This is a genomic window from Marinobacter xestospongiae (assembly GCF_023156385.1).
GTDB classification, from domain to species: Bacteria; Pseudomonadota; Gammaproteobacteria; order Pseudomonadales; family Oleiphilaceae; genus Marinobacter; species Marinobacter xestospongiae.
Window position 1 is genome coordinate 1 of sequence record NZ_JAKZAK010000001.1, and the last position, 57291, is coordinate 57291.

General features: G+C 62.0%; 50 protein-coding genes (1 of these 50 only partly in view). 29 read left to right on the forward strand and 21 right to left on the reverse strand.

Annotation, left to right across the window (positions count from 1 at the left end; all coding sequences use genetic code 11):
- Window positions 1-185 precede the first annotated feature (185 nt).
- Window positions 186-1550: a KamA family radical SAM protein gene (locus tag MLD24_RS00005; protein ID WP_248163099.1), complete on the reverse strand. Its 1365-nt coding sequence runs from the start codon at window positions 1548-1550 to the stop codon at window positions 186-188.
- A gap of 620 nt (window positions 1551-2170) precedes the next feature.
- Here MLD24_RS00005 and aceE point away from each other — a divergent pair.
- Together aceE and aceF are read left to right on the forward strand one after the other, a co-directional pair.
- Window positions 2171-4834 (forward strand): pyruvate dehydrogenase (acetyl-transferring), homodimeric type, encoded by a 2664-nt coding sequence (gene aceE / locus MLD24_RS00010; RefSeq protein WP_248163100.1) that lies wholly within the window; start codon window positions 2171-2173, stop codon window positions 4832-4834.
- 11 nt (window positions 4835-4845) lie between these two features.
- Window positions 4846-6465: a dihydrolipoyllysine-residue acetyltransferase gene (gene aceF, locus MLD24_RS00015; protein WP_248163101.1), complete on the forward strand. Its 1620-nt coding sequence runs from the start codon at window positions 4846-4848 to the stop codon at window positions 6463-6465.
- A gap of 64 nt (window positions 6466-6529) precedes the next feature.
- Here the strand turns inward: aceF and MLD24_RS00020 are convergent, their stop codons facing one another.
- Window positions 6530-6856, reverse strand: a complete 327-nt coding sequence (locus MLD24_RS00020; RefSeq protein ID WP_227174009.1) for an ArsR/SmtB family transcription factor — start codon at window positions 6854-6856, stop codon at window positions 6530-6532.
- Window positions 6857-6981: 125 nt separating this feature from the next.
- On the opposite strand from MLD24_RS00020, the gene MLD24_RS00025 reads away from it, so the two are divergent.
- Entirely contained in the window at window positions 6982-8223 is a 1242-nt protein-coding gene (locus MLD24_RS00025) for an NADH:flavin oxidoreductase/NADH oxidase family protein (protein ID WP_248163102.1), read from the forward strand.
- Window positions 8224-8667: 444 nt separating this feature from the next.
- Here MLD24_RS00025 and MLD24_RS00030 read toward each other — a convergent pair whose 3' ends face one another.
- Window positions 8668-9798 carry a DcaP family trimeric outer membrane transporter gene (locus MLD24_RS00030; RefSeq protein ID WP_248163103.1) on the reverse strand — a complete coding sequence of 377 codons (1131 nt, stop codon included), beginning with the start codon at window positions 9796-9798 and terminating at the stop codon, window positions 8668-8670.
- A gap of 226 nt (window positions 9799-10024) precedes the next feature.
- Between MLD24_RS00030 and MLD24_RS00035 the strand changes: the two genes are divergently transcribed.
- The 6 genes from MLD24_RS00035 (at window position 10025) to astB (ending at window position 17859) form a co-directional block, all read left to right on the forward strand.
- The gene (locus tag MLD24_RS00035; RefSeq protein ID WP_248163104.1) at window positions 10025-11473 is read left to right on the forward strand and encodes an exonuclease domain-containing protein; all 1449 of its coding nucleotides are present in this window, start codon (window positions 10025-10027) and stop codon (window positions 11471-11473) included.
- 99 nt (window positions 11474-11572) lie between these two features.
- Window positions 11573-12787, forward strand: coding sequence for an aspartate aminotransferase family protein (locus MLD24_RS00040; protein WP_248163105.1), 1215 nt, complete (start codon window positions 11573-11575; stop codon window positions 12785-12787).
- A 67-nt stretch (window positions 12788-12854) separates the two neighbouring features.
- Window positions 12855-13871 (forward strand): arginine N-succinyltransferase, encoded by a 1017-nt coding sequence (locus tag MLD24_RS00045; protein WP_248163106.1) that lies wholly within the window; start codon window positions 12855-12857, stop codon window positions 13869-13871.
- Between the two features lie 43 nt (window positions 13872-13914).
- Complete coding sequence (gene astA, locus MLD24_RS00050; RefSeq protein WP_248163107.1) at window positions 13915-14991, forward strand: arginine N-succinyltransferase; 1077 nt, start codon at window positions 13915-13917, stop codon at window positions 14989-14991.
- Between the two features lie 36 nt (window positions 14992-15027).
- On the forward strand, window positions 15028-16503 hold the full coding sequence (gene astD, locus MLD24_RS00055; protein ID WP_248163108.1) for a succinylglutamate-semialdehyde dehydrogenase: 1476 nt from the start codon (window positions 15028-15030) through the stop codon (window positions 16501-16503).
- 15 nt (window positions 16504-16518) lie between these two features.
- Window positions 16519-17859: an N-succinylarginine dihydrolase gene (astB, locus tag MLD24_RS00060; RefSeq protein ID WP_248163109.1), complete on the forward strand. Its 1341-nt coding sequence runs from the start codon at window positions 16519-16521 to the stop codon at window positions 17857-17859.
- A gap of 10 nt (window positions 17860-17869) precedes the next feature.
- On the opposite strand, the gene MLD24_RS00065 is transcribed toward astB, so the two are convergent.
- Window positions 17870-18529 (reverse strand): TetR/AcrR family transcriptional regulator, encoded by a 660-nt coding sequence (locus MLD24_RS00065; protein ID WP_248163110.1) that lies wholly within the window; start codon window positions 18527-18529, stop codon window positions 17870-17872.
- Between the two features lie 188 nt (window positions 18530-18717).
- Here MLD24_RS00065 and MLD24_RS00070 point away from each other — a divergent pair, with 188 nt between their 5' ends.
- Together MLD24_RS00070 and MLD24_RS00075 are read left to right on the forward strand one after the other, a co-directional pair.
- Window positions 18718-19800: an efflux RND transporter periplasmic adaptor subunit gene (locus tag MLD24_RS00070; protein WP_227174019.1), complete on the forward strand. Its 1083-nt coding sequence runs from the start codon at window positions 18718-18720 to the stop codon at window positions 19798-19800.
- Window positions 19797-22823 carry an efflux RND transporter permease subunit gene (locus MLD24_RS00075; RefSeq protein WP_248163111.1) on the forward strand — a complete coding sequence of 1009 codons (3027 nt, stop codon included), beginning with the start codon at window positions 19797-19799 and terminating at the stop codon, window positions 22821-22823. The genes MLD24_RS00070 and MLD24_RS00075 overlap by 4 nt, the downstream gene beginning before the upstream one ends.
- 31 nt (window positions 22824-22854) lie before the next feature.
- On the opposite strand, the gene astE is transcribed toward MLD24_RS00075, so the two are convergent.
- The 5 genes from astE to MLD24_RS00100 all read right to left on the reverse strand — a co-directional run bounded on the left by astE (window position 22855) and on the right by MLD24_RS00100 (window position 27144).
- Window positions 22855-23886 carry a succinylglutamate desuccinylase gene (gene astE / locus MLD24_RS00080; protein WP_248163112.1) on the reverse strand — a complete coding sequence of 344 codons (1032 nt, stop codon included), beginning with the start codon at window positions 23884-23886 and terminating at the stop codon, window positions 22855-22857.
- A 45-nt stretch (window positions 23887-23931) separates the two neighbouring features.
- On the reverse strand, window positions 23932-24654 hold the full coding sequence (locus MLD24_RS00085; RefSeq protein WP_227174022.1) for an ABC transporter permease: 723 nt from the start codon (window positions 24652-24654) through the stop codon (window positions 23932-23934).
- A 3-nt stretch (window positions 24655-24657) separates the two neighbouring features.
- Window positions 24658-25362, reverse strand: a complete 705-nt coding sequence (locus tag MLD24_RS00090; RefSeq protein ID WP_227174023.1) for an ABC transporter permease — start codon at window positions 25360-25362, stop codon at window positions 24658-24660.
- 69 nt (window positions 25363-25431) lie between these two features.
- The gene (locus MLD24_RS00095) at window positions 25432-26187 is read right to left on the reverse strand and encodes a transporter substrate-binding domain-containing protein (RefSeq protein ID WP_227174024.1); all 756 of its coding nucleotides are present in this window, start codon (window positions 26185-26187) and stop codon (window positions 25432-25434) included.
- 186 nt (window positions 26188-26373) lie between these two features.
- Entirely contained in the window at window positions 26374-27144 is a 771-nt protein-coding gene (locus MLD24_RS00100) for an ABC transporter ATP-binding protein (protein ID WP_227174025.1), read from the reverse strand.
- 386 nt (window positions 27145-27530) lie between these two features.
- Here MLD24_RS00100 and MLD24_RS00105 point away from each other — a divergent pair, with 386 nt between their 5' ends.
- On the forward strand, window positions 27531-27731 hold the full coding sequence (locus tag MLD24_RS00105) for a hypothetical protein (protein ID WP_248163113.1): 201 nt from the start codon (window positions 27531-27533) through the stop codon (window positions 27729-27731).
- Between the two features lie 133 nt (window positions 27732-27864).
- Here MLD24_RS00105 and MLD24_RS00110 read toward each other — a convergent pair whose 3' ends face one another.
- The 3 genes from MLD24_RS00110 to MLD24_RS00120 form a co-directional block, all read right to left on the reverse strand.
- On the reverse strand, window positions 27865-28788 hold the full coding sequence (locus tag MLD24_RS00110; protein ID WP_248163114.1) for a metal-dependent hydrolase: 924 nt from the start codon (window positions 28786-28788) through the stop codon (window positions 27865-27867).
- A 20-nt stretch (window positions 28789-28808) separates the two neighbouring features.
- Window positions 28809-30560, reverse strand: coding sequence for an SDR family oxidoreductase (locus MLD24_RS00115; protein ID WP_248163115.1), 1752 nt, complete (start codon window positions 30558-30560; stop codon window positions 28809-28811).
- A gap of 127 nt (window positions 30561-30687) precedes the next feature.
- A complete protein-coding gene (locus MLD24_RS00120; protein WP_227174029.1) occupies window positions 30688-31440 on the reverse strand; it encodes an FCD domain-containing protein in 753 nt (250 codons plus the stop codon).
- A gap of 290 nt (window positions 31441-31730) precedes the next feature.
- On the opposite strand from MLD24_RS00120, the gene MLD24_RS00125 reads away from it, so the two are divergent.
- The 4 genes from MLD24_RS00125 to glcF all read left to right on the forward strand — a co-directional run bounded on the left by MLD24_RS00125 (window position 31731) and on the right by glcF (window position 36060).
- On the forward strand, window positions 31731-32168 hold the full coding sequence (locus MLD24_RS00125; RefSeq protein WP_248163116.1) for a GlcG/HbpS family heme-binding protein: 438 nt from the start codon (window positions 31731-31733) through the stop codon (window positions 32166-32168).
- Window positions 32169-32255: 87 nt separating this feature from the next.
- Window positions 32256-33725 carry an FAD-linked oxidase C-terminal domain-containing protein gene (locus MLD24_RS00130; RefSeq protein ID WP_227174031.1) on the forward strand — a complete coding sequence of 490 codons (1470 nt, stop codon included), beginning with the start codon at window positions 32256-32258 and terminating at the stop codon, window positions 33723-33725.
- A complete protein-coding gene (gene glcE / locus MLD24_RS00135; protein WP_227174032.1) occupies window positions 33718-34782 on the forward strand; it encodes a glycolate oxidase subunit GlcE in 1065 nt (354 codons plus the stop codon). Before MLD24_RS00130 ends, glcE begins: the two co-directional genes overlap by 8 nt.
- Before the next feature lie 69 nt (window positions 34783-34851).
- A complete protein-coding gene (glcF, locus tag MLD24_RS00140; protein ID WP_227174033.1) occupies window positions 34852-36060 on the forward strand; it encodes a glycolate oxidase subunit GlcF in 1209 nt (402 codons plus the stop codon).
- Between the two features lie 21 nt (window positions 36061-36081).
- Here the strand turns inward: glcF and MLD24_RS00145 are convergent, their stop codons facing one another.
- The 3 genes from MLD24_RS00145 to MLD24_RS00155 all read right to left on the reverse strand — a co-directional run bounded on the left by MLD24_RS00145 (window position 36082) and on the right by MLD24_RS00155 (window position 38141).
- On the reverse strand, window positions 36082-36441 hold the full coding sequence (locus tag MLD24_RS00145) for a tRNA-binding protein (protein WP_248163117.1): 360 nt from the start codon (window positions 36439-36441) through the stop codon (window positions 36082-36084).
- Window positions 36438-37337: an aromatic amino acid exporter YddG gene (gene yddG, locus MLD24_RS00150; RefSeq protein WP_248163118.1), complete on the reverse strand. Its 900-nt coding sequence runs from the start codon at window positions 37335-37337 to the stop codon at window positions 36438-36440. The genes MLD24_RS00145 and yddG overlap by 4 nt, the downstream gene beginning before the upstream one ends.
- Window positions 37338-37412: 75 nt before the next feature.
- Entirely contained in the window at window positions 37413-38141 is a 729-nt protein-coding gene (locus MLD24_RS00155) for an AraC family transcriptional regulator (RefSeq protein ID WP_227174038.1), read from the reverse strand.
- Between the two features lie 57 nt (window positions 38142-38198).
- Here MLD24_RS00155 and MLD24_RS00160 point away from each other — a divergent pair, with 57 nt between their 5' ends.
- The gene (locus MLD24_RS00160) at window positions 38199-39254 is read left to right on the forward strand and encodes a DUF3137 domain-containing protein (protein ID WP_248163119.1); all 1056 of its coding nucleotides are present in this window, start codon (window positions 38199-38201) and stop codon (window positions 39252-39254) included.
- Here the strand turns inward: MLD24_RS00160 and MLD24_RS00165 are convergent.
- From MLD24_RS00165 to MLD24_RS00175, 3 genes are all read right to left on the reverse strand, one after another.
- Window positions 39249-39485: a hypothetical protein gene (locus MLD24_RS00165; protein ID WP_248163120.1), complete on the reverse strand. Its 237-nt coding sequence runs from the start codon at window positions 39483-39485 to the stop codon at window positions 39249-39251. The genes MLD24_RS00160 and MLD24_RS00165 overlap by 6 nt on opposite strands.
- Window positions 39486-39674: 189 nt before the next feature.
- The gene (locus MLD24_RS00170) at window positions 39675-40034 is read right to left on the reverse strand and encodes a hypothetical protein (protein ID WP_248163121.1); all 360 of its coding nucleotides are present in this window, start codon (window positions 40032-40034) and stop codon (window positions 39675-39677) included.
- A 141-nt stretch (window positions 40035-40175) separates the two neighbouring features.
- Window positions 40176-42251: a TonB-dependent receptor gene (locus MLD24_RS00175; protein ID WP_248163122.1), complete on the reverse strand. Its 2076-nt coding sequence runs from the start codon at window positions 42249-42251 to the stop codon at window positions 40176-40178.
- 172 nt (window positions 42252-42423) lie between these two features.
- On the opposite strand from MLD24_RS00175, the gene MLD24_RS00180 reads away from it, so the two are divergent.
- The 4 genes from MLD24_RS00180 to MLD24_RS00195 all read left to right on the forward strand — a co-directional run bounded on the left by MLD24_RS00180 (window position 42424) and on the right by MLD24_RS00195 (window position 46226).
- Window positions 42424-43191, forward strand: a complete 768-nt coding sequence (locus tag MLD24_RS00180; RefSeq protein ID WP_248163123.1) for an ABC transporter permease — start codon at window positions 42424-42426, stop codon at window positions 43189-43191.
- An 88-nt stretch (window positions 43192-43279) separates the two neighbouring features.
- The gene (locus MLD24_RS00185; protein ID WP_248163124.1) at window positions 43280-44020 is read left to right on the forward strand and encodes an ABC transporter ATP-binding protein; all 741 of its coding nucleotides are present in this window, start codon (window positions 43280-43282) and stop codon (window positions 44018-44020) included.
- The gene (locus MLD24_RS00190; RefSeq protein ID WP_248163125.1) at window positions 44017-45030 is read left to right on the forward strand and encodes an ABC transporter substrate-binding protein; all 1014 of its coding nucleotides are present in this window, start codon (window positions 44017-44019) and stop codon (window positions 45028-45030) included. Before MLD24_RS00185 ends, MLD24_RS00190 begins: the two co-directional genes overlap by 4 nt.
- Complete coding sequence (locus MLD24_RS00195; protein ID WP_248163126.1) at window positions 45027-46226, forward strand: NnrS family protein; 1200 nt, start codon at window positions 45027-45029, stop codon at window positions 46224-46226. The genes MLD24_RS00190 and MLD24_RS00195 overlap by 4 nt, the downstream gene beginning before the upstream one ends.
- 64 nt (window positions 46227-46290) lie before the next feature.
- Here the strand turns inward: MLD24_RS00195 and MLD24_RS00200 are convergent, their stop codons facing one another.
- The gene (locus MLD24_RS00200; RefSeq protein WP_248163127.1) at window positions 46291-46989 is read right to left on the reverse strand and encodes a glutathione S-transferase family protein; all 699 of its coding nucleotides are present in this window, start codon (window positions 46987-46989) and stop codon (window positions 46291-46293) included.
- Window positions 46990-47326: 337 nt separating this feature from the next.
- Between MLD24_RS00200 and MLD24_RS00205 the strand changes: the two genes are divergently transcribed.
- Window positions 47327-48700, forward strand: coding sequence for a GGDEF domain-containing protein (locus MLD24_RS00205; RefSeq protein WP_248163128.1), 1374 nt, complete (start codon window positions 47327-47329; stop codon window positions 48698-48700).
- Between the two features lie 84 nt (window positions 48701-48784).
- On the forward strand, window positions 48785-49828 hold the full coding sequence (locus MLD24_RS00210; RefSeq protein ID WP_248163129.1) for a hypothetical protein: 1044 nt from the start codon (window positions 48785-48787) through the stop codon (window positions 49826-49828).
- A 13-nt stretch (window positions 49829-49841) separates the two neighbouring features.
- Here MLD24_RS00210 and MLD24_RS00215 read toward each other — a convergent pair whose 3' ends face one another.
- A complete protein-coding gene (locus MLD24_RS00215; RefSeq protein WP_248163130.1) occupies window positions 49842-50564 on the reverse strand; it encodes a substrate-binding periplasmic protein in 723 nt (240 codons plus the stop codon).
- 378 nt (window positions 50565-50942) lie between these two features.
- Between MLD24_RS00215 and MLD24_RS00220 the strand changes: the two genes are divergently transcribed.
- From MLD24_RS00220 to MLD24_RS00230, 3 genes are all read left to right on the forward strand, one after another.
- Window positions 50943-52469: a hypothetical protein gene (locus MLD24_RS00220; RefSeq protein WP_248163131.1), complete on the forward strand. Its 1527-nt coding sequence runs from the start codon at window positions 50943-50945 to the stop codon at window positions 52467-52469.
- A 268-nt stretch (window positions 52470-52737) separates the two neighbouring features.
- Window positions 52738-53421, forward strand: a complete 684-nt coding sequence (locus MLD24_RS00225) for an SOS response-associated peptidase (protein WP_248163132.1) — start codon at window positions 52738-52740, stop codon at window positions 53419-53421.
- Between the two features lie 106 nt (window positions 53422-53527).
- The gene (locus tag MLD24_RS00230) at window positions 53528-54283 is read left to right on the forward strand and encodes an NYN domain-containing protein (protein ID WP_248163133.1); all 756 of its coding nucleotides are present in this window, start codon (window positions 53528-53530) and stop codon (window positions 54281-54283) included.
- Between the two features lie 47 nt (window positions 54284-54330).
- On the opposite strand, the gene MLD24_RS00235 is transcribed toward MLD24_RS00230, so the two are convergent.
- Entirely contained in the window at window positions 54331-55899 is a 1569-nt protein-coding gene (locus tag MLD24_RS00235) for a methyl-accepting chemotaxis protein (RefSeq protein ID WP_248163134.1), read from the reverse strand.
- A 621-nt stretch (window positions 55900-56520) separates the two neighbouring features.
- Here MLD24_RS00235 and MLD24_RS00240 point away from each other — a divergent pair.
- From MLD24_RS00240 to MLD24_RS00250, 3 genes are all read left to right on the forward strand, one after another.
- Entirely contained in the window at window positions 56521-56781 is a 261-nt protein-coding gene (locus tag MLD24_RS00240) for a hypothetical protein (RefSeq protein WP_248163135.1), read from the forward strand.
- Between the two features lie 115 nt (window positions 56782-56896).
- Window positions 56897-57070, forward strand: coding sequence for a hypothetical protein (locus tag MLD24_RS00245; RefSeq protein ID WP_248163136.1), 174 nt, complete (start codon window positions 56897-56899; stop codon window positions 57068-57070).
- 93 nt (window positions 57071-57163) lie between these two features.
- A protein-coding gene (locus tag MLD24_RS00250) for a DUF2442 domain-containing protein (RefSeq protein ID WP_248163137.1) crosses the window boundary here: on the forward strand, window positions 57164-57291 show its beginning. Its footprint extends 157 nt past the window's final position; the window shows 128 of its 285 coding nt (coding positions 1-128); the start codon lies at window positions 57164-57166; the stop codon falls past the right edge of the window.

The following is a 57291-nucleotide window of genomic DNA, read 5'->3' on the forward strand; positions in this document are numbered from 1 at the left end:
TCTTACAGGCATCAATCCTGGCATGGACTCAAAAACGGGTTGATAGGAAGTATCGACGAGGAAGGCTGACTCAAGCGACCGTCGGCTGAAAACAGAACGACCAAATGCAACAAACCCCGGAAAACCGGGGTTTGTCAGCAGTCTGAACCGACCCCTCGGGGTCGGCTCGTGATGGTCGGGGCGGGTTAGCCGTTGCCCTTGCGCATCTCGTCGTACTCGTCCTCGAAGAAGAACTTCTCCTCCCCGAACGCCGGCTCAAGCTCATGCAGCCAGGTGGCCGTTTCGCTGTACTTGGCGAAGAACGGGCGCTGGAACCAGTCCGGGTTACGGCCCTGGAGGAAGCGCAGTACAAACACCTTCTCGCCATTGATCTCGGTAATGCCCTGCACTTCGACCTTGCCGGGGCCGGCGCTCATGGACGGTCCGCGGGCGGTACGCGCCAGGCCCGACACCTTCTTCATGGCCTCGCGGTAAATGTTGTAGGCCTCGGCCAGGGGCAGCTCGAAGTAGGCCTTGGCGCCGGTGTCCCGCTCCACGAACATGTAGTAGGGAATGATCCCGAGCTTGACCTGCTTCTTCCACATCTTGGCCCAGTCGTCGGCATTGTCGTTGACGTGCTTGATCAGCGGGCCCTGGGCGCGAATCTCGGCACCGGTGGCGCGGATGCGGCGGATGGCCTCTTCCGCGATGTCGGTGGTGATTTCCTGCCAGTGGTTGTAGTGGGCCATGATGGCCACGTGCTTGCCGGCGTCAACCAGGCGCGCGAACAGGTCGATCAGCTCGTCCGCATCCTTGTCGGTGACGAAGCGGTATGGCCAGAAGGTCAGGGCCTTGGTGCCGATGCGGATGCTCTGGATGTGATCAAACTCCGGCTCCAGTAGCGGTTCCAGGTATTGCACCAGGTTCTTGGTTTTCATGACCATCGGATCACCACCGGTCACCAGCAGATCGGTGACTTCGGTGTGCTCCTTCAGGTAGCCGTGCAGTTTCTCCGCCTCAGTGCTGGCCATCTTCAGGTCTTTGTCACCGACAAACTGCGCCCAGCGGAAGCAGAACGTGCAGTAGGAGTGGCAGGTCTGGCCCTGGGCCGGGAAGAACAGCACGGTTTCGCGGTACTTGTGCTGGACGCCGTCGAGCACCTCGCCATCGAGCTCCGGCATGTTCATCTGCATCTGGCCTGCCGGGTGCGGGTTCAGTTCCTCGCGGATCTCTTTGGCAACGGACTGGATCAGCTTTTTGTCTGCGCCCTCGCGATGGAGCTGCGCCATGCGCTCATAGTGCTCCTCTTTCAGCATGCCTTTTTGCGGGAACACTAGCTGGTAGATCGGATCGTTGGGGACCTTGTCCCAGTTGATCAGCTCGTTGATGACGTATTCATTGACACGGAATGGCAGCACGCTGGCAACGACCCGCATTTCGAACAGGGTCTCTTCCGGCAGTTGCTGGATGGCCTCGATCTTGTCGAGCTGGCGGTCCGTATAGACCTGGAAGCGTCGCTCTTCGAATTCCGCAGTGGGGATGCGGTTCGGGAAGGTGACGATGGAATTCATAGATCGCCCTCTGGGTTAGGAAAAAACCAACAAGCCATCCCACAACGGGCTCTGCCCATCGTGATCTGGTCTGAAAAAAGTGATGCCGTTGATTAAAAAACGGGCAGGCGAGTATACCCAAATCGGTGAATATTTTCAGGTCTAATTAAAATTCTTTGTAAGTTGGTGTTCTGCCAAGGGTAATGCTGGCCTTTAAGGTAAGGGCTGGTGACGGGGTGGCGGATTCTGGCGCAGTCAAGCTGGCTGAAAAAATCCTTTAGTGTCTGAAATGTTGCTTCGGCATCAACCTACGACCTTGGTCGTGGATGTCTTGAGAGTTTCATAAAAAAACGTCATTCTCCTAAAATTGCGCCGGCAAGTTGGGCTCTTTCTGGGCTTTTTGCAAGCAATGATGTCGTTTTCTTGATTTTTGTTAGTAATACTACGACATAAAATGCGGTGTGGTGGCCTGAGGCCACCGTCCCGGCCGGCAAGACGGGGGAACTGATCTATGCTGTAGGCAGGCGAGGACCTGCGCTCTGCCCCCGGCCATCGAGCGACCAGCACCGACGGATGCACAGACAGAATTTTCAGGCGGTACCGACCGGTATCGCTGTCCTATTTGTTAATGGGAGGGTTGGATGTACCAGGACGAAGATCCCGTAGAAACCAGTGAATGGCTTGACGCGCTGGAATCGTTGATCGAACAGGAAGGCGTCGACCGCGCCAAATACATTCTGGAGCGGTTGTCTGAACGCGCCAGCCGGGATGGCACCGAACTGCCGTATTCCATCACCACACCGTTCCGCAACAGCATCCCGGTGACCCAGGAAGCGCGCATGCCGGGCGACCTGTTCATGGAGCGCCGCATCCGTTCGCTGATTCGCTGGAACGCCATGGCCATGGTGCTGCGGGCCAATCAGCGGCCCGGCGAGCTGGGCGGTCACATTTCCTCGTTCTCCTCGGCGGCGACGCTGTACGACGTTGGTTTCAACTATTTCTTCCACGGCGGTGACGAGAAGCGGGAATCTGACCTGGTCTACTTCCAGGGGCACTCCTCACCGGGCATCTATGCCCGTTCCTATCTGGAAGGGCGTTTTGACGAAGACCAGCTGGATACCTACCGCGAAGAGGTCGACGGCAATGGCCTGTCCTCGTACCCGCACCCCTGGCTGATGCCGGATTACTGGCAGTTCCCCACCGTGTCCATGGGGCTGGGCCCGATCCAGGCCATCTACCAGGCTCACGTCATGAAGTACCTGCACAGCCGGGAGCTGATCGACAAGAGCGACCGCAAAGTCTGGTGCTTCATCGGTGACGGTGAGTGCGATGAGCCGGAAACCCTGGGCTCGATTTCCCTGGCGGGGCGCGAGAAGCTCGACAACCTGATCTTCGTGGTCAACTGCAACCTGCAGCGTCTGGACGGCCCGGTGCGTGGCAACGGCAAGATCATCCAGGAGCTGGAAGGGGTCTTCCGTGGTGCAGGCTGGAACGTCCTGAAAGTGGTCTGGGGCCGGATGTGGGACCCGCTGTTCGAGAAAGACAAGGACGGGGTGATGCAGCGGGTGATGGACGAGGTCTGCGATGGTGAGCTGCAGAACTTCAAGAGCAATGGTGCGGCCTACACCCGTAAGCATTTCTTCGGCAAGTACCCGGAGCTGGCCAAGCTGGTTGAGAGTCTGTCGGATGAAGACATCGGCAAACTCAACCGGGGTGGCCACGATCCGTACAAGATCTACGCCGCGTACCACCACGCCATCAATAACCACGGTGGCCGGCCGACGGTGATCCTCGCCCATACCATCAAGGGGTACGGTTTCGGCAGTGCCGGCGAGGCCCAGAACACCGCCCACTCCCTGAAGAAGCTGGATGTCGAGGCGCTGAAGGAATTCCGTGACCGTTTCGCGGTGCCGCTGAAGGACGAGGAACTGAAAGACGTTCCCTACTACCGTCCGGCGCCGGACAGCCCGGAAATGGTCTACATGCGCAAACGCCGGCAGGAGCTGGGTGGTTTCTATCCCAAGCGTCGCAAGGACTGTCAGCCGCTGCAGATTCCCGCGCTGGACATCTTCAAGAACGTGCTGGAAGGCTCCGGCGACCGCAAGGCGTCCACCACCATGACCTTCGTGCGCCTGCTGACCGCGCTGACCAAGGACAAGCGTGTCGGCAAGCGGGTGGTGCCGATTGTCCCGGACGAGGCGCGGACCTTCGGTATGGAAGGCATGTTCCGCCAGCTTGGCATCTACACCTCCGAGGGCCAGAAATACGTGCCCCAGGACCGTGACCAGATCATGTACTACCGCGAGGACAAGCAGGGCCAGATTCTCGAGGAAGGCATCAACGAAGACGGCTCGATGGCTGCCTGGATGGCCTGTGCCACGTCCTACAGCACCAACGATTTCCCGTTGATCCCGTTCTACATCTTCTATTCCATGTTCGGTTTCCAGCGGGTGGGCGACCTGGCCTGGGCTTCTGGTGACATCCAGGCCCGTGGCTTCCTGGTGGGTGGCACCGCCGGTCGGACTACGCTCAATGGTGAGGGCTTGCAGCACCAGGACGGTCACAGCCACATCCTGGCCAACACCATCCCCAACTGTAAGGCCTACGACCCGGCTTACGGCTACGAGATGGCGGTGGTGGTGCACCACGGCATGAAGGAGATGTTCGAGGACAACCAGAATGTCTTCTACTACCTCACCATCGAGAACGAAAACTACCAGCAGCCGGCCATGCCGGAGGGTGTGGAAGACGGCATCATCAAGGGTATGTATCAGCTGGATTCGGTGGATGTGGATGGCAACAAGGACGCAACCCGGGTTCAGTTGTTGGGCTCCGGTGCGATCCTCAACGAAGTGCGTGCCGCCGCCGAGCTGCTGCGTGACGACTTCGGGATTGCCAGCGATGTCTGGAGCGTGACCAGCTACAACGAATTGGCCCGTGACGGCCAGCATGTCGAGCGCTGGAACCGATACCACCCGGACGACACGCCGAAGAAACCGTACGTAACCCAGTGCCTGGAATCCCGCAAAGGGCCGGTGGTGTCCTCGACCGACTACATCAAACTGCACTCCGAGCAGCTGCGGGCCTACATCCCGGCGACCTACGTCACCCTGGGAACGGACGGCTTCGGGCGCAGTGACACCCGCGAAAAGCTGCGTAGCTTCTTCGAGGTGGATCGCTACCACGTGGCGGTGTCGGCGCTGTCGGCACTGGCTGAAGATGGTGAGGTGAAAGGAGACGTCGTGCTGGAAGCCATGCGCAAGTACGGTATTGATCGCAATAAATCAAATCCGGTGCATAGCTGAGGAGGTGGGTGATGAGTGAACAGGACATCAAGGTTCCCGATCTCGGCGGTGCGGACGAAGTAGAAGTCATTGAGATCCTGGTCAGCGCCGGTGATTCAGTGGCCGAGGAAGACCCGATCCTGACCGTGGAGTCTGACAAGGCCTCAGTTGAGCTGCCGGCGCCTGCCGCCGGCACCATTGGCGCGATATCCGTCAAGGTGGGCGACAAGGTCCGCGAAGGGGATGTGGTGGGGACCATCAACGCCGGAGGCGGCGGTGGTTCGGCTGAAGCGCCGGCGGAGGCCGATAAGTCAGAGGCTGCCGAGGAAGCACCGGCAACCGAGGTGCCCGCGTCCGGTGGTTCCCGCACCGAGACCGTCAAGGTTCCGGGGCTGGATGGTTTTGACAACGTACCGGTCATCGAGCTGAACGTCAGGGAGGGTGACACCGTGGCGGCGGATGATCCGCTGGTCACGGTGGAGTCAGACAAGGCCACCATGGAGATTCCGTCTCCGTTTGCCGGCACCATCGACAAGCTGCTGGTGAAAGAGGGCGACGCGCTGTCTGAAGGCGACAGCCTGGTGGAAATGACCGTCACTGAGGCCGGTGGCAGTGCTCCAGAAGAGCAGGCCCCGGCGTCGCAGCCGGCGGCCGCGAAAGCGGACACCGGGACTGCCGCCAAACCTGACCGTCAGCCGGCGGAAGCGCCGGCGCAGACCAGCCAGGAGGTGCCGTCCCCGGGTGCCAAGGTTCATGCCGGTCCGGCGGTGCGCAAGGTGGCGCGGGAGCTGGGCGCGGATCTGACTCTGATCAAGGGCTCCGGACCCAAAGGCCGCATCGTCAAGGAAGATGTCGAAAGCTACATCAAACAGCAGCTGCAGAAAGTGCAAAGCGGCGGTGCGGTTAGCGGTGGCGCGGGGATTCCCAGCGTCAAGCTGCCGGACTTCAGCCAGTTTGGTGAGATCGAGCGGGAAGCGATGTCGCGCCTGCACCTGGCCACCGCCAACAACATGCAGCGTAACTGGCTCAATGTGCCTCACGTTACCCAGTTTGACGACGCCGACATCACTGACCTGGAGAGCTACCGTAAGGGCCTGAAGGCGGAGGGCGAGAAGCGTGGCGTCAAGATGACCCCGCTGCCATTCCTGCTGAAGGCCTGTGCCCGGGCTTTGGCCGACCTGCCGCAGTTTAACGTGTCTCTCGACATGGAGCGCAAGGAGCTGGTCCACAAGCGCTACATCCATATTGGCATTGCTGTCGACACACCGGCGGGGCTGATGGTGCCGGTGATTCGTGATGTCGACAAGAAAGGCCTGTGGGAGCTGGCCCAGGAGGCCGCTGAGCTGGCCGCCAAGGCGCGGGACAAGAAACTCAAACCGGCAGAAATGCAGGGGGCCTGCTTCACCATCACCAGTCTTGGTGGCATCGGTGGCACCGCCTTTACGCCCATCGTCAATGCTCCGGAAGTGGCGATCCTTGGAATATCCAAGGCGGCCATGAAGCCGGTGTGGGACGGAGGCGCATTCCAGCCCAGGCTGATGCTGCCGCTGTCCCTGTCCTATGACCATCGGGCGGTGAACGGTGCCGATGCCGCCCGCTTTACCACCCGTCTGAGCCAGCTGTTGGGGGATATCCGGCACCTGCTGCTGTGATCTCTGGCTGGCCGTTGGGCTGACCGAAACCGTGGCCGGTGAGTGATCACCCGCCACGGTTTTTTTATGTCCGCTCCCAGAAGCGGCGTAACTCCTCCCGCATGTCCTCCCTCAGGTAACAGGTCAGGAAACGGCCATCCCTGCGCACCTCGATCAGGCCGGCATTCACCAGCTCCTTGAGGTGGTGCGACACGGTCGGGGCGCCCACTTTCAAAGAATTGATGAAGTCCACCAGCTTGCAGCCGGAATCGGCCACCTCACCGCTGCGCTGATCCCGTATCTGCTGGTAGATACGCAGTCGTGTTGGATTGGCGAGGGCCTTGAAGGCCCGGCAGAGGTGATCCTGGTTGCGGGTGTCCGTATTGCGGGTATCTGTGTTGCGAGTGCCCATGGTGCGCTTGTCCCGATCGGATAAGGAAGAGTGTGGCGGCGGCGTACTAAAGTGGCCTCATTAAAGTTCGATAGTTGTCGAACTGTCAAATAACCCCGATCGGGCAGAGCCCGCAGGAGGATCGTATGACGACCACCCACCCACTGTCCCAAATGTTAACGTTGCCCAATGGCGCGACCCTGCCCAACCGGATTGCCAAGGCGGCCATGAGCGAGGCGCTGGGCTCGGTCGATAACCGCGTGACCGAGCGCCTGGCGACACTCTACCGCACCTGGGCGGCGGGGGAGGCAGGGCTGCTGATTACCGGCAATGTCATGGTCGATCGCCGTCACCTGGGGGAGCCCGGCAATGTGGTGCTGGAGGATCGACGTGACTTGCACAAGCTGCGGGCCTGGGCCGAGGCCGCCTGCAGCGGTGGTGGCCAGGTGTGGATGCAGCTCAACCACCCCGGCAAGCAGAGTCCGAGAATGCTCAACCGGGACCCGGTGGCTCCCAGCGCGGTGCCGTTCCGCAAGGATCTGCGGGGCATGTTTGCCACGCCACGGGCACTGCGGGATGAGGAAATCCGGGACATTGTCCAGCGCTTCGCCCGCAGTGCCGCGGTGGCGGAGGCGGCCGGTTTCCAGGGCGTGCAGATCCATGGTGCCCACGGCTATCTGGTCAGCCAGTTCCTGTCTCCCCACCACAATCAGCGCAACGATGCCTGGGGTGGCGATGCCGAGCGGCGTCGGACCTTTGTGGAGGCGATCTACCACGCCATTCGGGAGGCGACATCGCCGTCGTTCTGTGTCGGGATCAAGCTGAACTCGGCGGATTTCCAGCGTGGCGGTTTTACCGAGGCGGAGTCGCTGGCAGTGATCTCACGGCTGGCGGAGCTGGGGATCGATCTGGTGGAAATCTCCGGCGGCAGTTACGAGAGTCCGGCGATGGCCAATGGCGGCAAAGTGAAAGCCAGCACCCGGGCGCGGGAAGCCTATTTCCTGTCGTTTGCCGAGACGGTTCGGCAAACGGTGTCCGTGCCATTGATGGTGACCGGCGGGTTTCGTTCCAGTGAGGGCATGAATCAGGCGATAGCGTCCGGGGCGACCGACCTGGTCGGTCTGGCGCGTCCGCTGGTGCTGGAGCCGGATCTGCCGCAGCGACTGCTGGCGGGCGAGTCGGTGACGAGTCTGGTCAAACCGGTGACGACCGGCATCCGCAAGGTGGATGAGATGGCGTTGATGGAAGTGAGCTGGTACACCCGGCAACTGGCTCGGATGGGACGTGGTAAACCGCCACGGACTCAGGACCGGGGGCTGTTGTCACTGCTGGAAGTGTTGGCGGTGATGGCGGGGCAGGGGGCGCGGAACCGACTGCGAGCGGGGTGAGGTAGCGCCCGCGGCCGGTCCGGCCCAATCCGCATCAGTTGGCGAAGTACATCCAGTCGAAGTAGTCATGCAGGTCCTGCATGGCCATGCTTTCAAAAGGATGGGTCAGTTCGAACAGCAGGGTTTGGCTCTTGGCTTCTTTCATGACGTCACCTCAATGGTTGTGGGTCTGACGCTTGAGAGGTCAGGGGCCGTTCAGGCTCCTTGGCCACGCTCACACTCTAAACAGGGGCATAGTTCATGCCAGCTCCTGCGCGGATGTGCAGGTGATTGATTTGTCGGCGAACACCCTGGCGAAGGCGGGAATATCAGGAGGGGAAGGGGCGCCGGGCGCCCCGCGCTGGGGCGGGATGCCCGGAAATGTCGCGTACGCTGAGCAAAAAAGCCCCGGCAGGAAGGGCCGGGGCCAAAACGCTCATTGTACTGCTTTACGTGCGGAGATTCTTAGAAGTTGTACTGGCCGGCAAACAGGATGCGGCTGGCATCGCCGTCGTCGCCACTGACATTCTCACGCTTGAAGTAGGCGTATTCCACGCCCAGTTTGACGTTTTTCACCGGAGACCACTGGTAGTTGGCCATCAGGTTCTGATTGGTTTCGCTCTTGTCGGCAACGGCGGCGCCGTCGTCCTCGGCGTCATCCCAGTCGACCGTGGCGATACCGTAGCCGACGTTAACGCTGGAGCCTGCGCCCAGGTTGACGCCCATGCCGATGGAGCCGCCATAGCCGGAGATGGCCTCCAGGCTGCTGCCGTCCATGTAGGCGTCTTCGGCGCCGAAGTTTTCACCGGAGCGATACAGGTAACCATTGGCACCGTTGGTGTAGGAGACTGTGCCCTGCACCGTCACCGTGTCACCCAGCGCCATCTTGGCAGCGCCAAAGGCGGCGAAGCCGAAAATGCTGTCGTCATCGGTGCCGGTGTCGTAGGTGGTTTGTTTCGCCAGCAGTGCGCCGGAGTATGAGAAGCCGCCGGATGAATCCTGGATGCGAGCGGTGAAGGCGGGCAGTCCCTGCTTGTCGTTGGGGTTGCCAACGATGCCGGTGTCGGTGGCTTCCTCAACAGACACCGAGAACGGACCGCTGGTGTACCGGGCCTGGCCAACACGGCCCTGCAGACCGGCGAGACCGGCCAGGGAGTCGAAGTCCAGGGTGGAGGTGTTGCCTACGAAGCTGGTGAAGTTGGACCAGGTCTGGCCCAGCAGAACGCCCTTGTACTCACCGTAGCCGTGACGCAGGCGCAGTTGGCCGGGGCGGAAATCCCCTTCCACAACAATCTTGACGCCTTCCGGCGTGGTGGTGCGAACCCCGAGGCGGGTCTGGACGGCATCGGCGCCGAAGTGACCGGTGACTTCGTTGTCTTCTGCTGCGCCGGTGTTGATGGCGGAGAATGCGCCTGAACGGGTGGAAATGCCGATCTCTTCATCGATGTCGTAACTGGCATTGAAGCGCGCGTAGCCGTAGATGTCGGCACTGTAGTCGCCTGCGCTGACTTCGAAGGCCGATGCCTGGGAGGCTGTACCCAGAATCAGAGCCGACGCGGTTGCGCGAATTGCGAGTCTCAACTTGTTGCCTTGCATTATTGTTGTCTCCAAGGTTTTTGTTGTTGGGTCGAAATCACATTAGTGACATGCGCATGACACTTCAAAGCCTGTCAGCGCAAAATTAGACGAATGTCTAACCGCTTTGTCCGGGTTTCGGGACAGCGGGGCAGGGTGCCGTAACGTAAAGCCAGCCGCGGAGTTACCGGTAACCGGCCTTTCCACCGACAGAGCCGGAAGCGCCCTTGCTGTCGTAGAATGGGGCATGACCAAACACAACCTGCTTGCGACCACGACCTTTGCCTTTCTCGATATCGAGACCACCGGCGGCAGCGCCACGTCGGACCGTATCACCGAGATCGGTATCCGCTTCTGGCGTAACGGCGAGGTCACCGGAGAGTGGCAGACCCTGCTGAACCCGGAAACCCGGATCTCCCCGTTTATTGAGAGTTTTACCGGTATCACCAACGCCATGGTGGCCGATGCGCCGGTGTTCGAATCGGTGGCGCAAGAGCTCCGGGAACAGCTGGCGGACTGCGTCTTCGTGGCCCACAACGCACGCTTTGACTACGGCTTCATCAAGTCCGAATTCCGCCGGCTCGGACAGGCGTTCTCGGCCCGGGTGCTGTGCACCGTGAAGCTGTCCCGCAAGCTCTATCCCCAGCATCGCCGCCACAACATGGATGCACTGATTGCCCGTCACCAGCTGGGCCAGGTTCAGCGTCACCGGGCGATGGGGGATGTCGCCGCCATGCTGGGGTTCTTCGAGCACGCCCTGGCGGACTGCGGTCCGTCCCTGATGGAGTCTGCGATTGGCGAGCTGTTGCAGCGTCCGAGCATTCCCTCCCACCTGCCGCCGGACATCCTGATGGAGCTGCCGCGCCGTCCCGGGGTGTACCGCTTCTACGGCGAGAACGACGTGCTGCTTTACGTGGGCAAAAGCACCAACATCCAGCAACGGGTGGCGTCGCATTTCTCCGGGGATCACAACAGCAGCCGGGGCATTCGCATTTCCGAAAGCCTGCGACGGGTGGAATACACCGAAACCGCCGGTGAGCTGGGCGCACTGCTGCTGGAGCTGAAACAGATCAAATCTCTGCGACCGCTCTACAATCGGCGGTCGCGAGCCGCCAAGCAGCTGGTCAGCATTGAGCTCAGCAGGGACGACCGCGGTTACCTGCGCGCGCGACTGGTGCGGGAGATCGACCCGCAACGGCTGGGGGACTACTACGGCCTGTTTCGCAGCAAGCGGGCGGCGGAACAGGCGCTTCAGGGCATCGCTGCCAGGAATGATCTGTGCAATCGCCTGCTGGGGCTCGAAAGTGGCGAGCAGGGACCCTGTTTCCAGCGCAGTCTCGGCCGTTGCCAGGGCGCCTGCGATGGCGGCGAGGACATTGCCCGCTACAATCTGCGTATGCAGATCGCGTTTCATTCACTGCGACTGACCACCTGGCCCTGGTCCGGGGCGGTAGGCATTGTCGAGCGCAGTGATGATGGCGAGCGCACCGACATCCTGGTGATCTACAACTGGGTTCACGTGACCACCGTGCATTCGGAGTCTGATCTCCACGATCTGGACCTGGGGCACCAGAGCCTCACCTTTGACCTGGATTCCTACAAACTGGTGGTCAAATCGTTGATGGGACCGGAGCGCCATAAGCGGCGGATCATCGAGTTGACCGATGCCGGCTTACCCGATGTGCTAATACCGTAACTCGGCGTATGATGGTAAAGGTGTATACGACTTGGGCCGCCGCTGACACCATGCCGGTTGCGGGCGGCCAGTCGTCTGGAAACAGAGTGTGAGGATGCAATGAATAAAGAACCTGTCAGTCGAGAGCTGTTTGATGATGTCATGGTACCCAACTACGCCCCGGGCAAGATCATCCCGGTGCGAGGTGAGGGCTCACGCGTCTGGGATCAGCAGGACCGAGAATTCGTCGACCTGGCAGGGGGCATTGCCGTCACCTCGCTGGGCCATGCCCACCCGGGACTGGTTGGCGCGCTGACCGAGCAGGCTGAAAAGCTGTGGCACCTGTCCAACGTCATGACCAACGAGCCGGCCCTGCGTCTGGCCAAAACCCTGTGCGACCTGACGTTCGCCGAGCGTGTGTTCTTTGCCAACTCCGGTGGTGAAGCCAACGAGGCGGCGTTCAAACTGGCCCGCCGCTATGCCTGGGAGCACTACGGCGCCGACAAGCACGAGATCATCTCGTTCAAACAGTCGTTCCACGGCCGTACCCTGTTCACCGTCAGTGTCGGTGGCCAGCCGAAGTACCTGGAAGGTTTCGAGCCGGCACCGGGTGGTATTCACCACGCCGATTTCAACGATCTGGACTCGGTGCGCAAGCTGATCTCGAAAGAGAAAACCTGTGCGGTGGTGGTCGAGCCGATCCAGGGTGAGAGTGGCGTCAAGCCGGCGGACCAGGCGTTCCTGGAAGGCCTGCGGACGCTGTGTGATGAAAACGATGCGCTGCTGGTGTTCGACGAAGTGCAAAGTGGCGTTGGCCGAACCGGTCACCTCTACGCCTACCAGATGTACGGTGTTACCCCGGATATCCTCTCCAGCGCCAAGTCGCTGGGCGGTGGCTTCCCGGTGGCCGCGATGCTGACCACTGCCAAGATCGCCGCCAGCCTGGGGATGGGAACCCATGGCAGCACCTACGGCGGTAACCCGCTGGCCTGCGCTGTGGCGCAGAAAGTGATCGACACCGTCAGCCAGCCGGAGATCCTCAAAGGAGTGACCGCCCGTTCCAAGCGCCTGCGTGATGGCATGATGGCCATTGGTGAACGCTACGGGGTGTTTGAGCAGGTGCGCGGCGAAGGCCTGCTGCTGGGGTGTGTGCTGACCGAACAGTGGCAGGGCAAGGCCAAGGAATTCCTCAACGCCGGTCTGGATGAGGGCGTGATGGTACTGATTGCCGGGCCCAACGTGGTGCGTCTGGCGCCATCGCTGATTATCCCGGAATCCGATATCGACGAGGCGCTGGAGCGTTTTGAGCGAGCCGTCAAAACGGTCTGCAGCTAACAACCGGAGGCCTGCCGGTTTGCCGGCAGGCCGCCCTGATTCGCCGTAGATGACAGGAGCCGAGCCCATGTGGCGAGTCCGACCCGTACAACAGGGCGACCTGAAGGACCTGATAAAACTGGCCGGCGACCACGGCAGCCAGGTGTCGTCGACCCTGCCAAAAACCGAAGAGGCCCTGGCCGCGAGGATCGAAGAATCCGTGGCGTCTTTCGCCGGTCAACGCTTTCCCGACCACTACCCCCGTTTCCTGTTCGTGCTTGAAGACCTTGGTCGTGGCCAGGTCCAGGGTGTGGCAGGCATTGATGCCCGCGCCGGTAACGGCCAGCCCTTCTACAACTACCGTATGGACGCCCTGATTCACGCGTCCCACGAACTGGGCGTTTCCCGCCGGGTGGACGTGCTCTATCCGTCCCACGCATTGACTGATCGCACCCTTCTGGGCGCCTTTGCTATCGCCCCGAAATTGCGTGGTACGGAGGCGTTCGAGCTGCTGTCCCGGGCACGACTGCTGTTTATTGCCCGTCACCGGGAATGGTTTTCCGAACGCATGGTGGTGGAGATCCAGGGTATCCAGACCGAGGATGGCAAGGTGCCGTTCTGGGACAGTCTGGGCCGGCACTTCTTCAACATGGACTTTGACACCGCGGATCGCTATTCCGGCATGCTCAGCAAGACCTTCATTGCCGAGCTGATGCCACCCAACCCGATATACGTCACCCTGCTGTCGCCCCAGGCCCAGGAGGCGCTGGCGCAGCCCCATCCAATGACCAAGGCGGTGATGGCGCTGTTGCAGCAGGAAGGCTTTCATGCCGGCCACTACGTCGACATCTTTGATGGTGGCCCGGTCCTGGAAGCCCGCACCGACACCCTGAAAACCCTGGTGACCAGTGACCGAAAACGGCTGCGGCTGGCTGAGACCGATGGCGGCGAACGCTGCCTGTTGGCCGCCTCGGAGGGTGGAGATTTTCGCTGCATCCTGGCGACGGTGTCGGAATCGCTCAACGACGTCCTGCGGGCGCCGCCGGAGGTATTGCAGGAGCTGCAATGCGAGTCCGGCTGCGATGTCACGGTGGCGCCGTTATGATGCGTTCCGCGATCAACCGGCCAACCCAAAGCGGAGGTGACCGATGCTGGTAATACGGCCCCTGCAGGAGCGGGATCTCGACGACCTGATGACCATGGCGGAAGCCGCGGGTAAGGGCCTGACCACCCTGCCGGCGGATCGGGAGCTGCTTCAGCGCAAGATCGATATGGCGCAGGCGTCATTCAACCAGCGCTGTGAACCGGAGGCGGGTCTGTTCCTGTTCGCGCTGGAGGACACCGAGCTGAACCAGTGTGTCGGCATCAGTGGTATCCAGGCCCGGGTGGGGCTGGACGAGGTGTTCTACAACTACCGTCTGAGCACCACGGTCAATGCGTCGCGGGAACTGGGCGTGCACGTGCAGACGCCAACCCTGCACTTGACCAACGACATGACCGACACCACCGAGATCTGTTCGTTGCTGCTGTCCGGCAGTCATCGTCAGGGCGGTAACGGGCTGCTGCTTTCCCGCTGCCGCTTCATGTTCCTGGATGACTTCCGTCGCCACTTCTCCGAGAAGGTGTTTGCAGAGATGCGGGGGGTCTCTGATGCCCGGGGCCTGAGCCCGCTGTGGGACGCCCTCGGCAGTCGCTTCTTTGACATCGAATTCAGTGAGGCGGATTACCTCACCGGCATCGGCTCCAAGTCGTTCATCGCCGAGCTGATGCCCAAATACCCGATCTACCTGCCGCTGCTGCCGGAAAGTGCGCGGGAGGTGATTGGTCAGGTCCACGACAACACCGCGCCGGCCCTGCGGATGCTGCAGGCGGAAGGCTTCAACTTTAATGGCCTGGTGGACATCTTTGACGGTGGCCCGGTGGTCGAGGCGTTCATTCATAACATTCGCACGGTGCGGGAAAGCGTGAACCGCCACGTGCTGATCCGACACAAACCGCTGGAATTGGACGTGCCCGCCGAAGAGCGGGTCATGGTGTCCAACCGGTCGTTCCGGGATTTCCGGGTTACCACCGTGCCGGCAACCTGCATCAGTCCAGACACCGTCAGCCTGCCGCCGGAAGTGGCGGAAGTGCTGGAGGTGGAATCGGGAGATCTGGTGCGGTTGGCGCCACTGAAGGACGGTGGTCCGCTGCCGATCCACACCGCACCCGGACAATCGCGGTAATCATTCACAGTCAACAGCGCCGGGAGGTGCAACAGCATGGCAAAGCTGACAGGTGAACTTTATATCAACGGACTGTGGCTGGATGGCCACGGCCCGTCGCTGGAATCCACCCAGCCGGTGACCGGCGACGAGGTCTGGAAAGGCGAGGGCGCCAGCATCGACGATGTTGACGCCGCCATCCAGGCAGCCCGCAGTGCTTTTCCGGCCTGGCGTCGTCGCCCGCTGGCGGAACGTCAGGCTCTCGTAGAAGCGTACGGACGGCTGCTGGAGGAAAACAAAGAAGCGCTGGCCCACCAGATCGGGCTGGAAACCGGCAAGCCGCTGTGGGAATCCCGCACCGAAGTGGCGGCGATGATCGGCAAGATCGGTATTTCCGTGCGTGCCTACGAGGAGCGCACCGGGCTGAAGGAAGAGGATGTGGCCGCCGGCCACGCGGTTCTGCGTCATCGTCCCCACGGCGTGGTCGCGGTGTTCGGGCCCTACAACTTCCCGGGTCATCTGCCTAATGGTCACATTGTGCCGGCGCTGCTGGCGGGTAATACCGTGGTGTTCAAGCCCAGCGAGCTGACCCCCGGTGTGGCCGAGGCCATGGTGCGGTTATGGCACCAGGCCGGGCTGCCGGACGGGGTGCTGAATCTGCTTCAGGGGGCGGCCGATACGGGCAAGGCACTGGCCGGACATGCCGGCATCGATGGCCTGTTCTTTACCGGCAGTTCCAATGTTGGTCATATCCTGCATCAGCAGTTTGGTGGCCAGCCGGAGAAAATCCTGGCCCTGGAGATGGGCGGTAACAACCCGCTGATCGTGCAGGATGTGTCGGACCTGGACGGTGCCGTGCACCATGCCCTGCAGTCGGCATTCCTGTCCGCCGGTCAGCGCTGTACCTGCTCCCGTCGCCTGCTGGTGCCTCGGGGCGCTGAGGGTGACCGTTTCCTCGATCGCCTGGCGGAAGTGGCAGCCCGGATCAAGCCCGGCGCCTTTGATGCCGAGCCCCAGCCCTTTATTGGCGCGGTGATCTCGGTGGAGGCGGCCGACAAGCTGCTGGCGGCCCAGAACAGCCTGATCGATCAGGGCGCCAAGGCGTTACTGACCATGAGCCGGGTACAGGAAGGAACGGCCCTGCTGACACCGGGGATTCTCGATGTGACCGGGGTGGAAACCGTGGATGAGGAGTTCTTCGGTCCGTTGCTGACGGTCTACCGCTACGACGATTTCGATCAGGCCCTGACCATCGCCAACGATACCCGCTACGGTCTGTCCGCCGGCATCTTGACCGACGACCGGGCGTTGTATGAGCGCCTGGTGGAGGAAGTGCGTGCCGGTATCGTCAACTGGAACCGGCCACTGACCGGTGCCAGCAGTGCCGCGCCGTTCGGCGGCGTGGGTGCCAGCGGCAATCACCGGCCCTCGGCGTACTACGCGGCCGACTACTGTGCCTGGCCCATGGCCTCACTGGAGGCGGACAAGAGCACCGTGCCGGCGACCCTGGCACCGGGCCTGGATTTTCACTGACCGCACGGGGGAACTATGCCCAAGCACGCAATTGAGGCGAACTTCGACGGCCTGGTCGGCCCGACTCACAACTACGCCGGTTTGTCCTGGGGGAACGTTGCCTCCAAGAGCAACGTCAACGCCGAGTCCAACCCCCGTGAAGCCGCCCTGCAGGGGCTCGCCAAGATGAAGCGGTTGGCCGACCGGGGCTATGTTCAGGGCGTACTGCCACCCCATGAACGGCCCCACATCCCGACCCTGCGGCAACTGGGGTACAGCGGCTCCGACGCCGAGATCCTGGCGGCGACTGCCAAAGACAATCCGGTGGTGCTGGCGGCGGTATCGTCAGCGTCCTGCATGTGGACGGCCAACGCCGCCACCGTCTCTGCCAGTGCTGATACCGCGGACCATCGGGTGCACTTCACCCCGGCGAGCCTGAACGCCAAGTTCCACCGCTCCATCGAGCATGTGGTGACCGGGCGGGCATTGAAGGCAATCTTCTCCGACGAAGCCTACTTCGCCCATCACCCGGCGTTGCCGCCAGTGAGCCAGTTTGGGGATGAAGGTGCCGCCAACCACACCCGCCTGTGTGCGGCTCACGGTGAGCCCGGAGTGGAGCTGTTTGTTTATGGTGCCACCGCGTTTGACGACGACGCACCGGCACCGCAGCGGTTTCCGGCGCGACAGACCCTGGAAGCGTCCCAGGCCATTGCGCGTCTGCACGGTCTCGACGATCACCACGCGGTGTTCGCCCAGCAGAATCCGGCGGCGATCGATGCTGGCGTTTTCCACAACGACGTCATCGCGGTGGGCAACGGCAATGTGCTGTTCTATCACGAACAGGCGTTTCTGGATGAAGCGCGGGTGCTGGCAGACATCCGCCAGCGTCTCAAAGGCGCCGAGCTGGCGCCGGTGCGGGTTGCCGAGAGCGATGTGCCACTGGCAGACGCGGTAGCGTCCTATCTATTCAACAGTCAACTGCTGAACTCACCGGACGGCATGCTGCTGGCAGTGCCGGGGGAATGCCGTGAGATCGAGTCAGTCAGCCGCTACCTGGATGGACTGGTGGCAGGGGATGGTCCGATTACCGCGGTTGAGGTGTTCGACGTCAAGCAGTCCATGCGCAATGGCGGTGGCCCGGCTTGCCTGAGGCTGCGGGTGGCTCTGCGGGATGATGAGCTCCAGGCCATGCATCAGGGCGTGTTGCTCACCGACGAACTCTACCAGCGTCTCACCACCTGGGTGGAGGCCCACTACCGGGACCGGCTGACCCAGGCCGATCTGGCCGACCCGCTGTTGCTGCAGGAGTGCCGCCATGCCCTGGATGAGCTTACCGGCATCCTTGGTCTGGGCATGATCTACGACTTCCAGCACTGACATCGGTTTATCACGGCCTCGGTGGCTGCTCTGCGGCCACCGAGGTAATCAGCATCGACAGGGTGTATTCGATCAGCTCATCCCGTGGAAAGCTGGCGTATGCACCCGAGCGCCCCATGTCCTGGCGACAACCCATGATCACCCCGTGCAGGGCGCCACGCAGAAACAGTGCGGTCTGCAACGGATCGCGGATGCGGCTACGGCTGAGAATGCCTGCCGCTAGGCCCTGTTCAATGATCTCCACCATGATGGTCATGACCGCCGTCTCCGAACAGTGCAGCTGCTCGGTCTGGGCATCGTCCGCCTCGCTCATGGCGGTTGCGGCCTGGGTCAGGGCGCCGAAGTACTCCGGCTCTTCCAGGCAGAACCGGTAGTAGGCCCGGCCGATAGCCACCAGTTGTTGCAGGCTGTCGCTGGCGGAGTTCCGCGCCCGTTCAAACCGGCCCCGCAAGCTTTCCCCCGCCCTTAGCACGATGCCGCGCTGGATCGCGCTCTTGTCCCTGAAATACACGTACAACAGGGCCCGGCTCAGGCTGGCGCGACGTGCGATGTCGTCCATGGACGTGCGCTCGTAGCCCTTCTCCGCAAACGTGGCCTCCGCTGCGTCCAGAATGGCGTCATAGCGGGCCTGCTTTTCCCGCTCCCGTCTCGATTTGATTGGTTCGTTCATCGTTTCCGCCGTTGGCCGTGGGTGTGCCCCCCTCCGTCTGGACGCCTTGTTTCGGCGCCAGAGCCTGGATGGAGCGACGTCAGTATCGCCCAAAAAAACGTTATTGACAAAGTGTCAAAGAGTGACAAGATGTCGAAATCATTTAATGGTGGCCGGTGGACCCGCCGGTATTGAGGGAGGAAAGACCCATGAGGTTCAAGACAGGCGCGTACGGGTGGTTGCTGATCGGTCTGGCGCTGGCCGGCTGCAAGGCGGTGGAGCAGGACGCGGCGGGAGAGGCCGCTGCGCCCTCACGGGAAACCGTGCGGGTGGCCGAGGTGCGATCCGGGGGCGAGGTCAGCGAACCGTTGCGGTTTGCCGGCATCGTGCGCGCCAGTCAGCGGGCGACTTTGACCTTCCAGGTCAGCGGTACCCTGCGGGAACGGCCGGTGGAACTGGGGCAGCAGGTTGAACGGGGTGAGTTGCTGGCGCGAGTCTACAGTCCGGCACTGGAGCCGGCCCGGGACTCGGCGGCGGCGCGGTTGCGGGAGTTGGAGACCCAACTTGAGCAGGCCGAACGGGAATGGCTGCGGTCACAGCGCCTGTATGAACGCGGCGTGGTGTCGGAGCAGGCGCTGGAGCAGCTGGCGGCCAAACGCGACGGCCTGAAAGCGTCGGTGGGCACCGCCCGTGCGTCTCTGGCGGAGGCCTCGCGCCTGCTGGAGGAGAGTCGACTGCTGGCGCCGTTTGCCGGCCGGGTCGAAGCGCTGCTGGTGGAGCAGGATGAGTTTGTCGGCTCCGGGCAACCGGTGATGCGGCTGTCTTCCCCGCTGGGGCGCGAGGTGGAAGTCCGGGTGCCGGCCTATCTGCTGTCCCACATCGAGCGGGGCGAGGAACTGCCGGTGTGGTCGGTACAGAATCGCGACCAGCCGCCGGTGGTGGGCACTGTGACGGAGATTGCCCAGCCCGGGGCGGTGCGTGGCGAACTGCACCCGGTGCAGGTGCAGCTGCCGGGCAACACGTTGGCGGCCGGGCAGCCGGTGGAGGTGGGCATTGCGCCGACGTTGCCGGCCCACACCACCGTGCCCTTGCTGGCGGTGATGCGCAGTGCGGGTGGTGCCGGCGTGTACCGGGTCCGTGACGGCCGGGCGGAGCAGGTCGCCATTGAGGTGAAGCGCATCCTGGGGGAGCAGGTGGTGGTGGTTTCTGAACACCTGCAACCGGGAGACAAAGTCATCTATGCCGGGCTGACCCGGGTCATTGATGGTGATGCCGTGGAGGTACTGCCATGACCGCCCGCCTGTTACGGTGCCAGCGCCTGCTGGGCATGGTGGTGACCATGCTGGGCCTGCTCGGCATCGCCGCCTATACCACCATGCCGCGGCAGGAGGACCCATCGTTCCCCGCTCGTGCCGGGCTACTGACGGTGTCCTATCCGGGCGCTAATGCCGAGACGGTGGAACGGCTGATCCTGCAACCGCTGGCGGATGAGCTGCTGCAGGTGGAGGAAGTGGACTATACCAGCGGCACCGCCCGAACCGGCGTGGCGGTGGTCAACATTCGGCTGTACCAGACCATCTACGATACCGATTCCGCCTGGGACCGGGTCCGCCAGGCCATGGAACGGGCCCGTCAGGAGTTTCCTGACGACGTCGGGCGGATGGTGCTGGACGACCGTCTCACCAATACCCCGACGGTGGTGCTGGCTGTGGGTGGGGCACCATCGGTGACTGAGCTGAGCGAGGTTGCCGAGCGCTTGAAGACCACGCTGTCGGACCTGCCGGGGCTGTCGCGGATCGAACTGGAAGGCGAGGTGGACGAGCAGATCACCCTGGCCCTAGACGATGCCGCAATCTACCGCCTGGGCATCTCGCCGGCACGGGTGCTGGAGACCCTGGCCCAGCGCAATCAGACCATTCCCGGCGGCTTCGTGGTCAGTCACGGCCGCCGGCTGTCGGTGCTGCCCAACAGTGAGTTCGCCAGTGTCGATGCCATCCGTGCCACACCGATTGAGCTGCCCGATGGTTCCCAGGTACCGCTGGCCGCCGCGGCGGAAGTCTGGCGCGGCCCGGTGGAGCCCCGGCAGCCGGAGACCTGGTTTGATGGCGAACGGGTGGTACTGCTGACGCTCTACATGTCGGAGGAATCCACCGATGCCATCCGCTTCGGTCGCGATGTGCGGGAGCGGCTGGCACAGCTGCGCCCGGAGTTCGCGCCCTATACCCTGAAAGAGATGTTCTTCCAGCCGGACAAGGTGGAGGAGCGCCTGGACAGCCTGGCCTGGAGCCTGGTGCTGGCGGTTGCCATCATCATCGCGGTGGTATTCACCGGCATGGGGCTGCGCATGGGGCTGCTGGTGGCGTCGATCCTGCCGATGGTGGCGTTGATCTCCATTGGTCTGTATGACCTGGGGGGCGGCGTGCTGCACCAGATTGCGGTGATCGGTATGGTGATTTCCCTGGGCATCCTGATCGACAACGCCATTGTGATCGTCGAAAACATCCAGACCCACATCGACCACGGTGTTCGCCGGCTCGACGCCTTAAAGCGGTCGGTGCGCGAACTGGCCGGTCCTTTGGGCGCCTCCACCGGCACGACCCTGGCGGCGTTCGCGCCACTGTTGCTGTCCAAGGGTGGGACCGCCGACTTTACCCGGGGAATTCCGGTCATGATCATGCTCACCCTGTCGGTGAGTTACCTGCTGGCGATCTCCGCCGTGCCGCTGTTGGCCGCCCGTTTTCTCAAACCCCGCCGTCGCCACCGTGCCGATCCCCTGGCCGGTCTCGCCGGCCGCCTGGGTAACCTGGTGGCGCGGCGGCCGCTAGCGCTGATCCTGGCCGGCGTGGTGCTGGTGGTGGCCAGCCTGGCGCTGACGCCCTATATGAAGCTGCAGTTCTTCCCCAACGCCGACCGGCCGCGGGTGGTGGTCGAAATGTACATGCCTGAAGGCACCGATCAGGAGCGGACGGCGGAAGTGGCTGCAGTCCTCGAACAGGCGCTTCGCTCCCGACCCGAAGCACTGGAAGTGCATCGCTTTGTCGGGTTTACCGGGCCCAGCTTCTACTACAACTTGTTGCAGGCGCCCCAGGCACCCAACCGGGGGCGGATGGTGATTCGTACCCCAACCCTGGCGGATACAGCGCCGCTGATGGCGTGGATTCGGGGCTATGTGTCGGAGCGGTTGCCGGAGCTTGATGTCACGGTCGGCGTGCTGGGGCAGGGACCACCGCGGGCTGCCCCGGTGGAGGTGAGGGTGCTTCACCCGGATGACGCCGCCCGGGAGCAGGCGGTGCGACAGGTGTATGCCGCGTTGCGGGCGGCGCCCGGTGCTGTCGACGTGCGCCACGATCTGGATCTTGGCGTCGCCAGCATCGCCATCCAGGTGGACGACGCCAGTGCCGCCCGTTACGGCATCAGCCGCTCCGACGTTGCCCAGAGCCTGTATGGCCAGAGTTTTGGTGTGGTGGCCGAACAATACCGCCAGGAGGACGACCCGATTCCCCTGGTGTTGCGTTCTCGCGAAGGCACACAGCTGTCGCTGTCGCGGCTGTTGTCCATCAACATCTACAATGCCCAGGGCCAGGCCGTGCCGCTGTCAGCCATTGCCACCGTGCAGACCCGATGGGAGCCGGCCGCGCGTTATCAGCGCGACGGCGTCCGGGTGGGGACGGTGACCAGCAATCTGTTGCCGGGCTACAGCTTCAGTCAGGCGCTGGATGGGCTTGATCAGGCGCTGGCAGAATCGCCGTTGCCTGCCGGCACACGACTGCAGTACGGCGGTGATGCCGAAGGGTCCGGCAAGGCCAACAATGCCCTGCTGACTACCGCCCCGATTGGCATCCTGTTGCTGCTGTTCTTCCTGATCCTGCAGTTCAACTCGTTCCGGCGGGTGGGGATTATCCTGTTGACCGTGCCATTGGCCACGGTGGGTATATTCCCGGGGCTAGTGTTGTCCGGATCACCCTTCGGTTTCCAGTCACTGTTGGGGGTGATTGCCCTGGTCGGCGTGGTGGTGAACAACGCCATCGTGCTGCTGGATGTGGTGGATCGCCAACTGGACCAGGGCGATGGTATCCGCGAGGCGGTACGCCAGGCGGTGACCCAGCGTACCCGACCGATCCTGCTCACCACGGCGACCACCGTCGCGGGGTTGTTGCCGCTGGCCTTCTCCGGCTCCACGCTGTGGCCGCCGATGGCCTGGGCCATCATCTCCGGCCTGCTGGCTTCCACGGTGCTGACTCTGCTGGTGGTGCCGTCGATGTGTGCGTTGGTGATCCGGCGCCCGGTTCCTGAGATGGAAAACGCCCCGGCTTAGTGCTGGGCTATTTAAGCGGTAGGCGCGAGCATCAGTCCGCGTCGGGTCTGGCTCGCACCATCAGGCCCACGCGTTGGCCGACAGGGACGTCCCGGTTGGGGAACACGATGGCTTCCGGGCTTTCTCCGACCTGGTACTGGTTGCGGTCGTCCTCCCAGATCACCGTGCCTGGTGGGTAGCGGGTGAAGTTGGCGACATCGTCTGGCACGTGAAAGCGGAACTGGTCGCCGGAATTGATGATCTCGTGGACCACCTCAAACTCCGTCAACTGGCAGTCTGCGGCCGGCTCGGGCGCAGACTCGCCGCGCAACAGGCGGCGCAGGGCACGGTGGATACCCTGGAAGCGGGACAGATCGTTGTGGCCAAAGGGCTGCACCTTGCCCAGTTCGATGGTGAAGCTCTCGGCACCCAGATCCACGGAACTGAAGGAGGAGAAGGTGGTGCCGGTCTTGTGCTGCAGCAACAGGGTATCCACCTCGGCCTCCAGCAGAAAGGCGCATTGCTCCGGCGGCACCTGGCGCTCCGGTACGAAGGGGTAGAGGGCGAACTTCTCCCGCTCCGAGGGGCGGATGGCCGTATGCAGATCGTAGTGCACCAGCGCCTCGCTTTCGACGGCGAACTGACGGCACAGGCGTTCCAGCTGGCTGGCCCGGGTCGCCTCCGGGGTGTCGTGGTAGGGGCGCTTCTGGTGGGCACCGGCAAACAGCCGGTTGAGATTGAAGTCGATAAAACGCTCGCCCCGGGCCATGGCTGGCGGGTTACCGAGGATCAGCAGGGCCGGGCAGGCCAGTGACCACTGGCCATCCAGCAGCTCGCTGACCAGCGCATTGAGAACTTCGATAGGGGCGGTTTCATTGCCGTGGACGCCCGCGGACACGATCAATCTGGGCTGCTCGGGGCCTGGCTGGTCCGGGTGCAGTTCCAGCAGACCTGTGTCCAGCCGGTCGACAGTACAGCCGTCCGCCAGGCGGGTGGACACCGCCGGCGTCGACTCGGTGGCATTGGCCAGGGTGTGGGCCAGCCAGTCTTGGTGGTCGCCAAAGAGTTGCTGACGCGGTGTCATGCTTCGCTTCTCCCGCCTTGCTGTGAGTGGACGGTGCGCCTACCGTCAGCCCCCGACAGGCCTCTGGTGACGCAGCAGCCGGCGTTCCAGACGGCGGAACACATACACCAGTATAAACGTCAGCAACATGTAGAGCACGGCCACGCCGATGAAGGCGTCGAATGGCGCGTAGAAGCGGGAATAGATGTTTCGCGCCGCCCCGGTCAGGTCGACGATGGTAACCACACTGGCGATGGCACTGGCGTGCAGCATGAAGATCACTTCATTGGAGTAGGCCTGCACCGCGCGGCGGGCGGCGCTGGGCAGCACGATGCGGCGCATCCTCAGGGCCCAGCTCATGCCATAGGCCTTGGCGGCCTCAATCTCGCCGACCGGCGTGGCGACGATGGCGCCACGGATAATCTCTGTGGTGTAGGCGGCTGTGTTGAGGGTGAAGGCCAACAGAGCCGGGTAGAACGGCTCGCGGAAGATGGTCCACCAGAACGTGTCCTGGATGCCCTCAATCTGGGCAATGCCGTAGTAGATGATGTACAGCTGGATCAGCAGCGGGGTGCCGCGGAACAGGTAGGTGTACAGCCAGACCGGACCGGAGATGAACGGCGACTTGCTGGTGCGCATGATGGCCAGCGGCAGGGCGACCATCAGCCCCAGCAGCAGGGACAGGAACACCAGTTGTACGGTGGTGACCAGGCCGTCCCAGTAATGGGCGACGGTGATCGCGGTAAAAACTTCGTTCTGGTTCAGCCATTGGGCAATGAAATCGGGCATGGCTCAGTCTCCCTGTACAACGCCGGCGTTGGCACGCTTGTCGAGCCACTTGATGAACAGTTCCGATCCCGCCGTCAGCGCCAGGTAAACGAACGCTACGGGAATGAAGAACAGGAACGGAGAGCGTTCGGCCTTGGCGGCTTCTTCCGCCACTCGCACCATGTCGGTGAGGCCGATGATCGAGACCAGGGCCGTGGTCTTCAGCAGGACCTGCCAGTTGTTGCCGATACCGGGGAGGGCATGGCGTAGCATCTGCGGAATCATCACCCGGCGGAAAGTGTGCCAACGGCTGAAGCCATAGGCTTTGGCGGCTTCGATCTGCCCCACCGGCACCGCCAGGAAAGCGCCGCGGAAGGTCTCAGTCATGTAGGCACCGAAGATCAGGCCGATGGTAAGTACGCCGGAAATGAACGGATCGAACTGGAAGAAAAAGTCGATACCGTAGGCTTCCCAGACGTAGTCGGAGATGTTGTTGACCAGCACCTGGCCGCCGTAAAAGAACAGCAGCATCATCACCAGATCCGGAACGCCGCGGATCAGTGTGGTGTAGGTAGTAGCGGCGCCGATCAGGACGCGGTTGCTGGACAGCTTGGAGGAAGCGCCAAGCAGCCCCAGGACAATGGCCAGGGCCAGTGACAGGAAGGCCAGTTCTACGGTGACGATGGCGCCTTCAAGCAGTGAGGGGCCGTAGCCTTTGAGGTCGAGCATGCGGATGTCCGGAAATCAGGGACGGCCAGCCAGTCCGGCCGCCCCTCTGGGTTTACGCCAGCAGGCGGTTTACATCTTGATGTCGTAGCTGAAGTACTTGTTCATGATGGTGTCGTAGGTGCCGTTTTCCTTCAGGGTGCGCAGGGCGGCGTTGACCTTCTCGGCCAGGTCGCTGTCACGCTTGCGCATGGCCACGGCAACCCCTTCACCCAGCTTGACCGGCTCTCCCACTTCCTTGAAACCGTCCCGGTTCATGATGGTCTGTTCGCCCACCGGATAGTCGACGAAGACCACGTCCAGGCGCTGGCCTTCCAGGTCGAGAACCATGTCCTCGGCGGTGGTGTAGCGCTTGACGGTCACGATGCCGCTCATCTCGTTGGTGACGTGGGTGTCCATGGTGGTGCCACGCTGGACGCCAACCACTTTGCCTTCCATCGCCGCCATGTCGGTGACGTCGGTGTTGAAGTCGTTACGGGCGAACCAGCCACCCGGGGTGTTGTAGTACGGCTCGGAGAACAGCACCCGCTCGGCGCGCTCCGGAGTGATCGACATGGACGACATGATGGCGTCGAACTTGCGAGCCAGCAGCCCGGGGATCATGCCGTCCCAGGCCTGGATAACGAACTCGCAGTTGGCTTCCAGCTCGGCGCACATGGCTTCGGCCAGCTCCACTTCGAAACCGGTCAGTTCGCCGTCAGGGGTCTTGTACTCAAACGGCTCGTAGGGAACATCAAAGGCGATGCGGATGTCGTTCCAGTCCCGGGCCTGGGTCTGGCCGGCGAACAGGGCGAGGGCACAGCTTGCTGCAACAATCAGTTTCTTCATTTTTACTTCTCCAAGTCGTTGCCTTATATGGCTTTATTGTCGACGATGGTCTGTGTTTGTGTGCTCTGTTTCACGCCTTATGCGGCAGGGGGTGAACCCGACGCATAGTGAAACCTGAACTCAAGATAGCACCGACGGCGCATCCCGTCGCCTGTCAGGAGACGCTGGCCAGTGGTGCCGGTCAGCTCAGAACTTGGGTGCCAGGAACTGCTTCATGCGTTCCGACTCCGGGTGGTCAAAGACCTTTTCCGGGGTGCCCTGTTCCTCGATCACGCCCTGATGCAAAAACAGTACCTGGGACGACACATCGCGGGCGAACGCCATCTCGTGGGTGACCACAATCATGGTGCGACCTTCTTCCGCCAGGCTCTGCATCACCTTGAGAACCTCGCCCACCAGTTCCGGGTCAAGGGCCGAGGTGGGTTCGTCGAACAGCATCACTTCCGGTTCCATCGCCAGCGCCCGGGCAATCGCGGCGCGTTGCTGCTGGCCGCCGGACATCTGTGCCGGGTAGTAGTCCTTGCGCTCGTAGATACCCACTTTCTGCAGGTAGGCCTCAGCGCGTTCAATGGCCTCGGCCTTGGGAATGCCGAGGACGTGAATCGGCGCTTCGATGATGTTTTCCAGCACCGTCATGTGGGTCCACAGGTTGAAGCTCTGGAACACCATCGACAGCTTGGCGCGGATCAGCTCCACCTGTCGGTTGTCGGCGGGAATGCGTTCGCCCTTGCGGTTGGTGCCGAACCGGATTGGTTCACCGTGCACGATTATGTCGCCGGAGGTGGGAGTCTCCAGCAGGTTGATGCAACGCAGGAAGGTACTTTTACCGGAGCCGGAGCTGCCGATCAGGGAGACAACGTCGCCCTTTTTGGTCTCCAGAGAAATGCCTTTGAGGACCTCCAGATCGTTGAAGGTCTTGTGGATATCCTTGCAGACCAGGGGCGCTTGTTCCGCCATGAAAGACTCCTGAAACTGTCGCTATGCGGCTGTGTCTGTATCCGGACCCGGGCACGGAAGTCCCGAATCCCTTAAAGAATAGTTGCAATTGGGACAGTACACGAATTTCGCAATTCGATGAAACGTCGCCGTCCGGCGGAGTCGTCCCAGCTGGACTGGCTCCGCAAAAGGGGCCTTTTTTACGGACCTTGGGGCTGGAAATCAACCGTTTTGTTGGCGGCGGCTTACCATAGAATTGCGCGCCTGATTGTCGACAAATGTAAAAAATGTTGCAGTCTTGATGGGATTCACGATCCCGATCGGAGGCATTGGCAGATGGGGTTCAAGGTCGTACACTCGGGACCATGACCCTATCCATGAGCTCGATCATCGAGGAAATAACAACAATGGCGTCACAGTCGGTCCTGGTTGAGCGTGGCCTGCTTCGAGTGGTTGCACGCAAGCTCGGCGCTGGTGAAGTGTCCTTCAGTAATGAGGGCGTTGCCTACGACGTAGAGATCAATGGTCAGGAAGTGTTGAAGACTTTCCTGTCATTTGGCGAAGCGGTGCAGTTTCTGGACATGGTCTCGCCCAGCGAAACCAGCTGATTCCAGCCCCGGCCAGTCTGCCTCGATGCTGATGGCCTGCCGGCGGTTGGCCGCTTCATCCTGCCCGTTGTGTTGTTACCCCTGCGAATCCGACAAGTCGCGTTGACGCTGGCCTTCCCTGGCCGGTCGTCGCTTAGTGCGTGCTGGCAGCGGCCTGCGCGGCGGGAGAACGGGCCAGGTAGGCCAGCGCCTGGCGGGTGTCGCCTTCGGTGATGGGATGGAAACCGGGCGAAAGCCAGCGCAGCGTCGCCCGGACCAGGAAGGAAAAGGTCGGCACGTTGCCGTTCTTTCGACCCACCCGCTCCAATTCCAGCAGCACCCGGGGCAGCAGACTCTTGCCAAGCCGACGCAGACGGGGGGAGTCGTCCTGCCGGAACAGCGTGCGTCCTCCTTCGGCAATGAAGTAGACGATCAGCGGAAACACCAGGGCCATCAGCGCCTGTCGGCTGACATAGAAGCCGAGTTCGGTCTCGCACAGGTGCTGGAACAGGTCAAACGCCACGGTCCGGTGTTCCACTTCCTCCGCCAGATGCCACTTGAACAGATCCACCATCGTCGGGTCGCCGTCAGCTTCCCAGCTGGTGTTGTCCATGGCCCATTGGCCGAGCACGCCGGTGAAGTGCTCGATGGCGGCAATGATCCCCACCCGCAGGATCAGCCAGGGTTTCTCCAGACCCGGTTGTTGCAGTGCCGCGACTCCCAGCGGCTGCTCACCCAGCAGGTTCTTGAACAGCCAGTTGACCCGCTCCAGGTAGGCGTCCGAATCCAGGCCGTGGCGCTGCAGGTAGCCCTGAGCTTCGCTGTGGGCCCGCGAATGCACCGCTTCCTGACGGATAAACCCCACCACGTCCTCACGCAGGGCGTCATCGGTCACCAGCGGCAGGGCCTTGTTGTAGACCCGGCAGAACCACAGCTCGCCCTCCGGCAACAGCAGGTGAATGCCATTGATCAGGTGGGTTGAGAAGGGATCGTCCGGCAGCCAGTACAGTGGCGTCTGGTCGAAATTGAACTGAACCTTGCGGGCTTTCAGAGGATGGTTGGTCATAGCGGCGTTCATGGCGGACTCCTTAACTCGCATTACGGGGTGATATCGAGCTTGGCCACCAGACGGGAAACCCCCGGGGCAAAGCGACTCAGCAGTCGGGTGGCCCGGGCTTCCGGACCCACTAGGGTCAACGCCGGGTTGGTCAGCACGGTCTGCAGGATACGGTCGGCGACGTCGTCCGCAGTGACCACACTGCCGCGCTGGTAGAGCGCTTCGGCCTTGTTCCGCTTATGCTGTTCCTCTTCTTCGCTGAGCCCGGCATAGACGGTGTTCTGGGCAATGCCGGTGGCGACAAATCCGGGACACACGGTGCTGACGCCAATGTCGTGCTCGTCCAGCTCGGCTCGCAGGCATTCGCTCAGCATGTACACCGCCGCCTTGCTGGTGGAATAGCCGGCCAGCTTGCGGTTGGGGGCAAAGGCCGCGGCCGAGGCCACGTTGACGATGTGACCGCCACGCTGGTTATCCACCATCTGTTGGCCAAACAGGCGGGAGCCGTGAATCACGCCCCACAGGTTGACCTTGAGAATGCGGTCCCAGTCCGCCGTGGAGGTTTCCAGAACACCGCCCGCCATACCGATGCCGGCGTTGTTGATGACGATGTCGGCACCCCCCAGTTCGCGCCCGACCCATTTGGCCAGTCGTTGCATGGCGGTCGCTGAGCCCACGTCCACCTTGCTGGCCCAGGCCTGGGCACCCAGGGTCCGTACCAGGTTGGCCGTCTCCTCGGCGGCGGCTTCATCAATGTCCACACACACCACGCTGGCACCGGCGGCAGCAAACCTGAGGGCGCTGGCCCGACCGAAGCCGGAGCCAGCACCGGTGATGACGGTGACCTTGCGGGCCAGCGGCAGGTGGTCCTGTTCCGGTTGCACCCGGGCCTGCTCCAGGGCCGTACTCATGCGACCGTTCTCCACCCCGGTCACGAACTCGCCGATCCAGCTGGCAATCTGCTCCGGGTGGCTCAGGGGCACCCAATGGCCGGCGTTGATGTCCCGGCGATAGAGTTCCGGTACCCATTGATGCAATCGTTCAAACAGTTGCGGGCCAACGTAGTTGTCGCGGCTGGGGACAATCAGCTGAACCGGGCAGCAGGCCGGTCGCTGTTGCGGACGCAGCAGTTTGGAGCGGAAGTTGGCGCGGTAGAGCTGAACGCCGTAGCGGCCATCCTTGCGCTGGCTGGGATTGGGCACCGCCTCGGCCACCTGCTCGCGACGCTCGAGGTAGCTGGGCCAGAGCTTGTCGAGGCCGTTCTGCCAGGCCGCTGGAGCCAACACCGGCAACTGGAAGAAGGCCACGTACCAGGAACTCAACAGTTGGCTGGCCAGTTTCAGCTTGGCGCTGGCCGAGCCGTTCAGGGTCTGTTCCCGCAGCCAGTAACCGACATGATCCAGGCAGGGACCGGAGATGGTGGTGTAAGAGCGGATGCGAGCGGTCAGTTCGCCGCTGGTGACCGATTCCCAGGTCTGGATCGATCCCCAGTCATGCCCGGCCAGGTGAAACGGCCGTTCCGGAATGAGGCTGTCCACCACCGCCTTCAGGTCCGCCGCCAGCAACGGCATTCGGTACGCTGCCACCTCGGTGGGCGCGGTGGACTCGCCGGCGCCGCGGACATCGTAGGCGATCACGAAGTACTTCTGCGCCAGTCGCTGGGCGACGGCGTCCCATACCGTGTGGTTGTCCGGGTAACCGTGAACCAGAACGATAGGCACCTTGCGGGCGTCGCCGTAGGTGACCACATTCAGACGGACTGGGCCGTTGACGACCTGATGGCTCTGTTTCATGCACACGCTCCGAATGTTTCCTCTAAACCCAGAAGGTTATCAGCGCGGCTGCTGGTGGCCATTTGCGCAACGGGCCGCACTGTCGGCATTTCGGGACAGGTCAGAAGCGGAAGGGATTGGCGGGTGTTCAGTCGCCGTTGGTGTCTGGCCGCTGGTTGGGGTCAACCCAGATGATGCCCTGATCCATCGCCTCCAGGGTGTGCATGGAGTCACTGACGTAACGAACGTGGGCCATGGCGGCGTTGCGGGCCGCCCGGGGCTGACCGGCAAGGATGGTGCGAAGGATGCGCTGGTGCTGACGATGAATCCGCTGGCGGAAGTTTTCCCGCGGATTGAGGTTGGCCACCGAGGCCTGAACCGTCATCAGCATCAACTGTTTGACGCTGCTCAACAGGTGCACCAGCACCGGGTTGTGGGAGGCTTCGACAATGGCCAGGTGAAACGCGTGGTCGCGGCGGGCATTGGTGAGCGGATCGGCGGCGGTCATATCCTCGAAGGCCTTGGTGATCAGGTAGCGGTCGCGCTGGCTGGCCCGCTCGGCGGCCAGGTAGGCGGCCTGGCCTTCCAGTTGCTCACGCACCTCCAGCAGGTCATAGAGGGTGCGGGGATGGCCGGCAAACAGCTTCAGCAGGGGACTGTCGGTGTGGGGCTCCGGCAGCATGGGGGCAACGAAGGAGCCGCGGCCATGCCGGGTTTCGATCAGACCTCGTCCCTGCAGCTCATGCAGGGCCTCCCGGACGATGGCCCGGGACACGCTGTAACGGGCGGCCAGCTGACGCTCGGAGGGAATCTTTTCCTCCGGCAACAGACTGCCGTCCATGATCAGCCGCTCCAGCCGATCGCTGATGTCCTGGGCCGTGGTGATCTGTCGTTCGCTCATCGTTCCTGTCGGTCTTTGGTGCTGCCGTTGTAGTCCAGTGGTTGGGCAAGTGGTTGGACCAGTCATTGCCCCTGTAGTTGATGACGGGGCAGTGAGCTGGTATCCAGCAAGAGGCCCACTATGGCGGAGCCCGGGAGATTCCGGCAAGCTCCGGACGGCAAAAAACTGGTCTGACCAGTTGCTCTGGTGCTGGACTTGGCCCACCTGCGGGCACGATCATTTCCTGAACACCTGGGTGCCGGTCGCCTTGATTGGCTGCCTGGCACCTTCCAGACTGACAGGAGAGACCAATGCTGACTGTGACTCGATTGGATCAGGCGGACGCCCGGCTGCTGGTTGCCGGGGCGGCGGCCCGGGCCCGGGCGATTGGCGTGCCGATGTGCATCGCCGTCACCGACGAGTCCGGCAACCTGCTGGCCTTCGAGCGGATGGATGGCGGCAAGGTCACCAGCATCACCGTGGCCCAGGACAAGGCTTTCACCGCCGCGGCGGCCCGTAAGGCGACCCACGAGTACAACCAGGCCTGTGTGCCCGGCAACCTGGTGTTTGGTATTCACACCGCGTTGTCTGGCCGGTTGAGTGTGGTCGGTGGCGGTCTGCCGGTGCTGGTGGAGGGCGAGGTGGTGGGGGCGATTGGCCTCAGCTCCGGCACTCCGCAACAGGATATCGACTGTGCCCAGGCCGGAATCGATCATTTCCTGCAGCACCGCCAAGCGGTGCAGTTATGACTCTGGACGCAGTAACCGAACAACCGCGACAACAACAATCGGTGGGGCTCTCCGGGCCACACCGGACGACAGGATGAGACCGTCAACATGAGCGACCAACCCAGGGTGAGTCAGGCGCAACTGGCCGCCGAGCTCCGGGCTTTTATCGACCCGGACTACGTCATCACCGACAACGAAACCATGAAACCCTACGAATGCGATGGCATGTCCATGTACTGCGAGATGCCCTTGCTGGTGGTGTTGCCGGAAACCGTGGCCCAGGTACAGCAGGTGATGCAGGTATGCCACCGCTACCAGGTGCCGGTGGTGGCCCGGGGCGCGGGCACCGGACTCAGTGCCGGGGCGATGCCCCATGCCGACGGAGTGGTGCTGTCGCTGGCGAAGTTCAACCGCATTCTGGAGATCGATCCGCTGGCCCGCACCGCGCGCCTGCAGCCCGGGGTCCGCAACCAGGCCATCAGTGAGGCGGCGGCCCAGTACGGGCTCTATTACGGCCCGGACCCGTCGTCGCAGATTGCCTGCACTATTGGCGGCAACGTTGCCGAGAATTCTGGCGGTGTGCATTGCCTGAAGTATGGGCTGACCGTGCACAACGTTCTGAGTGTGGAGCTGATCACCGTCGAGGGAGAGCGGGTGACTCTGGGCAGCGATGGTCTCGATGTCTGTGGCATGGATCTGCTGGCCCTGGCCACCGGTTCGGAAGGTCTGCTGGGGATTGTCACCGAAGTACAGGTGCGGTTGCTGCCCGTGCCGGAAAGGGCGCGGGTGGTGCTGGCGGGCTTCGACAGCGTGCAGAAGGCCGGCGACGCGGTCGGGGGCATCATTGCTCACGGCATCATTCCCGGTGGTCTGGAGATGATGGACAGCCACGCCATCATTGCCGCCGACGATTTCGCCGGTGCTGGCTACCCGCGGGAGGCCAAGGCGCTGCTGCTGTGTGAGGTGGACGGCACCGAAGAGGAAGTGGAAGAACACATCGAGCAGGCGGAAACCCTGTTCCGGGAGCTTGGCGCCACGTCGGTGCGCACCTCCCGCAGCGAGCAGGAGCGGGCGCTGTTGTGGAAAGGCCGCAAATCGGCGTTCCCGGCGGTGGGCCGGATCTCGCCCGACTACTATTGTATGGACGGCACCATTCCCCGCAGTCAGCTGGCGTTTGTACTCACCGAGATGGAGCGGCTGTCCCAGGAATACGACCTGCGGGTGGCCAACGTGTTTCACGCCGGCGATGGTAATCTGCACCCGTTGATCCTGTTCGATGCCAATGTTCCCGGCGAATTTGAGCGCACCGAAGCCTTCGGCAGTCGCATCCTGCAGCTGTGCGTGGAAGTGGGTGGCTGCATCACCGGCGAGCACGGCGTTGGGGTCGAGAAAATCCGCCAGATGGCAATCCAGTTCAACGACCTTGAGCTGGCCCAGTTCCACGCGGTCAAGGCGGCCTTTGACCCCCCCGGCATCCTCAACCCGGGCAAGGGCGTCCCGACCCTGAGGTTCTGCCAGGAATACCGATCCCTGGAGCACAAATGCCAACAGCACGCCGTGGAGGCCGACCATGACTGATCGCAGCGAACAACTCCTGGAGCAGGTGCTGGCGGCAAAGGCCGCCGGCCAGCCACTGCGCATTGTCGGGGGCAACAGCAAGGCATTTCTGGGCCGCCAGGCCGATGCCGAGACCCAGGATCTGAACGTCGGCGAGCATCGTGGCATCGTCGATTACAACCCGGTGGAACTGGTGCTGACCGCCCGTGCCGGTACCCCGCTGCGGGAGATTGAGGCGGCGTTGGCCGAGCATGGCCAGGCGCTGCATTTCGAGCCGCCGCATTTCGGTGACAGCGACACCCTCGGCGGCACGCTGGCGGCCAACCTGTCCGGTCCGGCACGGCCCTGGAGCGGCTCGGTGCGGGATCAGGTGCTGGGTATCCGGCTGATCAACGGCAACGGCGAGCACCTGCGCTTTGGTGGCCAGGTGATGAAGAACGTGGCCGGCTATGATGTCTCCCGGCTCCAGGCCGGTGCCCTGGGCACACTGGGGGTGATGACCGAGATCTCGCTGAAAGTCATGCCGCGGCCAGCGGCGAGCCTGACCCTGGTGCGAGAGATGTCGGCCCAGCAAGCGATACAGCAGATGAACGCCCGGGCCGCCGAGCCCAAGCCACTGACCGCTGCCTGCTGGCAGGGAGGCCGGATGTACCTGCGGCTGGCCGGGGCGCAATCCGCGGTGGAAGCAACGGCGGCGAAGTGGGGCGGTGAGGTGCTGGAGCAGGCCGATGGGTTCTGGCGTTCGCTGCAGGACCAGCAACTGGACTATTTCAAGGGTGAGGCACCGCTGTGGCGATTCTCGGTACGCGCCAATGCCGCCCTGGCACCGCTGCCGGGTGCCTGGCTGCTGGACTGGGCCGGGGCCCAGCGCTGGTACCGTGGTGACGCCGAACAGCCGCAGCTGGAACAACTGGCGCGGGAAGCCGGCGGGCAGGTCAGCTTGTTCCGTGGTGGCGACCGCAGCGGTGAGGTCATGCACCATCAGCCACAGGCTCTCGCGGGCCTGCAGACTCGGATGAAGCAGGCCTTTGATCCGCACGGACTGTTCAATCCGGGCCGGCTTTATAGCTGGCTGTGACGGTGCTCCCGAATAACCGACTCCAAAAAATAACGATCAGTAGCGACTGACAACAGTAGATGAGCGACCATGCAAACGAACCTTGTTGCCGAATTTGCCAACACCGCTGAGGGCCAGGAGGCGGAATCCATTCTGCGGGCCTGTGTCCACTGTGGTTTCTGCACCGCAACCTGTCCCACCTATCAGGAACTGAACGACGAACGCGACGGTCCTCGGGGTCGAATCTACCTGATGAAGCAGTTCCTCGAGGGTGGCGAGGTGACCGAGAAGACCCAGCAGCATCTGGATCGCTGCCTGACCTGTCGCAGCTGTGAGACCACCTGTCCCTCCGGTGTGGAGTACGGTCGTCTGGTGGACATCAGCCGCGGTTTGCTGGAAGAGAGGCTGGAGCGCCCGACCCGTGATCGCCTGTTACGCCAGGCCCTGGCGCGGGTATTGCCCAACCGCCGGCTGTTCGGCGTGTTGCTGCGGATGGGGCAGTGGTTCCGGCCGCTGTTGCCGGGCGCACTGCGAGCCAAGGTGCCACCGCGACAGGCGCCCAAGCCGTGGCCGGCGGCCAGTCACTCTCGGGTGGTGCTGGCGCTGGCCGGCTGTGTCCAGCCGTCAGCCACGCCCGGTACCAATGCCTCGGCGGCGCGGGTGCTGGACCGTCTCGGCATTACCATGGTGGAAGCGCCCGAGGCGGGCTGTTGCGGAGCGGTGAACTATCACCTGTCCAATCATGACGCTGGCCTGGACGCCATGCGCCGCAACATCGATGCCTGGTGGCCGGCCATCGAGGCGGGGGCGGAGGCGCTCATCATGACCGCGTCGGGGTGTGGTGCCATGGTGCAGGACTATGGCCACCTGTTGAAGGATGACCCGGTCTACGCCAACAAGGCCCGCAAGATCAGCGAGCTGACCATCGATCTGGGCGCCTATCTGCTGCAACAGGATCTGGAACCCCTGACGGTGCGTCAGACCCCCGGCAAGGTTGCCTTCCACTGCCCCTGCACCCTGCAGCATGCGATGAAGCAGAGCGGCACCGTGGAACAGGTCCTGCGCAGGGTCGGTATTGATCTGGCGGAAACCACTGACAAGCACCTGTGCTGTGGCTCCGCCGGGACCTACTCCATCACCCAGCCCGAGCTCAGCCAGAAGTTGCTGGATAACAAGCTCAAGGCCCTGACCATCGACCAGCCGGCGGTGATTGCCACTGCCAACGTCGGTTGTCAGATGCACCTGGGCAGCAAGGCCGAGGTGCCAGTCAGTCACTGGATCGAACTGCTGGATCGCTGATCGGGGATCTTCGTCCCCGGTTCACTCCAGACGGTTGCCGTTGGGGACGGCCTGGTCCACCGAGGCCAGAACCACGGCGCCGTCCTGCCGGCGCACGCCGGTCACCAGGCATTCCGAACGCATCGGCCCGATCTGCTTGGGCGGAAAGTTCACCACGGCCAGCACCTGACGGCCCAGCAGGTCGGACTTCTGGTACAGGTCGGTGATCTGGGCGCTGGATTTGCGTACCCCGATCTCGGCGCCGAAATCGATCTTCAGCCGATAGGCCGGCCGTCGCGCCTCGGGAAAATCCTCCACCTCGATCACCGTGCCGGCGCGCAGCTCCACGCGCTGGAATTCGTCCCAGCTCAGGTCGTTGGTGGACGATATCGATTCGCTCATGTTGTGGCTTCCTCTGTGGTTGGGGATTGGCGGCGACGGGGCCAGCCGGCGATCAGTGAGCCGCCGACGATGATAAGGCTGGCCAGCCACAGTGCGGTACTGGAGCTTGCCTGTCCGGCCAGCACCAACAGCACCACGGATATCAGCGGCGCGCTGTAGGCCAGGGTGCCCAGCAGCGGCAGGTTGCCGTGCTTGACGCCGTAATCCCAGGTAAAGAACGCGATGCCGACCGGCCCCAGCCCGAGGCCAAGGACCCCGATCCACTGGCTGGTCTGCTGTGGCCACACGGTCTCCTCCCACATCAGGTGGCACCCCAGGGCCAGCAGCGCGGTGACCAGACAGAACCAGCCCACGGCGTCGGTGGGCACCGAGCGCACCAGCCGGCTCAGTACCGAGTAGCTGGACCAGATCAGTGCACAGGCCAGCGCCACCAGATAGCCCGGCAAGCTGTCCCAGGCGAAGCCCTGAGCGTTGCGGCCAACCAGCAGCCAGCACCCGATCAGGGCGAGCACCGTGCCCACCAGATGCTGGCCGCGCAGGTGCTCACCGGGCAATAGCGCCGAGAACAGCACGATCAGCAACGGCCACAGGTACGCCAGCAGGCTGACCTCCACCGCCGGTGCCAGGGTCATCGCCTTGAAATAGCAGAAGTGGTAACCGAACAGGCCGCCCACGCCAATCAGCCAGGCCAGCGGCGACTGGCGCAGGTAGGCGGTCCCGGATTCGCCCCGGGACCACCAGCGACCGCACATCAGCAGGAACGCAATGGCAAAGGTGATCGCCATCAACTGGAATTCCGGAATCTCCCCGTCGGTCAACTTGGTCAGCAACGCCAGGGTGCCCCAGAGCAGGACAGAAATGGCGCCGATCAGGGTGGCGGTGGTGCGAACAGGCATGGTGTCAGGTCCGGTAATCAGAGACTCCTTAGTCTAGGCCGGCACTGGCGACGCGTCTTTGTCGTTTGGGCGGAGTTATTTCGTGCGTCGGCGGAAATGGCTGGGGGACTGGCCAAAGTGGCGCCGGAAGCGATCGCTGAAGGCCGCCTGACTGCGATAGCCGACCTGTTCTGCCACCGCCTGGATGGGCTGACTGGTGGTTTCCAGCAGCTGCCAGGCCTGCTGCATCCGCTTTTCAACCAGGTACTGCTGGGGCGACAGCCCGAGCTGGCGGCGGAACAGCTCGGTTAACTGGCGCACGCTGAGGTGGGCCACGGCGGCCAGCTGCGACAGCACCAGCGGCTGTTGGAAGTGATCGTCGAGGTAGGCCTGCGCCGCCGCGATGCGATGGTCGACCGCCAGCACCGGCTGCTGTCGCTCCTGCATCAGTTGCAGCAACAGCAGCAGCATCTGACGCTGACTGGCAGCACTGCCGGCAGCGGAACGGACCTGGTGGTGCAGGAAGGCCAGGTAGTGACGCAGCGCAGGGTCGAGCGGAAAGAACAGTGGCAGGCGATCCATCGCCGGCGCCAGCGCATCGGGAATGTCCGCCACCAGAAACTGGTTGTCGTCGCCGGCGGCAAAACCATGGTCATGCCCGGCCGGAATCACCGCCGCCTGCTCCCGGGACACCGCGCCGCCGGTGTGGGCAATGGTCAGCGACAGCTCTCCCGCCACCGGCAACACCAGTTGGTGGTGATCGTGGTGATGACGGGTGACTTCGTCGCTGTAGCTGCGGAGCTCAAGAGTCAGGGGTGTGGTCATGGTGGTAGTATATCGCGCGCGCACTATTGTGTTCAGGGACACAGGTACCGAGACATCATGAGACAGTTCCTCAATACCTTTTTTCAGGCCAAGGAAGCCGTGCAGCAGTTGGCCAGACCGTCGACCAGCAGCGCCGGGCAGGGGGCGCAGCGGCCGTTGTCCGAAGAGTTCAGGCAGCTGCTGGAAACCCAGGTGGTGCCGCTGCTGGCACCGCTGGAAGACTTCCGGTTGCACAAGCTGGGTCAAAAGAGCTGGCGCAAGACCTGGTTCCTGCGTCTGGGGTGGCTGCTGTACCTGCCGGCCCTGGCGCTGGACATCGTCATGCTGGAGGACGGCGATCTGACGATGTACACCCTGTTGGTGCTGATCGCTGCCGTGATCTGGGTGTTCTATCCGGAGATCCAGTACGTGCGGCACTACAAGCAGAAACTGATGCCGGTGCTGGTGCAGGCTTTCGGTGACTACCACTACAGCGAAGACGGCTGTGTCGACCTCGACGCGCTCAAGTCGTTCGAGATTCTGCCGGTCTACTCCTCCAAAAGCAGTGAAGACTACATCCGGGGTTCGGTGGAGGAGGTCGGGTTCGAATTCTGTGAACTCAAGCTGGAGCGGCGCGCCAACCGGAACAGCACCAACGTGCACCGGGGCGCGATCCTGGTGATGACCATGCCGTTCGAGTTTCCCGCCGTCACCGTGGTGCAGCCGGATTTCGGCCGGGTGGGCAATTTGCTTGCCGGTTCCGGTGGCCGCGAGCGGGTCACCCTGGCGCATCCGGAGTTTGGGCAGCGTTACGACGTCACCGCTGACGACCCGGAATACGCCCGCCAGCTGCTGACCCCCGCCATGGCGGAGCGGATCATTGAACTTGATGACCTGTTCCGGGCCCGGGCCCAGGGCTCCGGCCTGAGCTGTGAATTCCGTGGCAACCGGGTGGTGTTCCTGTTGTCCTATTTCGGTAATCTGCTGGATACCATCGACATCGGTGTGTCCGCCTACGACCTCGAACACATGCCGCTGATTGAGCAGGAACTGGCGATGGTCACCGGCATGGTGCGCCAGCTCAAGCTGGATTGGCTGGCCAGCCGGCACACGAGCGCGTGGCGAGCGTCATAACAGCGCCTGTGTCTGGCGGTAGGCCCGTTCTGCACCGGGGGTGCCGAGTTCCATCGCCCGCTTGGCGTCGGCGCTGCTGCGTTCGTAGCGATGCAGGTGATAATAGGTCCCGGAACGTTCCAGATACGCCCGGCCATCGTTGGGCCCGCGTTCTATCCAGTTATCCAGGCCTGCCGCCCAACGCTGTTCTTCCAGCTCGAAGGCCTCGTAACTGGCTTTCAGGGCAAGCATCCTGGCGGATGTCCTGCTTCACCGCCGCCTCTGTCTGCTGCAAGCGGTCGCCGTCAGTGGTGCGATCAACAGGGCCAAAACCAGGCCTGGTGAAACTCTGGTGGTCACAAACGCTCCTTGTCGTGTAAACCGTCATCTTACGGGCAATCTGTACCCCATTTGCCCACACCCGTGAGCAAATCGCAATGCTTAAGGAGCCTCCCGAAGATTCTCCAGAGGTACCCAGCCTGCAGCTTTGCCATCACTGCTGTGGCACCAGGCCCAGCCGTTCAGGATTCGATTGCCAGACAGTGTATCGCCAGGATCAACGTCGAGCTCCCTGGCGGTATAGTCTTCCAGAGCCGTCCCGAAGCCATCCCTGTCCCAATGGATGACCTGGGCGGGAACCCAGCCTCCGGGGAGGCCCTCAACGGTGCAGAAGTACCAGTTATCCCAGTCTTCCGGTCCCTGGTACTGCTCGCCGATGGTCAGCGCCGCCCCTTTGGTGAAGTGGATGGGCTGGGGAAACTCGCTACGGTGAGCGGTGACAACGACGTAGTTCTGGGGCATCACAAAACTCTCTCCGGTGGTCAGGGAATCATGCCGTAGGGCATGGTGCGCAAAAGCTGTATAAGTATACAGTTGTGCGGTGAGATTGCCATCAGGATGGCATGAATCCCCCTACCTCTGTGCAGCGTTGTATCTGGCGTATCAGTGCCCGAAACTGGTTCCCAGGCTGAGCACGAATCCCCGGCCCGGGGCGAGGATGTTGCCTTCGGTGAGGTGTTCCCGGTAGCGCTTGTCGAGCAGGTTGTTGGCTGCCAGGGTCAGCTCCAGATTGGTGAACGGTCCCGGATTTGCGAACGCCCAGCCCAGGCGAAGGTCCAGGGTGGCGTAGCCGGGGGTGGCGAGTTCGGTGTGGTTGGAGAACCGGTCTGCGGTCCGATCCTGTTCGGCAACGGCGCGTACCTGGGTGTGCCAGCGCAGGCCCGGGCCCTGCCAGTCACCGATCCCAACGGTGAGTTCCGGCGCCGGCATCTGGTACAGCGGCTCGTCGTCCTGCTCGTTGGTGCCTCTCAACCAGGTGGCGGAACCATCGATGGCCAGCTCGCCGGCGCTTTCGTTCAGGGCGGACAACGCCAGGCTGAAGCCCGCCTCGGCGCCGTAGATGGTCACCTCGTTCAGGTTCTCGGTCTGTTTCAGGGGCAGGTTGTTCTGGGGATGGTGAGCCCCGGTGACCCGGCCGGCGATGTAGTCATCGATGCGGGTGTAGAACGCCGCGACCTGGTAGCGGGCGGTCGGGGTGCGACCCTTGAGGCCCAGTTCCAGCGTGGTGGACTTTTCCGGGTCCAGTTGCGGGTTGCCTTTGTGGAAGTAGCCATCGCCGCGGCTGGCGTCCTCGAACCGCTCCCGCATGTCCGGAGCCCGATAGGCGGTGCCCAGATGAACATACGGGTTGATCAGGGCGCTGACATGGTAGAGCGCGCCGGTGGACCAGGACAGGGTGTTGGTGCTGTTGTCCAGGCCCTCGTTGCGGGCGCCGGGGCCGTTGCCCATTACCCGGGCGTCGCCGTTGACCCGGTCGTAGCGGGCGCCCAGTTGCAGCTGCCAGCGGCCGAGGTCGATGTCGTCCTGGAGGAAGATCCCGTGGCTGCGGATTCGGCCATCGCGGAACGGCGAGTTCGCGACCGGGCTGTCAGACATGGGCGGTTTGAAGGTGAAGCGTTTTGGGTCGGCAGTCATCTCCCAGCTGTCCAGGCCCAGGGTAACCAGGTGATGGTCTGCCAGTGGCAGCAGGTAGTTCAGTTGGCCGCCGTCGGTGCGGAAGGTGACGTCGTTTCGCACCTGGTTGCGGGCCTTGAGATCCCACCAGGCTCGAATCTGGCGATCAACCTCCTGGCGGTAGAGGCTGGCGGACAGGGTGCCCGGCCCTAGGTGAGCGTCGTAGTCCACGGCCAACAGCGTGCGCTCCTGGCGCGGGGAGTGAATGGTGAGGCTGCCGTTGCCCCCGGGCCCGGCCTTGCGGGAACCGGGGTACCAGACGTCGCGGTCGGCGTGATGCTGGAGGTTGACACTGAGGGTCTGATCCTCGCTGAGGCGATAGGCGTAGCGGGCCAGCCAGCTGTTGGAGCGGTAGCCGCTGTTGGCGACGTCTCCGTCCGGTGTGTCGTAGTCATCCAGGTCCTTGCCCGCAGCGCCCAGAACCAGGCCATGGTCCTGACTGGAGGCCCGCACCAGTGCGCCCCCGGCAAGGTGGTTGTCAACGCTGCCGGTGCTGGCGTTGAGCCGCCCCGACAGTTCGGGCCGGGCGCTGAAGGCCGGTTCCGGGGTGCGTAGGTTGATGGCGCCGCCAAGGGCTCCGGTGCCGTGGAGCACCGATCCCGGGCCTTTGACCACTTCCACCGAGTCCAGCAGGCTCAACGCCGCCAGCGAGGCGATGGCGCCCTTGGGCTGGGCCGAGTTGAGACGTTTGCCGTCCACCATCATCACCACGCTTTCTTTCCGCAAGCCCCGCAGCACCGGATTGCCGCCCCAGGCGCCACCGTCTCCCTGCACCGCCAGCCCGGGCTGGCCCCGGAACAGATCGCCGGTGTTGGTGGCGGCATCCCGTGGCTGTGGCGCCAGGCGCTCGACTGCGCGGGCGGTATCGAGGGTGTCGGCTTCGTGACCTTTGGCGGTGATCACCAGCTCCTGCAGAGCGGCAGGTTCAGCGCTACCGGTGGCGGGCAGGGTAGCGGCAATGGCCAGTGCCAGCAGGCAGGTGTTGCGGGGCGGGTTCAAAGGCATAGCGGTTCTCCAGACGGTGACTGCGGATTTCCATGGCAGGAATGGTCGGCAGCATATCTAACTGAGAGTGATTCGCGTTTGACTATTGTCAATGGCAGCCCACCATTACTGGGGTAGTTTTGACCCCAGGATCTAAAGAGCCTCTGAATCAGAGGCTCCCTAAGGAGAAGCGATGGCGGCGTGGGTTCGGCGGCTACTGCGTGGGATCGGCAGTCTGACCGGTGTCCTGCTGCTGGTGACGTTGTGGGAGTGGGGCAGTATCCGCTATGGCAGCTTCATGCTGCCGGGTCCACGGGACACCCTGACGGCAATGGGGCGACTGGCGGAACAGCAGGCCCTGCTCGCTGCCATGTGGGCCACTAGTTGGCGGGCGATCACGGGGTTTGCCCTGGCAGCCCTGGCAGGCATGGCGTTGGGCCTGCTGGCGGGCCTGTCCCGGACCCTGGGGCGGGTGTTGGAGCCCGTGGCCACGGTGCTGCTGGGAATTCCGCCCATTGCGTGGATCGTGCTGGCGATCCTCTGGTTTGGCAGCGGCTCGCTGGCTTCCATCTACACCGTGGCGGCCACCACCCTGCCGATCGCTTTTGCCGGCGCCCAGATGGGCGCTCGCACGCTGGATGCCCGGCTGGCAGAACTGGCGACGGCCTACCGCCTGCCGCTGGCCCAGCGGCTGTGGGATCTGTATCTGCCCCACGTCGTCTCCTATGTGTTCCCGGCCCTGATCACCGCGCTGGCAGTGGCGTGGAAGGTCACGGTGATGGCGGAGCTGTTGGCAACCGATACCGGCATCGGAGCCGGGCTGGCCCTGGCGCGGGTGAACCTGGATACCGCTGCCGCCATGGCCTGGGTGGTGCTGGTGGTGGTATTGCTGCTGGTGGCGGAGCACGGCGTGCTGCGACCGTTGCAGCGGCGCATGGAGCCCTGGCGCACGGGACATTAGTGCCGGTGCGGCAGGGAAGCAGAGGCGTTGGAGCGAACTGAACCAACGAAACGGTAGCAACGAGGTAGCAACGAAAGGGAACCGCACAATGTTGGAGCTGGACCGGGTAGGGGTGGCACTGGGGCCCAAGGCGATCTTCAACGACCTCAGCCTCACCATCGGGCCGGGGGAGTCGGTGTGCCTGGTGGGCCCGTCCGGGGCGGGCAAGACCACGCTGCTGCGACTGGCCGCCGGGTTGTTGGCGCCGACGTCCGGCGAGGTAACCAATGGCTTCCGGGAAACCTCGGTGGTGTTCCAGGAACCAAGGCTACTGCCATGGCGGCGGGTGACCGACAACATCGCCCTTGGCCTCAAGGCGCGCGGTATCGGGCGTCGGCATCGGCGTGCCCGGGCTCGTGAGTTGGCGGCGGCGGTGGGTCTGGCGGAGAGTCTGGACTGCTTTCCCCATCAGCTGTCCGGTGGCATGTGCCAGCGGGTGGCGTTGGCCCGCGCGCTGGCGGTGGGGGCCGAGCTGTTGCTGCTTGATGAGCCGTTCAGCGCCCTGGATGTGGGGCTTCGCAGCGATGCCCAGCAGCTGATGCAACAGCTGGTGCAGGAGCGGGCGCTGGCCATGATGCTGGTGACCCATGACCTGATTGAGGCGTTGCGGCTGGGCCATCGGGTGCTGGTGCTGGCTGGCTCTCCCGCAGCTCTGGTGTACGAACTGCCCGTTACCACACCGTTTAACGAGCGCACGCCGGCCTGGCTCCATGAAGCCGCTGCCAGACTGTTGAGACAGCCTCTGGTGCAGGCCAGTTTTCAACCCCTGGTGGATCGGGAGGCCGCATGATGTCATGCCACCGTCGACAATTCCTGCAACTGCTGGCCAGTTCCGCGGTGCTTGCGGCGGTGCCGCTTGGCAGCATCGCCCGAACGCCGGTGCTGACGGCTGCCACCCCCATGGGACTGCCACAACTGATCCTCAGCCGTGCCCTGGCGGATGAGCGGGTCCAGGCCGCCACCGGGGGCACGGAACTGAAGACCTGGCGAGACCCGGACCAGCTCAGGACCTGGCTGGCCCGTGCGGAGGTCAGCCTCACCGCGATGCCCACCAATGTCGCGGCCAACCTCTACAACCGGGGTGTGCCGCTGGTGCTGCTGAACGTGTGTGTCTGGGGCACCCTGGGCGTGCTGGGGCTGGCACAACAGGGGCCGCTGACGCGTCTGCAGGACCTGGCCGGTCGCCACGTCGGCATCCCCTGGCGTGGTGACATGCCGGATCTGGTGTTCCGCTACCTGTTGCAGCGGCAGGGGCTGGAGCCTGGCCGGGATCTCACCATCAGCTACCAGGCCAGTCCGTTCGAGACGGTGCAGATGTTCGTGGCGCAGCGGCTGGATGCGGCGGTACTGCCAGAGCCGGCACGCACCGCGACACGGCTGCAGGCCCGCCAGTTTGGCGCCGAGACCCGGGAGCTGGATCTGCAGCAGGCCTGGGCCGGAGGTGGCGACGAGTCGCCGGGCTTGCCACAGGCCGGGGTGGTGTGTCGCCGGGAATTGCTGGAGCAGCAGCCGCAACAGGTGGCCGCAGTGCAGCAGGCGGTGGTGGATGCGGTGAACTGGATTGTCCAGAATCCCGAAGCCGCCGCGGAACTGGGCGCTGCCCAATCCGCATTGTCCCGGCCGGTGTTTGCCGGGGCCATTCCCCGTACCCGGCTGGCGATGGTTCCGGCAGCGCAGGCCCGTTCGCAACTGGAATCGTTTCTGGGGGCCTTGTCGGCGCTGTCACCGGCATTTATCGGAGGCAAGCTGCCGGACAATGGCTTTTACCTGCCGGCTGCTGACGGGAGGAGAGCAGGGTGACGTCGAACCCTCCCTGGCAGGGAGCGTGGTTGGCCTATGGTTTTCGGCCGTTCTTTCTGCTGGCGGCGGCGTATGCGCCGCTGGCTCTGGTGCCCTGGGTCGGGGCTCTGTTGCAGCAGTTCGTGTTGCCGATGTCGTTATCGCCGCTGGTCTGGCATGGACACGAGATGCTGTTCGGGTTTGCCTTCGCCGCGCTGGCCGGGTTCCTGCTGACGGCGATCCCGTCCTGGGCCGGTGTGCGACCACTGACCGGAGCCGGGCTGGCGTCACTGGTGGGGTTATGGCTGCTGGGCCGGGTGAGCTTCTGGTTTGGCGCCAGCCTGCCGGTGTTGGTGGTGGTGGCGCTGAACCTGATGTTCTCGTTGGCGTTGTTGGCCTGGGTACTGCCGTCGCTGTTGTTGCCCAGGGGGCGACGCCACCTCAGTCTGGCGGCGGTGCTGGGCGCAATGGTGATGGTACAGGCGGCTTTCTACGGTGCCTGGCTGGCGCCAGCCGCCGGCTTGCCCGCGCCGGCGACCCTGCTCAATACCGGGGTCAACCTGATGGTGTTGATGGTGGTGTTGACCCTGTCCCGTATTCTGCCGGTGGTTACCCAGGCGGCGCGCCGGGATGCAGGACTGCTATCCCCGTGGCGACTGTCACCGGCCCGGGCCCACCTGGCGGCGGTGGCTTTGGGGCTGTTTGTGCTGGCGGACCTGTGGGCGCCGGGACACCCGGTGACTGGCTGGCTGGCGCTGGCCGCAGCGGCGGCCCAGGCAGACCGTCTGTCGGAATGGCCCTGGGGGCGGGCAATGGCGCGGCTGTACCTGTTGCTGCTGACGCTGGCCTACCTGTGGCTGGTGGCGGGATTGGTCTTGGTGGGACTGGCAGCGCTGAGCGACGCCTGGCCCGCCTACGCCGGTCGTCACGCACTGTCGGTGGGGACGCTGGGCACGTCGATCCTGGCGGTGTTCTGCATCGCCGGCCTGCGTCACACCGGGCGACCACTGCGCCTGCCTCGCCTGCTGTGGCCTGCGTTACTGACGCTGGCGGCCACCGCGGCCCTGCGGACCCTGGTGCCGCTGTGGCTGCCCAAATACTACCTGGTGGCTGCCGTGGCGCTGCCGTTCCTGTTGTGGGCTGCGACCTTCGCCTGTTACCTCGTTGGCTACGGTCGCATGCTGGTGACCGCCCGGCCGGACGGCTTGCCCGGCTAATCGACGGGCACTCTTTCTCTGCCGGGAGGTACGATTCTGCCGGGTGGTACGTTGTCTGGCCGGATCAGGCTGTGACTGGATCACCCTGGCGGTGGTCTTCAAGCACGCGACCGCATTGCACACAATCCGCTTCATGCTCCGGGTCCACCCAGGGCTCGGCGAGGGCCTGACGACACCAGTCCTCCAGCGCCGGCAGGGCGCGGATCTGGTCCATGTACGCCTGTACCTGTGTATCCTGGCACAACCCATAGGTTTCAAAGCGCAGCACGATGGGGGCGTAGAACGCATCCACCGCCGAGAATCGGTCGCCGGCCAGGAAAGGGCCGCCAAAGCGTTCCAGTCCCTCCAGCCAGAGTTGGTGGATTCGCTCGATATCCCGGACCAGGTCGGCAGGGCGCTCGGTCAACTCCACGCGCAGGGCAATGTTCATGGAACACAGGTCGCGCATGGTGGTAAAGCCGGAATGCATTTCGGCGCAAGCGCTGCGGGCCCAGGCCCGGTTGTCGGTGCGGGAGGGCCAGACCTGGGGATGACGTTCCGCCAGGTGCTCGACAATGGCGAGTGAATCCCACACCAGCAAATCACCCTGTTGCAGGGTCGGTACCTTGCCGCCGCCCCCAAGCGCACGGAATGGCCCCCAGGCGCTGTCATCCCCGAACGGCAGTAATCGTTCTTCAAACGGAATGGCGAGTTCTTTCATCAATAGCCAGGCGCGCAGGGACCAGGACGAGTAGTTCTTGTTGGCGATGTACAGCGTGGTCATCGGTCGTCTCCTTGACAGCGGTGGGGTGGAGCCAAGCATGGGTCGTGCCATTGCTGGTGGCTTGGTGGCTCCGACAGTTCGAATTACCGTAGCTTGCCGGGTGGTGATGGGTCCATCAATCATATGCGTACGGGCGTTAACCTAAGGTGAACGGGCCTGATTTCATACATTGTCACCGGCGATGCCTTCGGATTTCCTTCGCTTTGATGTTTCTCTATACTTTGTGGCGGTTCACATCCCTGAATCCGTTTTTCTGGCAGTCCTGTCCGAGTCTGGGCCCATTCCTGTTCCTGCCGTGTAAGCCATCCGTTCGCCACTGAAGAGGTTCTGTACTGTCGTGAGCGCCTTGTCCGAGAATATCGTCGCCGATTGGGAAGCCCTGTTGGGGGCGGAGAGTGACACCAGCCTTGCAGAACTGGCACGGGTGGTGAACCGTCATTCCCAGGTGCTGGCTGACCACTTCTACCAGGTGATGATGGAAGACGAGAGCGCCAGTGTGTTCCTGTCCCACGATCAGGTACGCCATCGCCTCCATGGTTCCATGAAGACCTGGCTGGAGCGCCTGTGCACGGTCGATGAGCATTACGACATGCGGGCGGTGATCGCCCAGCAGATCAAGGTGGGGGAGATTCACGCCCGCATTGATGTGCCGGTGCATCTGGTGCTGCGGGGGGCTCGCACCCTCAAGGACCGGTTCCGGGAGTTGCTCGGCCAGGCGGTGGACGTGCCGGTGGAAGACCACCGCCACTGTTTCGGGCTGTTCTGTAACCTGATGGACCTGGCGATGGAAATGATGAGCCAGGCCTACGCCGTATCCCACGATCGCAAGGCGCGCACCAGCGAGGCCTACCGGCTGTTCTCGATCAGCCAGAACCTGTCCACTGAGCGGGAGAAGCAGAAAGCCGCATTGCTGGACTGGGAAAACAGCCTGATGTTCGATTCCGCCATGGGCATCGCCGCCCACAAACTGCCGCGGATTGAGGATTCGGAGTTTGGTCTGTGGTTCCGCCATAAAGGTGCTCACGCGTTCCAGGGCGCAGCGGAAACCGACCTGATCATGGAGGCGATGGCGGAGATTGATCACGTCCTGCTGCCCCTGTTCAACCTGGATGCTCTGGAGACACTAGAGCGGGTGGAAAAGCTGCGGGAGATTCGTGGCCAGGCCAAGGGCATCCACTATCACCTGGAAACCCTGTTTGACCAGAGCATGGAACTGGAGTCCGGTAAGGACGTGCTGACCCGCCTGCTCAACCGTAAGTTCCTGCCTGCGGTGCTGACCCGGGAGATCCAGTTCTGCCGCAAGAGCAACCGGGGCTTTGCCGCACTGCTGGTGGATATCGATCACTTCAAGAACGTCAATGACCGCTATGGCCACGAATCCGGTGACCTGGTGTTGCAGCAGGTTGCCACCCATCTGACCAACAGCTGCCGCAGTGGCGACTTCCTGTTCCGCATGGGCGGGGAGGAATTCCTGATCATCCTGGTGGACATCAAACCCGACAGCGCCCTGCGGGTGGCCGAGCAGATGCGCACCCAGCTGGCCGCAGACCCGTTGCTGCTGCCCAACAATCAAAAACTCAACATCACCGCTAGCATGGGCCTGGCCCTCTACGATGGCCACCCCGACTACCAGAGAATCCTCCGCAAGGCCGACGACGCCCTCTACCAGGCCAAAAACGGCGGTCGCAATCAGGTTTGCGTGGCGGAGTGATCTGAGTCCCCTAACCGGACTTGTTGGGACTGGTTGTAAATGCTTTACTGCCAGAGTGTAAAAAACCAACAAGGATAGTTAGTTATGAAAAGTACCTTCGTGATGACGGGCTCGCGGGGCTGGTCCTTTTTTGCTCCGGTTGTGGTTGTCAGCTTAGTTCTTGGAGGGTGTGGTAGTGATTCTGATGATAGCCCAAGCCCTGATCCAGATCCTGTACCTAGTGAGCGCCTCGAGTTAGTGCCAATCGCCGAAGCTGAGTTCAGTTCTTCTGATGATGCGGCGGTTATCGCTGGCACTCTGTTGTTTGATCTGGCCAGCGCCAGCTCGTTTGATGAAGAACAGTTGCGGGCAGATGACGGCCCTCTCTACGGAGCGACCTGTAACGAAGCGGGAGGCTTTCTCGCGCAGCCAGCGGAAATAGTACCCGTTCCGACACCGTTCCTGAACGACAAAGCGTTGACGGGTTCCGCAGGTCATCGTGCTGAACATTGTGTCAGCGATGGAGAGCTCATCGATGGAGTGTTTGGGGCCGCCAGCGAGCCCCCGCCTCTTGTAAATGATCAGGAGGAGTTAGCCTTCATGGCGTTTGGCGCAGGGGGCCCTCTGACCATCGATGGCGCTGATGAAACGGCGCTTGAGCTTCTTGGCTGGTATCACCAGAAACGTGCTCCCAGTAGCCTTAAGCGTTACAGCCATGTGGTTGTGGCCACTCGGTTTGCCAACCCATACGGTGACGGCACTCTGAATGTACAGATGCAGCTGGGTCAGTGGCCATCAATCTACGACAGTTACGATCAGTCGTTGCCCCTGTCGGACTACCTCGCTCGTGATGTCACTTTTGTAGGTGGCTCAGGGAATATGGAAACAACCCTGGATGGTCGCTGGGGTATCCGCTGGACCTACGAATGCGGTGGTGGTGTGGTTGATCTGGAAACCCTCGCGCCACTGCAGCAGACTTCGTCCAATGAACCCTACATTGCCGGTAAGCTTCGTCTCACCGCAACCGAGAAGACCGCTGATGCTGAGCTGGTGGGCCCGGATGAATTGGTCGTCACCCTGGATGGCGTCTCCCGAAGCTACAGCAAGTCGGATGTGAACGATTTGGTAGAAGCGTGCGTGACGCAATAGCCTGCCGAATCCACTAATCCGAAAGCCCCGTTCCGGCTCTGTCAGAGGGCTGGGGCGGTGGCTGATTCAGATATCTCTCAAAATAACGCTCTACGATGGCGTTGACGTCTATCTTCTCGATGCCCTGATTGAACACCCGTTGCCAGCGCTGGCCCGCTGGCGTTGTCTCAAAGGCGATGTGCAGAGAGCGCCGGGCCAGTAACTTTGGATTCATCCGAACCTGATCTTTGGCGCCACTGGCCCATGGATCGTGAAGGGTCAGGTAGTCCAGCACGTAGCGATCAATCACCGCCGCATCGACCCTTCCTGCTGCCACCTTGAGGATATTCTGGGTGTCCGTCAGCACCGGATGCGCTTCGATCTCTCCTCGTGCAATCGCCCCGTCCAGTTCGGGGGTATTGATGTAATCCTGAACCACACCGAGTCGATAGCCTCGCAGGTCTGCAACGGTTCGCCATTCGATGGGCCTGGCCGTAGATTCCACCAGCCCAAGCGGGCTGTCCCCGATGCTCCCTGAGACGGAGAACGCCTCCGATTCCAGGAAATACTCTGGAATATAACCGACGTAGCGGGATTCCTGGCGGGCGGTGGCAATGGTTCGGGACCAGGGGAAGAAGTCCACATCAAGCTGATGCCCCATGGCCTCGAAGGCCGCCCTGGCCACGGCAATGGAAGCGCCGTTCTCGGGTAAATCGGCACCGCTGTAAGGTGGCCATTCCAGCGAAGTAAGGTGCACGGTTTCAGCGCGGCTGGATTGAGCCACGAGGGTGAGGAGTGTAAAGACAAGCCATAGAGCAACAGGACGCATGGTGGTCGCGGTATCCACAAAAGCACAGTAATTGTAGTCCAAAAGTTATTACGCTTTGACTGCCGCGGTGGATGTGAGTCGGTTTCCGCGAGTTAAAGAGCGCGCATTGATAGTGGGTGGTCACTCTCGAAAATTAGTGTGTCACAAAAGGTGACAGATAGTTCTGGATGGTGTTTTATGAGTCGTTTCCTGACGCGGTGCCTTGTGTCTCGGGCTTGTGTCGAGTTTGTCGCCATTCTGATTTTCTGTCGATTAATCATGGAAATGGCAGTAACTTCATCTGTTAGTTTTTCAGGGAGAGCAATTTTGAAAATGATGCGTCTGGCCCCGGCTCTGTTGTTGGCGGGGGTGCTTGCTGCGTGCGGTTCCGGCAGTGATTCCCCCGCAAATGAGAAACCGGTCGATCAGCCCGGTGATGTACCACAGCCACCGGCCAATGGTGATCTGGTGGACATCGCGCCGGCACCGTCTCCCTACAACCGCGACGTGGCGTTTGCGTTGACGCTGGCCTACCAGTCGCAAGTAACCCATCTGGACGTTAATGAAGACGGTGTCTGGTGCGACATAAGGCGCCTGGGCGGCTATGGCAACGACCTGTATACAACCTGGAACTGGCAGCCTGGCTGGGCGCAGAGCCTGCAATGTCATGTGGGTGCCCAGCAGATCTTCAGCCACCAGCCTGACGATGGTGCGGTGATTGTGGATATGGCGATGCTGGAGGCCAACCGCATTCTGGTGCTGGAGGCTGTGGCAACTGGCCGGTTCATCGGGGCAACGCCGGATCAGGAGGTGGATGACAGTGCTGAATTCTATGAACTGCGCCTTACCCAGCTAGACGGTAACGGCGAAGTGCTTCAGCAGCGCTGGCTGGAGGATGCGCCGGACGAAACCGAACTCAATTATTACTCCTACGATCTGGCGACAAAAGAGGTCTCTTATTCGGTATTTGAGGCTTTGAGCCATGACGATCGTCCCCAACTGCCCCTCAACGGGTTTGCCCGGTTACAGGTTCAGGATGGTGTGCCTTACCTGCTGGCACATACCTATGGCGTTAAGGTCTATCGCCTGAACTCCGACCTGACGGTGGCCTGGGATCAGCAGTTGATGCCCGCCTACCCCTGGCTTTACAGAGAAAGCCTGAGCAACGACAGCCGTCTGGCCATTCGTGAGGATGGTTCCGTTGCGGTGGCCTACGAACTTTTTGACGAAGACGTTGCTGTCTACAACGCCCATTTCGAGCAACCGCTGTTGGATGCCAACCCAGGTGCTGATATCGGTGTCACGGTTCTCAGCCCGGAGGGTCAGCCGGAGCGGGCATTCCTGGCTGGTATGCGGGATCACAGTGAAGGGATTAATGCCCTGTTCTGGCAATCCGATGAGCTGGTGCTGACCGGTTCCACGCTTCACGAGAAAGCGGATGCGGCTGGCGGTACCACTGAGTGGGATGGTTACGTGGCCAGGGTAGACAGTACTTCCGGCGAAACCACCCAGTCGCAACTGCTCCATATCCACGACGAAGACGTCGCGTACGATGCGCTACTGACTGACGGTGGTCGCTTGCTGATTGCGGGTAAGTCAGGCTACGGCCAGGCCGATACCGGCAGCCAACTCAATTATGGCTATGGGGTGATCTACGAAGTGAGTGACGACGGCAAGGTCGAACCGCTGCTGAAGCTGGACCGGCCGCGAGATTCGGTGGTGAGAGGCATCCAGGTTGTTGGTGATACCCTGTATTACCGCTTCGACTTTGACGGCTTCATCACCCATACCTGCGACAATGACGATACCCAGTGTTGGCTCAAGTCAGGAGTGAGCAACCTGGCTCTGGATTGAGCCATTCTTTAATCGGGATCGAAAAAGGAAGAGGAAAAGGACGGCGATCCCTGCCGGTCCGGAGAGGCGTCAGGCCGGTGCCAGTGCTTGGCGCCGGCGTGTTGCGCCGAGCAGCAGGCCGAGAGCCAGCAGGGTTACGGTCCCCGGAACGAATGCCGGCATTCAGTCGATAGACGAACTATTCGTCCGGCTGATTGCCGGTACCAAACTTGAACTTCGGATGGGAATGAGGCTCCTTAAGTAAAAGCCTCAATAAATGAGGGCCCTCATGTGCGGCCGCTACAATGTGATTGATGATCCGGACGTCCGTCATTTGATGGACATTCTGGGCATCCAGCTCTACCCACAAACCCGCTACAACATCGCCCCTGGTGGCAAGGGGCAGATTGTCTATCACCGGGAAGGGCAGCGTCTGTTGGACGATGCCTACTGGTCCCTTCTGATTGAGCCTCGCCCAGATGGCTCAGGCTACCGCCCGTCACCCAGGTACAGTACGTTTAACGCCCGTGCGGGAAAACTGGGCAGCAGCCCACTATGGCAAAAACGCTTTCGCTACCAGCGCGCGATTGTTCCCGCCAGTGGCTTTCATGAGTGGGTCGGCGAGCGGGGTAGCAAACAGTGCCATAACATTCGCTTGGCAGAGGGGGCCATCGCTTTCGCTGGCCTTTACGAAGTGTGGCACTTCAATGGCGAAGCGGTCACCTCATTTACCATCGTCACCCTGCCGCCTCATCCCCGGTTCAGTCATATCCACAGCAAGAGCATTCCGCTGATGCTGACGAAAGACGAGTACGATCTGTGGCTTGATCCCGATCTGACCACCACCGACCCATTAGAACCACTGCTGATTTCCCGGATTCGGCAGCCTCTGGTTATTGAGCCAATCCGCTCATCGGAAAGTCTGGAGATCATCGGGCCGGTGGAGAGGTTGAAGGCTGACGGGGCGCGGTGACTTGATGTCGGGCCTGTTCAGCCGGTGGCTCGCGCTGGGGTATGCTGGTGGGCTATAAACGCTGTTCTGTCGTGGGCAGGGTTCCGTCAGGGAAAGGAGTGGCTCAATGAAAGATCTGGATCAGCACAAGAAAATCGTCGTACTGATCGACGCGGACAACGCTCAGCTGTCCAAGCTTCCGCTCATACTGGAAGAACTGTCCTCCCATGGCCACGTGGTGACCAAGCGGGCCTATGGCGACTGGTCCATTGATTCGCTCAAGAACTGGAAAACCATGCTGAATGAGCTCGCCATTCAGCCGGTGCAGCAGTTCGCCTATACCAGGGGCAAAAACGCCACCGATGCCTCAATGATCATCGATGCGATGGACTTACTATACTCCCGCAAGTTCGACGCCTTCGCTTTGGTCTCCAGCGACAGCGACTTCACCAAGCTCGCGTCCAGACTTCGAGAAGACGAAATCTACGTGTTTGGCTTCGGCGAGAGCAAGACACCGACGTCTTTTCGCAGTGCCTGTGACGACTTCCTGCTCACCGAAAACCTTGTGGTTGATCAGGTAGACGACCATGAGCCCCAGTCCCAGCCTGTCAAACAATCCCGCGCTGCAGAGACTGTCCCCGAAATCGTTCGCTTGCTGCGACGCGCCTGGGACCATGTTCAGGATGACCAGGGCTGGGCCAACCTGGGGGCGGCAGGATCGTTCCTGAAGCGGGCCAAACCCGATTTTGACCCGCGTACCTATGGCGCGAAGAAGTTGTCGGACCTGTTCTCCGATCATGAGGACTTCTTTGAAATCAAGAAAGGCACCGCAGGGGATGCCGGGATTCGGGCTTATCGGCCGGTAAAGGCGCGAAAGAAGTAGGCGCGGCTAAACGTTTCCGCGCATCCCGGGAATACTCGCCGCCTTGATCAGTATCGGAACTGGGCTATCTGCGTGTGGAGGCCTTCGGCAAGTCTTGCCAGCTCCTCGCTGGCTGCGGATACCTGCTCTGTGGAGGCGGCAGACTGGTCGCCGATGTCGCGGATCTGAGTCATGTTCTTATTGATGTCCTCGGTAACGGAGATCTGTTGATCTGCGGCAGTGGCGATCTGGCTGTTGTAACGCCGTATTTCTTCAACGGCTTCCGCTATGGCCTGAATCGCCGTGCCGCCCAGTTCTGCCCGTTCCAGTGTCTGCTGCGCCAGCTTGTGTCCTTGCCCCATGCCCGACACCGCCGTTTCGGCGCTGGTCAGCAGATTGCCGATCAGCGCTTCTATTTCCACTGCCGACGTTTGTGTTCTCTTGGCCAACGATCTTACCTCGTCCGCCACCACGGCGAAGCCGCGCCCCTGCTCCCCGGCGCGGGCAGCCTCAATCGCAGCATTCAGCGCCAATAGGTTGGTCTGCTCCGCAACCGCTTTGATGACATCCAGCACCGTACCGATATTATCGGTTTCCGCTTTCAGAGTATTGAGTTGCTGCATCACCGAGGTGCTCTGCGAGTTCAGCTCGGATACAAAATTGAGGGTTTCGTTTGTCGCCGCTGTGCCACTTTCGGTCTTATCGCTGCAATGGTTCGTGGACTGAAAGGCGGCTTCGGCACTTCTGGCGACTTCGCTGACCGTTGCCACCATCTGGTTCAACGCGGCGGCAACCTGGTCTGTTTGCGACTTCTGTTCGGCGACCCCCATGTTGGTCTGATGGGTAACGGTGGACAGTTCCTCCGATGCCGAAGCGATACTGGAAGCCCCCTGATTGATTTCCTGAATCAGCCCGCGGAGATTGGTGACCATCATGCCAAACGCGGTCAGCAGCAGGCCGAACTCGTCACCGCGATTGCTACGACTGTCCACGGTGAGATCGCCCGCCGCGACCTTGTTGGCAATGGTCAGTGTTTCGCGGATCGCGCGCGTTATTGAGCGTGTCAACGCCCATGCCACGATGGCTGCAACCAACATTGCCAGGACGGTAATGCCGATGATTTCGATAACCGTCAGGTCATAGCGCGCTTCCATCAGGATACGTTCCCGTTCCTTCAACTCCTCCGTTTTGCCGATGGCGTTGTGAGCGGCTTCGTACAGCTGTTCTTCGATGGAAGCGGTGTTTGCTGCCCCGGCGGATATGCTCGCCGTGTAGGTGCTCAGCAGAGACTGATAGTCTTCGACATCGGCGCGTATCTGTTCGACCAGGTACCTGTCTTTTTCGTTGTCGATCAGCGCCACCAGCGCTGCCAGAGCGGCGTTGGTTTGCGTCAGATAGTCGGTGGCTCGATCAACGGACTCGGCATTCTCGTGAATGCGATAGTTTTTCTCCTCCCGCTCAGCTTCCAAAAGCGAGATCTCTGCCTTGTTGGCCTGTTTCAGTATCGACACGCGGTGGTTGTAGTCGTTGAGCGAGGTGATGCTCACGACCGAGACGATCAGGATCAGCAGCACCAGAGCCGCAAAGCTGAAAGCCAGCTTCTTTCCTACAGCAAGGTTTCCCCAAAAAGCACTCATCGATTTTTCCTTTGGCAGCCGCTTCCCTTCGAGTCATTTGATCGTCCACCAGAACGGTATACGACATCTTGGTCGTGATTTTTGGTTGGCTTTGTAAAATGTTTGCAAAGTTAATCGTGAGATTAGCTCAGGACCAGGTATGTGCCATTCGCAGCGGCGGGCTAAGTTGTTGGATTCGTGGTGCCTGGAGGGGGTGGGGTCGAACCACCGATACTGGGGGTTCAATTCGGAGAATAAGCGGAATGCTTAGTATAATCAACAGGTTACGTTAACAAAATCCTGCGCCAAGCCACACAAGGCCACGATTCGGTTGATACTTGGCGCTGAAGCCTTTGTTATCCTCTGGCTGCCACCGGCGATTTTCAACCCAGCCGCACAAGGACGATACATGCCCGCTGAGACTGTCGCTATTAAGCCCGCGCTTCACAACGAATTTCGAGCAATGACGAGCGGCCTTGCTGCCTTCTCTGTTGCCACGCTGCTGATGTTATTGCAAGGGAGCTTCGGTGAACCGAATCAGTTCACAGCAATTGCGGCAATCCTTTTTACAGCGGATGTGCCGATCAGTGTCTCGGCATCAACACTTTCCTTGTTCTTCTCCAGACGTCCTCATGTGCCGGTATGGACGAACAGCCTTCTGGATACGTTGATGAGCTTGGGGTGGGGCGGAGGTATTGTCGGTTTTGGCTTTTGCTCTTCGCAAAGGATGGCCTGCTGGGAAAGATCTTTTTAGGCTCAATCATTTTTGCCTTTGTAGCATTTTGTGTAATTGCTTACATCGTGGGGGAGCATGATAAGAAAGCAAATGCGAAAGAAACGAACAGTGACGGTGACATCGCTCCGGAAATCGAAGACCCGGCAGTTGAAATCAGGGAGGGCTAACTTTGACGGGCTACAGGGTAATCATAGAAGACGATGTATTCCAATGGTCCGGTGAAACTGACGCTCGATACCACTATCGTGCTTCTGCGGCTCCTGATTCTTAAGCGGGGTAGCTATGTTTTCAACAGTTGAGCTGCGTTATATCAGGCAATGCTTGAAGCAAAAAATCGAAACAGAGCGTGAAGAGCTGAAGGGTATGGATGAAGACAGTGACGAATACATGGGAAAGGCAAATGACCTAATGGCGCTAGACTCAATCGTCGCCAAAATCGATAAAAAATCAATTTAATCTGGGCTTCAGTCTGGCCGTTTTTTTTCTGAGCTACATTTGGTTATTGCTGCGCCATTTTTTAATTGAGATAAAGTTTTTCAGGTTTTTAATATGTCTTATCTAGATGATATGGCAATAGTTGGTTTTGAACTCGTCGGAAATTATACGATTAAGATCATTTTCAAAGATGGTAAAGCTCAAACTATAAACTTTGAATCTGTCATTGGTGAAGGATGGAT

Coding starts and splice junctions, on each gene's coding strand:
- MLD24_RS00225 (WP_248163132.1), top strand. CDS start 52,738: ATGTGCGGCCGCTACAATGTGATTGATGATCCGGACGTCCGTCATTTG.
- MLD24_RS00120 (WP_227174029.1), bottom strand. CDS start 31,440: ATGAGCGAACGACAGATCACCACGGCCCAGGACATCAGCGATCGGCTG.
- MLD24_RS00095 (WP_227174024.1), bottom strand. CDS start 26,187: ATGAAGAAACTGATTGTTGCAGCAAGCTGTGCCCTCGCCCTGTTCGCC.
- yddG (WP_248163118.1), bottom strand. CDS start 37,337: ATGCCTGTTCGCACCACCGCCACCCTGATCGGCGCCATTTCTGTCCTG.
- astE (WP_248163112.1), bottom strand. CDS start 23,886: ATGACACCGCGTCAGCAACTCTTTGGCGACCACCAAGACTGGCTGGCC.
- MLD24_RS00175 (WP_248163122.1), bottom strand. CDS start 42,251: ATGCCTTTGAACCCGCCCCGCAACACCTGCCTGCTGGCACTGGCCATT.
- MLD24_RS00245 (WP_248163136.1), top strand. CDS start 56,897: ATGTTTTCAACAGTTGAGCTGCGTTATATCAGGCAATGCTTGAAGCAA.
- MLD24_RS00200 (WP_248163127.1), bottom strand. CDS start 46,989: ATGACCACGCTGTACATCGCCAACAAGAACTACTCGTCCTGGTCCCTG.
- MLD24_RS00075 (WP_248163111.1), top strand. CDS start 19,797: ATGACCGCCCGCCTGTTACGGTGCCAGCGCCTGCTGGGCATGGTGGTG.
- MLD24_RS00165 (WP_248163120.1), bottom strand. CDS start 39,485: ATGCTTGCCCTGAAAGCCAGTTACGAGGCCTTCGAGCTGGAAGAACAG.
- MLD24_RS00105 (WP_248163113.1), top strand. CDS start 27,531: ATGGCGTCACAGTCGGTCCTGGTTGAGCGTGGCCTGCTTCGAGTGGTT.
- MLD24_RS00085 (WP_227174022.1), bottom strand. CDS start 24,654: ATGCCCGATTTCATTGCCCAATGGCTGAACCAGAACGAAGTTTTTACC.
- MLD24_RS00185 (WP_248163124.1), top strand. CDS start 43,280: ATGTTGGAGCTGGACCGGGTAGGGGTGGCACTGGGGCCCAAGGCGATC.
- MLD24_RS00240 (WP_248163135.1), top strand. CDS start 56,521: ATGGACGAACAGCCTTCTGGATACGTTGATGAGCTTGGGGTGGGGCGG.
- astD (WP_248163108.1), top strand. CDS start 15,028: ATGGCAAAGCTGACAGGTGAACTTTATATCAACGGACTGTGGCTGGAT.
- MLD24_RS00160 (WP_248163119.1), top strand. CDS start 38,199: ATGAGACAGTTCCTCAATACCTTTTTTCAGGCCAAGGAAGCCGTGCAG.
- MLD24_RS00100 (WP_227174025.1), bottom strand. CDS start 27,144: ATGGCGGAACAAGCGCCCCTGGTCTGCAAGGATATCCACAAGACCTTC.
- MLD24_RS00130 (WP_227174031.1), top strand. CDS start 32,256: ATGAGCGACCAACCCAGGGTGAGTCAGGCGCAACTGGCCGCCGAGCTC.
- MLD24_RS00180 (WP_248163123.1), top strand. CDS start 42,424: ATGGCGGCGTGGGTTCGGCGGCTACTGCGTGGGATCGGCAGTCTGACC.
- MLD24_RS00035 (WP_248163104.1), top strand. CDS start 10,025: ATGACCAAACACAACCTGCTTGCGACCACGACCTTTGCCTTTCTCGAT.
- MLD24_RS00155 (WP_227174038.1), bottom strand. CDS start 38,141: ATGACCACACCCCTGACTCTTGAGCTCCGCAGCTACAGCGACGAAGTC.
- MLD24_RS00020 (WP_227174009.1), bottom strand. CDS start 6,856: ATGGGCACTCGCAACACAGATACCCGCAATACGGACACCCGCAACCAG.
- glcF (WP_227174033.1), top strand. CDS start 34,852: ATGCAAACGAACCTTGTTGCCGAATTTGCCAACACCGCTGAGGGCCAG.
- glcE (WP_227174032.1), top strand. CDS start 33,718: ATGACTGATCGCAGCGAACAACTCCTGGAGCAGGTGCTGGCGGCAAAG.
- MLD24_RS00090 (WP_227174023.1), bottom strand. CDS start 25,362: ATGCTCGACCTCAAAGGCTACGGCCCCTCACTGCTTGAAGGCGCCATC.
- MLD24_RS00045 (WP_248163106.1), top strand. CDS start 12,855: ATGTGGCGAGTCCGACCCGTACAACAGGGCGACCTGAAGGACCTGATA.
- MLD24_RS00190 (WP_248163125.1), top strand. CDS start 44,017: ATGATGTCATGCCACCGTCGACAATTCCTGCAACTGCTGGCCAGTTCC.
- MLD24_RS00230 (WP_248163133.1), top strand. CDS start 53,528: ATGAAAGATCTGGATCAGCACAAGAAAATCGTCGTACTGATCGACGCG.
- MLD24_RS00030 (WP_248163103.1), bottom strand. CDS start 9,798: ATGCAAGGCAACAAGTTGAGACTCGCAATTCGCGCAACCGCGTCGGCT.
- MLD24_RS00065 (WP_248163110.1), bottom strand. CDS start 18,529: ATGAACGAACCAATCAAATCGAGACGGGAGCGGGAAAAGCAGGCCCGC.
- MLD24_RS00235 (WP_248163134.1), bottom strand. CDS start 55,899: ATGAGTGCTTTTTGGGGAAACCTTGCTGTAGGAAAGAAGCTGGCTTTC.
- astA (WP_248163107.1), top strand. CDS start 13,915: ATGCTGGTAATACGGCCCCTGCAGGAGCGGGATCTCGACGACCTGATG.
- MLD24_RS00145 (WP_248163117.1), bottom strand. CDS start 36,441: ATGAGCGAATCGATATCGTCCACCAACGACCTGAGCTGGGACGAATTC.
- astB (WP_248163109.1), top strand. CDS start 16,519: ATGCCCAAGCACGCAATTGAGGCGAACTTCGACGGCCTGGTCGGCCCG.
- MLD24_RS00115 (WP_248163115.1), bottom strand. CDS start 30,560: ATGAAACAGAGCCATCAGGTCGTCAACGGCCCAGTCCGTCTGAATGTG.
- MLD24_RS00005 (WP_248163099.1), bottom strand. CDS start 1,550: ATGAATTCCATCGTCACCTTCCCGAACCGCATCCCCACTGCGGAATTC.
- MLD24_RS00025 (WP_248163102.1), top strand. CDS start 6,982: ATGACGACCACCCACCCACTGTCCCAAATGTTAACGTTGCCCAATGGC.
- MLD24_RS00070 (WP_227174019.1), top strand. CDS start 18,718: ATGAGGTTCAAGACAGGCGCGTACGGGTGGTTGCTGATCGGTCTGGCG.
- MLD24_RS00125 (WP_248163116.1), top strand. CDS start 31,731: ATGCTGACTGTGACTCGATTGGATCAGGCGGACGCCCGGCTGCTGGTT.
- aceE (WP_248163100.1), top strand. CDS start 2,171: ATGTACCAGGACGAAGATCCCGTAGAAACCAGTGAATGGCTTGACGCG.
- MLD24_RS00210 (WP_248163129.1), top strand. CDS start 48,785: ATGAAAAGTACCTTCGTGATGACGGGCTCGCGGGGCTGGTCCTTTTTT.
- MLD24_RS00110 (WP_248163114.1), bottom strand. CDS start 28,788: ATGAACGCCGCTATGACCAACCATCCTCTGAAAGCCCGCAAGGTTCAG.
- MLD24_RS00040 (WP_248163105.1), top strand. CDS start 11,573: ATGAATAAAGAACCTGTCAGTCGAGAGCTGTTTGATGATGTCATGGTA.
- aceF (WP_248163101.1), top strand. CDS start 4,846: ATGAGTGAACAGGACATCAAGGTTCCCGATCTCGGCGGTGCGGACGAA.
- MLD24_RS00170 (WP_248163121.1), bottom strand. CDS start 40,034: ATGCCCCAGAACTACGTCGTTGTCACCGCTCACCGTAGCGAGTTTCCC.